The organism is Actinoplanes sp. NPDC051513, from assembly GCF_044454685.1.
Classification (GTDB): Bacteria; Actinomycetota; Actinomycetes; order Mycobacteriales; family Micromonosporaceae; genus Actinoplanes.
The window spans coordinates 56,116-98,754 of the sequence record NZ_JBITDW010000036.1 but is presented as its reverse complement, the minus strand read 5'-3'; the positions used below and the strand labels follow the sequence as shown (position 1 = coordinate 98,754).

Below are 42,639 nucleotides of genomic sequence, written 5' to 3'. Positions count from 1 at the left end.
GGCAGGCAATATTCGAGTATGTCGAAGGCTGGTACAACACCCGGCGCCGCCACTCGAGCCTCGGCTACCTCAGCCCCGCCGCTTTCGAAGCCCTCGCCCACGAACCGATATCCATCGGCCTGGCTGCCTAACTAAGATCAACACATCGACCCTGTCCGTCAAAACGGGTCAAGCCCACAGATTCATCACATGCCGCCGAGAAGCCATACCTGGCAGCACGGATAAGCACGTCCAAGATCCCGGCGAAGTGACACATGTATCGGGACTTCAACACTGACAGATGTCATGGGACTGGATAGTTTGGGTGCGCGCGGCGATTCATCAATGATGAGCTGGCGTTTGGGTGCGCGCGGCGATTCATCAATGATGAGCTGTCGTGCGGTGCGCGCGGGCGACCTATCAGTGATGAGTTGGCGTTCAGTGCGTGCGGCGACTTATCAGTGATGAGTTCGCGTTGGTGGGTGTGGCGGCTCGTCGTTGATGAGTTGCGGTTCTGTGGGTAACGGGCGGCGTCACGTGGTGGCGCGGCGGATCACCCGGGTTGCGGCCGGCCCGGCGTCGTCGGTGGGCAGGTCGAGCGCCTGGCGGGCCAGGCGGCGGCCGTACGCCGCCGCGTCTATGCGGACCGACGTCAGGGCCGGGCGCCAGCGGGCGGCCTCGGCGCTGTCGCCCCAGCCGATCACGGCCAGGTCGCCGGGGGCCTGCGCGTTCGTGTCGTGAAGGGCGGCCAGGACGGCCAGGGCCAGGCCGTCGGTCAGGGCGGCCACCGCGGTCGCCCGGCCCAGCAGGTCACGGACCGCGGACCGGGTCGCGGCCTCGCCGGCTATCGGCAACACTTGGAGAGTGGGTAGGCCGAGGGCATCGGCGGCGCGGAAGACGTAGTCGGTCATCAGGCGCATGAAACGGTCGGGGCGCGCGGGGACCGCCACGGCCAGGTTGCGGTGGCCGAGGTGGTGCAAGAACTCGATCTGCGTCAGGTAATGGGACGCCATGCCGTCCACCCAGCCACCGTCGGCGATGGCGCCCGGGCGTGCGTACAGAGCCGGCAGATCGATGACGGCGCGCGGGTTGACGGCGTCGATCTGGGCGCGGCGGGAACGGCGCGAGTAGGAGACCAGCAGCGCGTGGCCGGCGGCGGACAGCTCAGACTCCATGCCGTCGGCGAAACTTTCCAGGACCCGGTCGCGAGGCAGGCCGCCGACGTCGAGCACGACCACCCGGGACGTGCCCTCGCGCAGGGCACGGGCGATCGGGTGGGCGCGGTAGCCCAGCTCGGCCGCGGCCTGACGCACCCGCTCGCGGGTCGCCTCGGAGATCGTCTGGTCGGGGGCGTCGTTCATCACGAAACTCACCGTGGCCGGGGAGACGCCGCTCGTCCTCGCCACATCCCGCATCGTGGTTCGGCGTGCCTTCATTCTGGACATCCTCCCAGCTCAAGGTGCTAGCTTGGCAACTAATTCGGATTAGCGATGTGCGGCCTGGGAGGACCAATGAAAAGCCTGGTGATCACGGCGCCGGGTAAGACCGAGATGCTGGACGTGCCGGCGCCCGACGCGGGTGCGCGCGATCTCGTCGTACGCGTCAAGGCTTGTGGGATCTGCGGCTCGGACGTGTTCTACAAGCAGATCGGGGGCATCCCGCCGCGGCAGGGCGCGACGCCGCTGGGGCACGAGCCGGCGGGTGAGGTCGCGTCGGTGGGCGCCGAGGTGACCGGGGCGGCCGTGGGCGACCACGTGGTGATCAATCCGATGGCCGCGGCCGACGGGATCATCGGCAGTGGCGGGGCACAGGGCGGGCTTTCGGAAACTGTCGTGCTGAAGGACGCGGTGGCGGGCGTGCACTTCCGGGTGATTCCGGCCGAGGTGCCGTGGGAGGTGGCGGCGCTCAACGAGCCGATGGCGGTGGCTTTCCACGGGGTCAACCGCTCGGGTGCGGGCAAGGGCACGAAAGCGGTCGTCTTCGGCGCGGGACCGGTCGGTCTCGGCGCGGCGATCGGGCTGAAAGCGAAAGGCGCCGAGCACGTCGTGGTCGTGGACATCGTGGCGAACCGGCTCGAGAAGGCGCTGCTGGTCGGCGCCGACGCAGTGATCAACTCGGCCGAGGAGGACGTGGTGTCGCGGCTGCGGGAGCTGCACGGCTCGGAGCCGGGTTTCCAGCACGGACCGGATCGGCCGCTCACCGAGGTCGCCATCGACGCGGCCGGCGCGCCGGCGGTGATCACGACGGCGCTCGGCTCGCTGCGGCGGGGCGGCGTGTTGTCGGTGGTCGGCGTCCACAAGAAACCGGTCGAGCTCGACTTCCAGTCGATGCTGGTGAACGAGCCGGAAATCCGGCTCTCGATGGGCTACCCGACGGAAATTTTCGAGGTGACCGACTCGATCGTCGCGGACTGGCGGCTGTATCAGCACATCATCAGCGACCGCGTTCCGTTCGACGAGGCGGCGCGGGCCGTCGAGCTCGCAGGCACGCCGGGCGCCACCGACAAGGTCGTCGTCGTGTTCTGAGCGAACAAGGCCGGCGCGGGGAAAGCACCCCGTGGCGGGCTCGATCATGCTCACTTTCGCCATGGGATGATGCAGGCCGCCCGGCTGGACGAGGGGAGCGAGGGTGATGCCGTCTCTGTACGTGGCCCACGACGACAAGCTGGCCATTGTGTCCCGGCTTCCGCTCGAGGTGGTCGGCGGGCGCGGGCTTTCGTTCGGCTGGGGCAGTGTCCTCGAGGTCACTCCCGCGGACAAGCCCGGTGATTCGGGGCCGACGACCGGTGTGCTCTACAGCTTCGGCACCATTTTCGGCATCATCGGCGGAGTGCTTCTGCTGGGCGGTGTGTTCTGGGGCGGCTTCTTCGTCCTGGCCGGCATCGCTGCCGGTGGTGGGGCGGTCCTGTACGGCTTGCGCCGGCGGCCGGGCGTGATCTCGGCGCCGAGCCTCGAGAGCGATCGTGATCAGCACCATGTGCTCGTCGACGATCGGGATCGGAAAGTTTTCTCGGATGCCATCGACCTGTGTCAGCGAACGTCGGAGACGTGGCCGGCGCTCGGGGCGCTCATCGATGTGCCGATCGCGGAGAAGCAGCTCGCGCAGGCTTTGTTCGATCTGGCGGGAGCCCTCGAGCGGCGGCAGGAGCTGCGCGACCTGCACGCCGAGCTGGCCGAGCACGACGGCGCGTTCGAGCTGGCGCCGCGAATGGCGAAGGCGACCTCGGCGTTGGCCGAACTGGACGACGAGGTGACCCAGCGTCTGGCGACGTTGAACGCCGTTGCGGTGGCCGGTGAGGAGCTGATCCGCGATCAGGAGATCGATGCGCTGGCGAGGGAGGCGGACGAGACGCTCGCCCGGCTGACCTCGGCGGGGCCGGCGATCGTGGCGGATGCCGGGTCCGAGCTTGCCGAGCGCACCGAGGCGGTGTTGCGGGCCTACCGCGAGCTGACCTGACCGCGCCGAGATGAGGCGGCGCTGCGGGCTTACCGCGAGCTGACCTGACCGCGCCGAGATGAGGCGGCGCTGCGGGCCTACCGCGAGCTGTCCTGACCGCGCCTAGAACTGGCAGGCGAAATGAGCCGCACTCTCGGTGGCGCGGCGGGAGGATGGTCGGGCCACGGCACGGCGTACGACGAATCCGCTCCACCGGCGGCGCGAGCGAATCGCAACAGCTCACGGACGATGCCGGCATTTCCCATCGCCCATCCGGCCTCGGGATCGAGCATGCTGGGCGTCACGCGGTGCTCGCGATTCGACCAGCGCACCCCGTCGGCGTCGACCGTCGCCCGGGCAACGAGGTCGTCGACCAGCACGTTGGCGAAGTCGAGCGGCTGCGCCTGCTCGACGTGCCGGTCGCAGGCCAGTGCCAGAACCCCGGCCGTTCCGCAGCAGCGGCCGTTGTTGTCCCAGAAGCCGGGGCGTACGCGGCGTGGAAGACCGCAGTGGGTGACGGTATGCCAGCATCGGTCGGCGAGAGCGGTCCAGCCGGCGTCCCCGGTCAGCGCACCGAGCAGCCGGAAGGCCTGAGCGTCGCCCGCCGGGCCGTTGCACCAGCCATAGCTGTAGCGCTCGATCAGCTCGGGCCGGTGCTGCGGGTCGGAATGCGCGACGAGAAAGCCCGCTGGTCCCGCCTCGTCACGGGACACCACGTCGGCGGCGCCCGTCAGGGCCAACTCGATCAGGTCGTCGCGGCCGGCAGCGGCGCCCACGGCCGCAAGCGCATACACGATGCCCAGCGTTCCGTGCGCGATGTGATGGGAACGCGCCGGGCCGGGCCGGACTGCCCAATTGACTCCGCCGGGGGTCGCGTCCGCGGTGGCCAGGTACGGCTCGACCGCGAGGACGGCCAGCTCGAGGTCACCGGCGTGCAGCGCACCCAGCGCGATGCCGGCGTTGCCGCCGAGCAACTCGAACATCTCACCCCAGCGCCTTCCGTCGAAACGCGAACGGACGCTGCTCAGTGCCCGGTCCGCGGCCCGGGCGGCCGGCTCGTCGCCCAGCAGGCTGTGTACGGCGCGCAGGGCGACTGCCGTACCGGCCAGCCCGAAATACAGCGAACAGCTCTGCTCGTCGTCGACAGCAGCGGCCAACGCTGCCGCGCCGCGTAGGGCGGCATCGCCGTACCGGTCATCGCGAAAGTGGCACTGACCCTCCAGCAACGCGAGCACGACTCCCGCCATGCCGCTGTACAGCGAGTGGTCAGCCTCGTCGATACCCGCCCGCGGCAGGCCGGCGTCGGTGCTCCACGTTGACCTGATCATCCAGTCCAGAGCACCCGCTGCCCGAGTCTGCGCTGCTTCCGCACGTGGCACGCTCGACCGGCTTCGGCTGTCGGCTTCCATGCGTCCAGCACATCAGATCAATCGGACCCGAAGGAGGCCGCTTGCCGGGCGACTCTTCAAAGCCAGTTCGAATACACCTGTCAGACCGGGTGAAGCTCGGCGCCTTCGGCCGGATCGTAGGAGACCGTCAGAATTCGGTCGGCCTGCAGATAGATCGAGAGGTCGGCGGCGACGCGGTGCAGGCTTGCCGTCGGGGTGACCGCGATCGCCAGCGCTCCTGCGTCGACGTGCTCGCCGAGCAGAAGGGCGTCCCGGCCGAGCAGCTCAGGATGTTCGTCGACCGGTAGGGCGACGACGGTGTGCCGGGGCAAGCGGGCTCGGAGGCCGGCCGCCAGGCCGGCGGGGCTGAGGCCGAGCCGCGCAGGCTCGTCGACGCCGTAGACGACGACCAACTCGTCGCTCGTGGCCAGCTCGGCGAGGTCGGCAACCACTGCCGCGGCACCCAGCCGGGTGTCCGGCTCGTCGAGGACCGCTACGGTCGTCGCGGTGGGGCTGGGCCGCGGGCGGAACCCGACGGCGAGGCCGAGCCCGACGTTGAGCCCACGCGTCCGGACGTACAGCACCGCGGACAGCAGCACCGCGGCCAGCAGGGTCCAGGCCGCGGTGTAGGAGTGCGTCAGCCTGTACAGACCGGCGAGCAGCAACGGCGGAATCAGCGCGCCGAGGGCGCCCGCGGCGCTCGTCGCCCCCATCACCGCGCCGACGCTGTACGGCCGCGCAGCCTTGCCGATCAAGGCGAGCAGGGCGCCGCCGGCCACGCCGTCGCAGACGGCTATCCCGGTGATCGCGGCCACCGGGAGCCACCGGGGCGTGAGCACAACGACCATGCACAGGCCCGCGGCGATGCCGTAACAGATCATCAACAACCGGGCGGTCGGGCGGCGGTCGGTCTGCCATCCCCCTACCAGCCGCGCCACCGAGGCCAGGATGACCACGGACCCGGTGATCGCCAGGGCGTGGGACCATTCGAACCGCAGCGCCGTGGCCAGGTAGACGGGCAGGAACACGGCGATCGACACCATGCCGCTCAGCGCGATCACGTACAGCAGCGACACCGACGAGGTCGAGGCGAGCCGGATCAGCGCCGCGCACTCGCGCATCGGCGAACCGGCGCGATCGACCGGGGCGGGCTCGCGGATCAGCACCGCCACCAGCGCGGCGAAGGCCACCAGCAACCCGCCGAGCAGCAGCGCGGTGAGCTGCCCCTCGCGGTCGATGCCCCAGGAAACGGCGGAGAACATGGCGGCGAGCGCCGCCCCGAGGCCGAAGACCCCGAGCACCCGGCCGCGCCGGCCGTAAGGAAACATCCGCGACACCATCGCGGCGCCCACGACGAACGCCGAACTGCCCGCTCCCGCCGCCGCTCCGGCGACGACCGCCCCGGCCGGCGAGCCGGCCAGGCCGAGTCCGACCACCGATGCTCCCGTTACCAGGCTGACGGCGGGAAACATCACCCGTGCGCCATAGCGGTCGGTGAGCACACCCACCGGCAACCGCACCACCGCCGCCACCAGCACGGGCAACCCGATCAAGGCAAGGTGCCAGCCCGCGGTGACGCCGAACCGCTCGTGCAGGTGCGGACCGAGAAGTATCGAGGCCCGCAGGTTCAGCCCCAACCCGATCGTCACGAGCGCCAGCGTCATCCCCGCACGCGGAAACGGTTTTCCCAGGAAGGTCATCGCCAACACACCCGATCCGAGCAGAGCCCAACTCATCAAAACAGCTGCCCTCGCCGGATCCAAGCGCGCACCGGGAGTTGTCACGAACGGGGAGGGCGAGTTTCGTCGATCGGGAGGAGCTCGAACACCGGGTGGCGGCCCGCCTCGGCGACGAAGTCCTCGACCGGCGCATCCTTGTCCGCGTCGAAGTACGGCCGGGTGGCGGTGGCGACGGCGACGTAGCGCTTGAGCACCGGCCCGGCCTCGGCCGCCGGCAGCTCGCGGAGGGCGTAGTCATGCCGATCCCGGCGGCGGGCCAGGCTCACCCGGCCGGCGGCGCGGGCGTTGTGCACCCACGACACCGCTCCGTAGGGCGCGACCAGCCACAGTCGCTGCCCCTCCTTGACCACGGTCGCCGGGTGGGTCAGGGGCCGGCCGGTCTTGCGGCCGGTCGTGGTCAGCATGTAGGTGCTGGGCACCACGCCGGCGCGGACGAACACGCTGATGACGGCGTCGCCGATGTGGCGCCCGCGGCTGCGGCGGAACTGCCGGGGCGAGCGGCGGCGTTTCGGATCCGGCTGGTGGGGTGTCGTGTCGGTCATCGCTGCCGCCTCCATCGAGCTTGACGCCGGGGTACCGAACGCGCCTTGCCAGCGTGTGCTGCGACGCCGAATGGGTCAATGGGGCCGAGAGGGCGAACGAAACGCGAATCGCCCCGGTCATGCCTGTTGGGCACGACCGGGGCGATGTGGGCTGGATCTGGAGGGATCAGTGCGCCATGGCGCGAGGCGCGTCGGGGTCGACATCCAGCGGTCCCGTGCGGAACAGCAGCGCCGCGACGGCCGCCGCCAGCACGAAGAACCCGCACGACCACCAGAACACCGTGTGGTAGCTCGACAGCTGCGCCTGGGCCTGCAGCATCGCCGACGGGGCGTGGCTCTCCGCGTAGTTCGTCGCCGCCGAGGCGGCGAACGAGCTCAGCAGCGCGGTGCCGATCGAGCCGCCGATCTGCTGCACGGTGTTGATCATTGCCGAGGCGACGCCCGCGTCGCGGTGCTCGACGCCGCTGGTGGCGGCGTTCTGCGTGGGCGCGAAGACGAGACCCAGGCCCAGGCCGATGATCAGCAGGCCGGGCAGCACGCCCGACGCGTAGTGCGAATCCAGGTCGAGGCGGGTCATGAAAGCCATGCCGCCCGCGGCGATCAGCGCGCCGACGGGTACGAGCGGGCGCGGGCCCACGCGAGGCGTGAGGATCGAGCCGGCCAGGGTCGCCGAGGTCATGATGGCGGCCAGCATCGGCAGGAACGCGAGGCCGGTCTGGATCGGCGTGAACTTCAGGAAAATGGTCAGGTAGTACGTCAGGAACAGGAAAATGCCGAACATGCCCGCGCCGGCGATGCCGATCGAGGCGTACGAGCCGCCCCGGTTGCGGTCGAGGACGACGCGCAGCGGCAGCAGCGGGTGCGCGACCCGGGTCTCGATGACCACGAAAGCGATCAGAATGACGACGCCCGCGATCATCGGGACCAGCGCCGTGGCGGAGTGCCAGCCGTCGGTCTCCACCTTGCCGAGCCCGAAGACCAGGCCGACGAGGCCGAGGACCGCCGTGACGACGCCCGGAACGTCCAGCTTGTTGCGGCTGGTGATCGGCTCGTCCGCCAGCTTCATGAGCGCGCCGGCCACGGCGATCGCGGCGATCACCAGGTTGACGTAGAGGCACCAGCGCCATGACGCGTACTCGGTCAGCACGCCGCCCAGCAGGAGGCCGACGGCGCCACCGGCGCCGGAGATCGCGCCGAAGATGCCGAACGCCTTGCCGCGGTCGGCCGGGGCGGTGAATGTCGTGGACAGCAACGAAAGCGCGGCGGGAGCAAGCACCGCGCCGAAAGCGCCCTGGAGGCAGCGCGCGACGATCAGCATCTCGAGGCCGTTCGCGGCGCCGCCCAGCGCGGACGCGAGCGCGAAACCGATCAGGCCGATGATGAACATCCGCTTGCGGCCGAAGAAGTCGGAGAGCCGCCCGCCGAGCAGCAGGAGGCTGCCGAACGCGAGGGCGTACCCGGTGACGACCCACTGCCGCGAGGCGTCGGAGAAGCCGAGATCGGCCTGCGCGGTGGGCAGCGCGATGTTCACGATCGTGGCGTCCAGGACCACCATGAGCTGGGCCATCGCCAGAACGACCAGCGCCCACCAGCGGCCGGAGCCGCCGGTGCCGGTCGAGGCCGGGGGCGCGGCCGAGGTGGGCAGTTCGGTAGCGGTAGTCATCAAGCGCCTTTCGCGAGCAAGCGGACGGAAGAGGTCTCCGTTGGCTTCGGCGACGCGGCGGGCAAGCTGAGGGGGCGCCGGAGCGCCCCCGCCGATGCAACCAAATTCAAATTCAAATGCTCAGATCGTGGGCGTACGGGTAGAGCGGCGCGGCCGGGTCATTCGGCACGTCCTCCCGTGACGCCTCGACCGCCGCCATCGACGACGGCAGTTCGAAAGGCAGCGTCCCTGCAGCGCACTGCGCCCCGGCCGCCGCGAGCGCGATCACCGTCCGCCTCGACTGCGCCTAGACTGGCGATGGTGGAACGACCTCAACTCGGACTCGTGTTCAACGAGGTGCCCGAGCTCTACGACCGGGTCCGGCCCGGCTACCCCGGCGAGCTGTTCGCCGATCTGGCCACCATCACCGGAATCGGCGCCGGGTCGCCGGTGCTCGAGGTGGGCGCCGGCACCGGCCAGGCGACGCGCTCGCTGGCGGCGCTCGGCTGCGCGGTGACCGCGCTCGAGCCGGGCCCCGAGATGGCCGCGCTCGCCCGCCGCCACCTCGCCGCCTCTGGCGACGTCCACATCGAACAGTCGACCTTCGAGGGCTGGGACGACCACGGCGTACGGTTCGACGCCGTCGTCGCCGCCTCCTCGTGGCACTGGGTCGATCCGTCGGTCGGGTGGCGGCGCGCGCACGACCTGCTGCGCCCCGGTGGCTGGCTGGCGCTGCTCGGGCACGTGGTGGTGCGCCGGTCGGGCGAGCCCGAGATGTACGCCGAGACCGCCGACCTGCACGAAAGATTCTCTCCCGGCAACCCCGACTGGGGTCACCCGCCGTCGGAGGAACAGGCGCGCGCCATCGACCAGGTCTGGGACGGCGACGGCCTCTTCGACGCGCCGGTCGTCCGCTGGTATCCGACCGTGCAGTGGTTCAGCGGCCAGGACTTCGCCGACCATCTGCGCACGAACTCCCCGTACCGCAAACTCGACCCCGGCGTGCGTGAGCCGCTGCTCGATGCCGTCGCCGACCGCGTCCGCACCCGCATGGGGGACAGGGCCGCCCGCCGCTACCTCACTGTCCTGCGGGCAGGCCGGCGCCGGGAGAGACAGCGGCTCGCAGCGCGGCCAGGATCTCGGTGACGACCTGGGGAGGATCGCTGTCGCCGGCCGGGTCGGCCGCCGCGTGCGCCCGGCGGAGGGCGTCGACGAGACGGCCGGCCTGGGCGTGGTCGCCGAGCGTGGACTCGGCGACCGCACGGAGCATCAGGGCCCACGTGACACCCGTGTCGGCCGACGGGGACACGTCCGCCAGCCGGCGCCGTGCCTGCGCCGCACGGCCCTCCAGCAGGTCGCCCAGGGCCGCGACGAGGCGCCGCTGCATGTTGTCGGGGCGGTTCGCGAGCGCCCGCCGCACCTTGTCGACGCGGGCCAGGATCGCCGGGTCGGCGCTCGCGCCGCCGACCGTCACCCGGTGCAGCTCGCCCAATCCGGGAATCAGGGCGAGCATCGGGGCGATGACGTCGAGCATCGCGGGCGTGGCGCCCGGCCCGAGAACATGGGTCCCCAGCCACTCGTCGTCGGCCGCGGTGGCCGGGCCGATCGTGAAGTTGCCGACGGCCGCCTCCGTCCGGCCGGTGACCAGGCCGAGCGTGCGCCGCCACCGGAGAAACACGGCGACCGCGCGATGGGGCAGGTCGGCGGCGGCGTCGATGTAGGCGTCGAGGTCGGCGTCGGTGATGGTCTCATCGAGCACCCGCGGCGTCATCGGATTCGGCGTGACCCGCCGGAGCGCCTGACGCTGCTGCCCCGGCCGGACGATCCAGGCCCCGATGCGCGCGCCGTCGCTGTGCAGACCGGAGCGGTCGCGGTGCGGCAGCAGGTTGCCGATGCCCATCACGGCGCTGAGCAGCGCGACGGTCAGCACGCAGCTGCGCGCCAGATCGGGCATCTCGCCGTGCGACGCGTACCGGAACAGGGCGATGGCGAGGACGGCGTCGGTGAGCGGGCCGGCGAGGTGCAGCAGCACGAACCGCACCGGCAGCGCGGGCGCCGACGGCGAGGGCGAGACCCGGACGAACGACGCCTCGGAGAACCGGATCCGCATGCCCGCCACCGGCAACCGCAGGGCCAGCGCCGCCAGCAGGTGGCCGCACTCGTGCGCCACGATCAGCGGGAGCGCGCACCCGATCGCGGTGACGATCGGCAGCACCCAGCCCGGCGGGCCGTGGTCGATGTCGGCGAGCCCGAGCGGGATGAGCAGGCCGTAGAAGGCGATCGCTATGACCAAGGGGGCGAGTCGGCGCACCGCGCGAGCTTAGGCGTCGTGCGCGATGACGTCAGCCCCGCAGGATGCGCCGCGCCGCGGCCAGGAGATGGTCGCGGAAGTCCTCGTCGTCGAGGCCGGCCACGGCCGGGTCGGCGCCCGCCATGATCAGTCCACCGCTCAGCACCGCCATCCGCACCCGGCTGCCGGGGTCGGGCGCCGTCCCGCCGAGCAGCCGCCGGATGCGCTGCAGCGACCGCAGCGCGTGGTGCGATCGCACCAGGCGCACCACCACCGGGTCGAAACTCAGCGTCGACGACACCCGGCGGAACTCGACCACGAGGTCGACCACGCCGGCCAGCACCGCGTCGCGCCGGGCGGCGTGCCCCCGCTGCGCCTCGGCCTGCTCGGCGATCGGCTCGAGCCGATCGAGCGCGGGGTCGATGACGGCGAGCACGATTTCGTCCTTGGTCGGAAACTGGTGGTAGACGGCCGCCTTCGTGACGCCGAGCCGGTCGGCGATCATCTGCAGCGACGTGCCGCTCACCCCGTGCTGGGCGAACAGGTCGAGCGCCGCCGCGAGGAGTCGCTCGCGGGCCGTGCCGGGCCGGGTCTCGTGCATCCCGGGATGCTATCGGGTCTTGCGGGTGCCTAGCCGCTCGGCTACTTTCCATGCACCAACAGGGGTAGCCGATCGGGTAGGAGGTAATACGTGAACCATGAAGTCGATGTGCTGGCCGGCCGTCACGCGGCCGCTCGCGTGCCGACCGCCGTCGCCTGATCTCGGGGTTTGGTCTTCGGTCCGGACGTTGACCTGGAGCGCGCTCCAGGAAATAGCGTCGAGTCATGCAGACGATCGAACTGGGCCGCACCGGCCAGCAGGTCAGCCAGCTCGCGCTCGGCGCGATGCAGATGGGAAACGCCACCGACGAAGCCGACTCCGTCCGGATCCTCGACCGGTATCTCGAGGTGGGCGGGTCGTTCATCGACACCGCCGACTGCTACGAGTGGTGGGCGCGCCGCGACAGCCGCGGCGGGGAGAGCGAAGAGCTGCTCGGGCGCTGGATGCGTGACGGCAACAAGCGCGACCGGCTCTTCCTGGCCACCAAGGGCAGCGCGCTGCCCGTGTACTCGCCCGAGCTGTGGGCCACCGACGGCACGCCGGACTGGGATCTCGCGCGGCGCACCTTCGCGGGGGCCGGCGCCCGGACGCTGCGGGACGCCCTCGACGGCAGCCTGCGCCGGCTCGGCACCGACCACGTCGACCTCTACTACATCCACGTGGACGACCGGGCCACGCCGCTCGAGGAGACCCTCGAAGCGCTCGCCGGATTCGTCGAGGCGGGCAAGGTTCGCTACCTGGGCTGGTCCAACGTGCGCACGTGGCGGCTCGAGCGGATCCGCGGGCTGTGCGAGCGCAACGGGTGGCCGCTGCCGGTCGCGGTGCAGCAGCAGCACAGCTACCTGCGGCCGAAGGCCGGCCTCGACACGGCGTCCATCGTGGATGCCGAACAGCTGGACTATCTGCGCGCCAACGACGACCAGACGCTGGTGGCGTACTCGCCGATCGTCAAGGGCGTCTACGACAGCGCGCAGAAGCGGGACAGCCACTGGATGATGGCGAACTACGCCGGACTGGACGCCGACGCGCGGATCGCCGCGGTGACCGAGGTGGCCGCCGAGGCGGGCGTGACGCCGAACCAGCTGGTGCTCGCGTGGCTGATGCACCAGAGCGCGCCGCGGGTGCTGCCGCTGATCGGGCCGCGCACGCCGGAGCAGTTCGAGGATGCCCTGCCCGCTCTCGATCTGAAGCTCAGCGACGAGCAGCTCACCCGCCTCGACGAGGCCGGCGCCTGACGCTGCCGATGCGGTGCGGTCGCCGCGCTCAGAGCGGCGACCGCACCACGAACGCCGTCGGGTCGTCCTCGTCGAGGCCGACCACGCCGTCGTCGCGGACGGACAGGGCGCGGCCGGGATAATTGATCGATTCCAGAACGAAGGCGGCGCCGTCGTGGGTCGGTGTCGTGCAGAACGTGGCGTCGCGCTCGAACAATTCCGAACCGCCGCGGCGGTCCCAGCGGCCGGGTCGCTCGAGCCGCAGGATGAAGTTGCGGTGACGCAGGAAATAGCCCGGATAGTTAACCGATTCCAGCGAGACGCAGCCCTCGCGGCCGAGGCCTTTCCGGACGACGAATCGGGAATCGGCGCGTTCCAGGGCTGAGCTGCTCGCGACGATGCGATCGATGCGGCCGACGAAGTCGCGGTGCCGCAGCCGGAGGTCGGCGCGGCCGGCGACGGAGAGCCCGACGGTGGCGCCGATGTCGAGGTCGACGACCGGGGCGGGACTGACCGTGCGGCTCACCCCGGTCGGCGCGGGCCGGCGTGTGGCGGTCGACGCGGCGGCCGGTGTGGTCGGCGTGGCGGTGGAACTGCTGGCCGGGGCCGGAAGCATCGAGACCGGGGCGGACGGCTCCCACTCGAGCGGCGACGGCTCGACGATCTCCTGGGCCACCGGCGCGGGACCGTCCTGACCGGACGGATAGATCAGCGCCATGAGGCCGGCGACCCCGGCGGTGATCGCCACCGCGCAGGCCACCAGGATCCGGCGCGCCCGCGCGGCCTGGGCGGCGGCCGGCCCGGGCGGGAGGGCCCGATAGGGATAAGGCGGCCGGCCATTTCGATCAACATCGTGGGGCATGTAACATCCGCTCCTGCGGCCGGCTGCCTAAGACACTCTTAAACCCTCGAAAAGGCATTCTTGCGGCGAAGGGCGTGAATCGCAAGAGTGAGATTTAAGCCCATCTTTGGCCACCGTCGCGATCGTCTCCGCGGGAAATCGAACCTTCGGGCGGGTGCGCTCCGTATTGCCAGTCGACGCCATACGTAGCCGCACCGAGGGGGACGATCGCGTGGACGGCTCACACGACACCGACGACCCGATCACGTCGACCGGCGAGTGGCCACACATCGCCGACTACTGGCCGGACGCTCCCCATCGGATGGGACCCGAGGCCGACTACAACCCCGGTGATGAGCCGGCCCCCCAGCAGTACGTCGTGGAGCCGCCACCCGCCCGTGTGATCGGCGCGCCGCCCCCACCGGACCGCAAGGCCCTGCGGGTCCTGCTCGGCGTCCTCGCCGTCACCGTCTTCCTGGGCGGCAGCGTGGTCGTGCTCGGCCGGATGGTGTTGCGCGGCGACCGGACCTCGGTCGCGATCAGCGCCCCGCCCGCCACGCCGACGCAGGCTACGGCGCCCGCCGAGCCCAACCCGCCCGTGTCGATCGTGCCGCAGGCGCCGCCGTCGGCGAGCGCCGCGCCGCCGTCCGGGAGCGCCACGCCGAAACCCACCACCGCCCCGGCCGAGCCGCCGTTCAGCTCGGGGACGTTCGAGCTGGCCGGCGACGTCGCCGTGCTCGACGTCAGCATCGCCGCGATCGGCGGGGACCCCGTGCGGGTCAGCGTCCCGGACGGCAGCGGCATCAAGCCGAGCCTCGCCCGCGACGGCAGCACCGTGCGGCTGACGACGAAAGTGGCGAAGGGCAGCGAGGGCACCGAGCCGATCACCGTACGCCTGAACAGCAAGATCACCTGGTCGGTGAAGATGACCGGCGGCGTGGGCGACGCGGATTTCGCGCTCGCGGACGGCCTCGTGCGGCGGATCGACCTGAACGGCGGCGCGGCGACGATCGACATGGAGCTGCCGACACCCGGCGAGACACTGCCGATCCGGATGACCGGCGGCGTCAACACCTGGACGATCACCACGGCCGAGCGGGTGCCGGTGAAGGCGCTGCTGCGCGACGGCGGCGGCCTGGTGGTCCTCAACGGCGATCGGACCAGGGGGATCGACCGCAACACCCGGCTGCGCGGGGACGGCGACGACGACGTCGAGTCGGGCGGGCTCGACATCGACGCGGTCGCCGGGCTGGGCACGCTCATCGTGGCCCCAGCAGGCGGAACAGGGTGAGCCACTGCTCGGGCCAGACCTCGCCGACCGGGGTGTCGAAGCCGATCCGGGCCGCTCGCGCCACCCCGTTCGCGCGCCGGTTCCCGTAGCGCCGGGCGATGGTCGCGTGCAGCGAACCGCCGGCGCCGGAGAAACCGTCGTCGACCAGCCGCTCCCAGGCCCGCCGGTGATGCGGGCACACCAGCGCGACCGGGCGGCGTTCGAGCTGCAGGATCCCGCCGTCCACGCGCGGCACCGGGCGGAAGGCGTGGCGCGGCACCCGGCCGGCGAGCCGCCAGGAGAAATCCGGCCAGGTCAGGACGGTCAGCCTGCTCCAGCGGCCGTAGTCGCCGGTGCGCTTGCGCGCGTACTCCCACTGGGTCAGCAAGGTGGCGCGGCGCAGGGCCGGCGCCGCCAGGCACCAGCGCACGACGGCCGCCGTCAACGCGTACGGAATGTTTCCGGCCACCGCGAAAGTTTCCGCCGGCGGCCGCGCCGCCAGAAAGTCCTCGGTGCGAACCCGAAGGCGGGGATGTTTCGGCAGGTGGTCGGCCATCTCCGCGTCGATCTCGTACGCGACGACGCGCGCAGACAAGGAAAGCAGCTCCCTGGTGAGACGGCCGCGACCGGCGCCCACCTCGTACACGGGCAGGTCTTGATCGTCAACGGCGAGCGATGCCAGGCGCCGGGCCCAGGCTGGGTCGGCGAGAAAGTTCTGCCCCAGGGTGCGACGGGCGCGGGAATGCTCGCGCCTTGTTGGTGTAGCCATGGCCTTGGCGGTCCCGTCTGCCGCGGATGGCGCGGCGAACGCGGACAGGCATCATCGAGGGCCCGTCCGAATCTGAAGTGGACTCGTCCGGCCCTGGCGGGGAGAAACGGCTTACGCCAGGGCGAGGCCCCGGGCGCGCGTGCGAATCGAGTGCTGCGGTCCCCGCGAGGGCGCGAAGACCAGGTAAGTCACCGACATGCGGGCCACGGTATCCGTCGTTCTCGCCGCCGTCAGCCGAATTTTCTTGCGTAACCGGCCGGCCACTCTCCGGAATGTGGCGGATCTCGCCGGACAGTTACACGACAGGGTGCTGGTGGCGGGAGTCCTCGGTCAGCAGGCTATTGGCATGACGACAACGTTCGACCGGGAGCGCGTGCGCGGCAGCGCCGAGACGCTCAAGGAGAAGCGTCTCGAGCTCTCGGAGCTCGAGATTCCGGCGGGGCGCGGGTGGGATCCCCTGCGCGACCGGATGGCCGAGGTGCTGTCCACCCATCCCGGCGGCATCGGCGAGGTGATCACCAAACTGGACGCGTTGCAGGTCATCATGGACGAGCTGCCGCCCAGCCCGACGAAGAACAGGGTGTCCGCGTTCAACTCGCTCTACAACCGGATCACCCGCCGGGTGGACACCGCGCTCACCACCGGCGTCAACCAGCCCGAGTTCCTCGAGTTGCTCGACGTGGAGTTCGCCAAGCGCTATTTCGCGGCGCTCGACCTGTGGAACAACGACAACGAGGAGACCCCCGACGTCTGGGAGGTCCTCTTCAAGCGCGGCCACGACCTGAAGATGAGCCGCCTGACGGCCGCCATGCTGGGCGTCAACGCGCACATCAACCACGACCTTTCGCTGGCGCTCATCGGCACCTGGAACGAAACCGGCGCGCCCGCCGACGACGAGATCCACCCCGACTACCTGCTGGTCAACCAGATCTTCTACGAGGAGATCCCGCCGCTGCGGCGCGGCTTCTCCACCCGCTGGCAGATGGAGATCGACGAGTTCGTCGGCCCGCTCGACGACTGGAGCCAGCGGATGCTGGTCACGGTGACCCGCGCGCACGCCTGGGACCAGGGCCGTCGCCTGTGGGCCCTGCGCAACGACCCGGACGACTTCGAGGAGGCCCGCCGGGCGATGGACCGGGCGGCGTCGCTGGTGGCCGAGTTCGCCATTGTCGGCGACCGGCTGGTCAGCACGGCCGGCTGGGGCATCACCGGAACGTGGCACGCCCTGCGCCGCGTCTTCGGCCGGCGCAGGCGGCCTACGATCAACGCGTGATCGGCGACCGGTGGGGCGTCAGCGACCTCGAGGTCGCGCGCCCCTACCCGTGCGACAGGTTCGTGGCCTCGCCGTCGCTGCGAGCGTGGCGGGGCGTCCGCGTCGAGGCGCCGCCCCAGGCCGTCTGGCCGTGGGTGGCGCAGGTGCGGCTGGCGCCGTACTCGTACGACTGGATCGACAACCTCGGCAAGCGCTCGCCGCGGCGGCTGGCCGGCCTGCCCGAGCCGGTGGTGGGTGAGCCCTTCACGACGGCGCTCGGGGGACGGCGCGGCCGGATCGTCGCGGTCGAGCCCGGCGAGCACCTGACGGCCACCATCATGGGCGCCTTCCTGTCGTACGTGCTCGTCGCCGAGCCCGGCGGCGCGACCCGGCTGCTTCTCAAGGTCGTCATGCGGACGTCGCGCCTGCTGGCGCCCGGCCTGTCGGTCGGCGACCTCGTGATGGCGCGCCGGCAGTTGCTGAACCTCAGGCGGCTGGCGGAGAGCTCTTAGGCAACTCTTAGACAGGACTCCGCGGACTTTTACCGGCGCGACGGAAAGTGGGACGGTGACCACGACCGCGGCGCTGCCCCATCTCTCCGTGCACGTCCCGCGGGCGACGCCGCGGTGGTGGTCCGACCTGGGCGGCCTGGCGGCCGGCACCTCCCTGCTGGTGGTCACGGCCTTGTGGGTCCGCGACGGCGGGGTGCAGGGTCTTTCCAGCGAAACCCTGATGAGTACGGGACGACTGAGCGGACTCTGGGCGGCCGACCTGCTGCTGCTCCAGGTCCTGCTGATGGCCCGGATCCCGGTGGTCGAGCGGGCGTTCGGCCAGGACCGGCTGGCCCGCTGGCACCGGTGGGTGGGGTTCACCTCGTTCTGGCTGATGCTGGCCCACATCGTGCTCATCACGTTCGGCTACGGAAACTTTCTGCCGACCCTGTGGGACTTCACCGTCGACTACCCCGGCATGCTGCTCGCGATCGCGGGCACGGCGCTGATCCTGGCCGTGGTGGCGACGTCGTTGCGGGCGGCGCGGCGAAAGTTGCGCTACGAGTCGTGGCATCTGCTGCACCTGTACGCCTACCTCGGCGTGGGCCTGGCGCTGCCGCATCAGCTGTGGACCGGGTCGGATTTCCGCACCTCGCCCGCGGCCACCGCCTACTGGTGGACGCTGTACGCGGTATCGGCGGGTGCGGTGATCGCGTACCGGATAGGTCTGCCGGCCTGGCGCACCTGGCGTCACCGGCTGATGGTCTCGCATGTGGCCCCGCAGGGGCCCGGGCTCACCTCGGTCTTCCTCGAGGGGCGCCACCTCGATCGGCTGCCGGTGCGGGCCGGCCAGTTCTTCCAGTGGCGCTTCCTGGACGGGCCGGGATGGACGCGGGCGCACCCCTACTCGCTGTCGGCGATGCCGCACGGGCGCGGCCTGCGCATCACGGTGAAGGATCTGGGCGACGGCAGCAGCCGCGCCGCCGGGCTGAGGCCCGGCACCCGGGTGATCATCGAGGGGCCCTACGGCAAGCTCACCGGCGACACGTACGGCGGGGGCCCGGTGATCCTGCTCGCGTGCGGGATCGGCGTGACGCCGCTGCTGGCGTTGCTGGGGGAGCTGCCCTACCGGCCGGGCGAGGCGACGCTGGTCTACCGGGCGCGCGGCGAGGACGAGATCGCGTTCCGCGGGGAGCTCGAATGGCTCGCGCGGCATCGCGGCGTCCGGGTGGTGTACCTGCTGGGGCCGCGAGCCGCCCGGCCGTCCTGGCTCCCGGCGCGGTACGCGAACTACCCGGACGCGGAGGCGCTGCGCCTGATCGCGCCGGAGGTGGCCCGATCGCACCTCTACGTCTGCGGGCCCGACGAGTGGACGGCGGCGGCCCGGGCGGCGGCTCTCGAGGCCGGGGCGAACGCCGGGCGCGTGCACACCGAGCAGTTCTCCTGGTGAATCCGGAAGGGAAATCGATGCGACGGATAACGCTGTGGCTGTTCTCGACGGTCGCCGCGCTGGTCCTGCTGTTCAGCTATCGCACGAGCACCGCAGGACCGGCGCCCTCGACGGCGGCGGTGGCGGCCGCGCCGCAGACACAGGGCGGCGCCGGCACCGGGAAGACCTACACCGGTTCGACGGCGCAGACCCGCTGGGGTCCCGTCCAGGTCGCCATCACCGTCGACGGTGGGAAGATCACCGACGTCGCGGTGCCGGTCTACCCGGACGGCAACCGCCGCGACCAGGAGATCAACGCCGGCGCCCTGCCGACCCTGCGCCAGGAGACCCTCGACAAGCAGAGCGCCGACATCGACGCGGTCTCCGGAGCTACCGTCACCAGCGACGGCTACAAGCAGTCGCTGCAATCGGCTCTGGACGCCGCGCACCTGAACTGAGGAGACCCGTGCGCATCTTGGTGGTGGAGGACGACGTCGCGGTCCGCGACTCCCTCGCGCGTACCCTCCGCTTCGAGGGGCACCAGGTCGACACCGCCGACGACGGCGTCGCGGCGCTCGACGCCGTCCGCGCCGCCGAGCCGGACGCGATGATCCTCGACGTCATGATGCCGCGCCTCGACGGCCTGCAGACCTGCCGCCGGCTGCGCGCCGAGGGTGTCACCCTGCCCGTGCTGATGCTCACCGCCCGCGACAGCGTCGGCGACCGGGTGGCCGGCCTCGACGCCGGCGCCGACGACTACCTGGTCAAGCCGTTCGCGCTGCAGGAGCTCCTGGCCCGGCTGCGGGCGCTGCTCCGCCGCTCGGGCCTCACCACCATCCCGGCGGGCGACTGGCTGACCTTCGCCGACGTACGCCTCAACCCGACCACCCGCGAGGTGTGGCGCGGCGACCGCCCGCTGCGCCTGACCCGCACCGAGTTCGCGATTCTCGACGCGTTCCTGCGGCATCCCCGGCAGGTGCTGAGCCGGGCCGCGCTGTTCGAGCAGGTGTGGGGCTACGACTTCGGTGAGGCGTCCAACAGCATCCACGTCTACCTGGGCTATCTGCGCCGCAAGCTGGAGGCCGAGGGCGAGCCGCGGCTGCTGCACACCGTCCGCGGGGTGGGTTTCGCATTGCGTGAGGAGCCGCTGTGACCGGCGAGGCGTCGCCGCTGACCGGCCGCGGCGGGCGGGGCCGGTGGCGCGGCCGCGGGCCGCGTGGGTGGCGCCGGCGGGGCTGGTGGCGCCGCCGATCGCTGCACGCCCGGCTCTCGCTGCTGGTCGCCGGGGCGGTGGCCGTCGCGCTCGTGGCGTTCGCGGCCGTGGCCTTCGTCGCGGCCCGCGAGATCCAGCAGCACCGCATCTCCGAGCAGCTCAGCGCGGACGCGGTCGCGATCGCCCAGTCGCCCGCCCAGTGGGCGGCCGGCCGGGCGGGGCCGCCCGGCCAGGGCTTCCCCGGCCGGGACGGCCACCCCGGCCGGGACGACCACCGCCGGGAGCTCGGCCCGCGCTGGCAGATCCTCAACTCGTCGGGTCAGGTCGTCAGCGCCCCGGACAACCCCCTGCCGGTGACCGGCTCGGCCCGCCAGGTCGCGGCCGGCGGGAAGACGCGCCACGCCTCGCCGGTGCAGGAGCAGGTGACGATCGGCGACGACCGCTACCAGATGCTGACGACGCCGATCGCCGGGGGCGGCGCGGTCCAGGTCGCCGTCAACGAGGACGAATCCCGGCGGACCCTGACCGTGCTCGCCCTGCTCCTGGCCACCGGCTGCGTGATCGGCATCGCCGGCGCGGCCTTCGCCGGCCGTGCGGTGGCGAGGGCCGGGCTCGTCCCCGTGGAGCGGCTCACCGAGGCCGTGGAGGAGGTCGCCGCCACGACCGACCTGACCCGCCCGATCGACGTGACCGGCGACGACGAGATCGCCCGGCTGGGCCGCTCGGTGAACACGATGCTGTCGGCGATCGACACGTCCCGGCGCGCCCAGCGGGCCCTGGTCGAGGATGCCGGCCACGAGCTGCGGACGCCGCTGACCAGCATCCGCACCAATGTGGAGCTGCTGCTGGCCGTCGAACGGCAGCCGGACCTGGCGCACCGGCTGCCGCCGGAGGAACGGGCCAAGCTCCTCGAAGACCTCGACGCCCAGGTGCGGGAGCTGGCCACGCTGACGACCGAGCTGGTCGAGCTGGCCCGCGAGGACACGACCCGCGAGACCCCGGAACCGGTCGAGGTGGGCGACGTGGTCGCGGCGGCCATCAATCGCGTACGGATCAGAGCGCCCGGCCTCACCTTCACGACCGACCTGACTCCGGTGACGGTGAACGGCCGCCCCGGGGAGCTGGAGCGGATGGTCGTCAACGTCCTCGACAACGCGGCGAAATGGAGCCCGCCCGGCGGCGAGGTGCGCACGAGGCTGACCGGGGACGGGACGCTGACCGTCTCGGACACCGGGCCCGGCATCGCCGAAGAGGACCGGCCACACGTCTTCGACCGCTTCTACCGGGCGGCGTCGGCCCGCTCGATGCCCGGCTCGGGGCTGGGGCTGGCGATCGTCGCGCAGACCGCGGCCCAGCACGGCGGCACGGTCACCGCCGGCCCGACCACGCCGCGCGGCACCACGGTGACCATCACGCTGCCCCCGGCCGGACAGGAGCCTCAGGCGGGGCCGCCCAGCTGATCGATCGAGCGCAGCGCCTCGATGACGCTGGCGATGTGCTCGCGCATCGCGGCCTCGGCCACCTTGGCGTCGCCGTCGCGGATCGCGGTGATGATGCGCTCGTGCTGCGGCAGCGACGTCTGCGGGCGGCCGGGCAGCAGCGACAGCACGAACTGGTGGCGTACCAGCTGCCCGCGCAGCGTGCCGACGATGCGGTCGGCGGTGCGGTGCCCGGCGATCTCGCGGATCAGCGCGTGCAGGCGCTGGTTGAGATCGCTGTACCGCCGGTATTCGCCCGCCTCGACGGCGCGGCGCATCAGCAGCCCGATCTCGTCGAGCTCGGAGGCGCGCTCGGCATCGACCCGCTCGGCGGCCCGCGCCGCGATCAGGCCCTCGACCACCATGCGTACCTCGGTGATCTCGACGGCCTCGTCGAGCGACACCTTGCGCACCTGGGCGCCGCGGTTGCGGTGCACCTCGACCAGGCCCTCGGAGGCGAGGTCTTGCAGGGCGGCGCGCACGTTGAAGCGGCTCGCCCCGAACCGGCTCATCAGCTGGGCCTCGACCAGCCGCTCACCGGGCAGGAACTCGCCCGTGAGAATCGCGTCGCGCAGGGCGTCGCTCACGTGCCGCCGGTCACCGTCGCGCTCTGCCGCCATCGATATTCGTCGTCCCTGTGCTCGGCCTCCGGCGCATGCCCCCGCGCCGGTGCGCGCAAGGATACCGCCCACCTGCGACGACCCCGGCCGCAGGCGCACGGCGTGCCGTACACCGGCCACGACCAGCTCAGACGCGGGCGTCACCGCCCGGACGCCGGCCATCGGCGAGGCGGGCCCGGCTGGTGATGGGACGACTACGCCGCGGGTGCGCACTGGAGTTGGGGCTCGCCGATGACCACAGTGCCAAGGATGCCGACCACACATGCCGATCCGATCGAGGGCCGCGAGACCCCGCGGCCTCCGATCGAGCTGATGCTGCGAGATCTCCCGGCTCCGCATCGGGAGATCATCGTCGCGACGTACTTCGGTCGCCGGACGGCACGCGAGGCCGCGGACCTGCTCGGTCTCGCCCCGGGCGAGGCGAAGGCCCGCCTGTACGAGGCAATGCGCGATCTGTCCGGCATGGTCGCCTCCCGACCGGCCGGACTTCTCAAGGCATGGCTGTGATGCCCCGCTGACCGGCGGGGTAGTGCGAGATCCGCCTTGCCTCCGCACGCGCGGTCGCTTAACTTAGCCTGACCTAACTTTGTGAGCGGGGTCCCTGATGTCCTTGAGATTCAAAGCTCGCGATCGGGGAGCTCGGCAACACCGGGCGCGGGCTCGGACGCGAGATGGTGCGTGCGGTCGCCCTGGGACTCGGGGCCGCCGATCCCCGCGTACGGAAAGTGGTGGCCGACCCCGACGAGCGGCACGTGATCGCCCGGCGGATGTTCGACGGCGCCGGTTTCCGGCTGCTGGGTGTGCACGATCTCGGTCACAAGCGGGCTGCGCTGGTGTTCGACGACCTGTCCGATGAATGAGCGACAGAGCGCCACCGGATATCGTCGATCGGTGATCGGTGCCCTGCTGCCGCCCGGGGTCGCCTGGGCCGAGCGGTTCGCCGACGACGTGCCCGAGGCGCTGTTTCCTCAGGAGCAACAGGCGATAGCCCAGGCCGTCCCGAAGCGCAGGCGCGAGTTCGCCACCGGCCGCTGGTGCGCACGCCGCGCCCTGCACCGCCTCGGCCTGCCATCCGTGCCGATCCTGCCCGGGGAGCGCGGCGCCCCCGGGTGGCCGCCCGGCGTGGTCGGCTCCATCACCCACTGCCCCGGCTACCGCGGCGCGGTCGTGGCGCGCGCCGGGGCCTTCCTGACCGTCGGGGTCGACGCCGAGGTCGACGAGCCCCTCCCGGACGGCGTGCTGGAGGCCGTCTCGCTCCCGGCCGAACGCTCCCAGCTCGACCGGCCCGGCCCGCCGTCGTGGGACCGGCTCCTGTTCAGCGCCAAGGAGTCGATCTACAAGGCGTGGTTCCCGGTGGCACGCCGCTGGCTCGACTTCACCGAGGCCCAGGTGACCTTGCACGACGACGGCACGTTCACCGCCGACGTGCTCGTCGACGGCCCGCTGCGTGCCGTCGGCGGCCGCTGGCTGAGCTCCGGAGGGCTGCTGCTGACCGCGGTGGCGATCCCGGCTCCCGCATATTTCCCGCCTGCTTCTCGCCCCGCCCCGCCCCGGCGCGGAAGGCCAGCTCAGTAACCGGCCCGCCTGACCGATATGACGATCGTGCCGGAACAGCTCTTCCTGCTCGGCAACCTGGTGATCATGGTCGCCTATGCGGCGATCATGGTGGCCATCGTCGTGCCCGTGCGTCGGGCCGGGCAGCTCCGGTCGAACAAGCTCGCCGTCGCCACCGCCCTCATCTTCTTCAGCTGCGCGGTCGGGCACGGCCTGCACGCGATCGCCACCTACCGCAGCATCGTCGCCGCGGGTGCCCCGGCCCACCTGCACGGTGTGGGCTGGTCGTGGCCGTCGGCGATCTGGGATCTGATCACCGCGACGATCGGCGTCTACTACTGGACGCTGCGCCGCGGCTACGGCGTCCTGCTCGGCGGGGGCTCCATCTACGTGTCGCCGGGGGAGACGCATCGGATCGACGAGGCCGATGCCCGCGAGCGCGCGGCCCGCGACGTCGCCGAGTCGCACCGGGCGACGCTCGCGGCGGTCGCCGAGCACACCGACGCGGCGATCATCGGCGTCGACCTGCAGGGACGGATCACGGCCTGGAACGGCGGTGCCGAGGTGATGTTCGGCTGGCGGGCCCACGAGATCATCGGCGGGCCGGTCTCGATGATCGGCGACGAGTCCGGCGCCGAGCAGCAGGTGGAGATCCTGGCCCGGATCAATCAGGGGGAGCGCCATGTCGCGTACGAGGCGCGGCGCCTGCGCCGGGACGGGTCGCCCGTCGAGTTGTCGGTCAATCTGGCCGCGATCCGCGACTCGAGCGGCGCGATCCTGGGCGCCTCGGTGGTGGCGCGTGACATCGGCGCCGCCAAGGAGGCGGCCGACCGGCAGCGGGCCCTCGAGGAGCGGACCCACCAGGCGCAGCGGATGGAGAGCCTCGGCAAGCTGGCCGGCGGGATCGCGCACGACTTCAACAACATCCTCGCGATCATCGTGAACTACACCGAGTTCGCGATCGAGGCCGGCGCCGGCAACGACGATGTGCGTGCCGACCTCGCCCATGTGCGCATCGCCGCCGACCGGGCCATGAACCTCACCCGGCAGCTGCTGACATTCACGCGCGGCGACACCATCCAGCCGCAGGACGTCGACCTCAACGCCGGCATCGGCGAGGTCAGGGCGATGCTGGACCGCACGATCGGCGAGGACATCGCGCTGTTCGCGCGGCCCTGCGACCGGCCGCTGGTCGTGCACGGCGACCCGGGCCAGCTTCAGCAGGTGCTGCTCAACCTGGCGATCAACGCGCGGGACGCGATGCCCGACGGCGGCACCCTGGTGATCGAGGCGGACGAGGCCGAGCTCGACGGCGAGCAGCTCAACATGCAGCCCACGGTTCCGGCCGGACGCTACGCGAGGCTCCAGGTCAGCGACACGGGGGAGGGGATGTCGGCCGAGGTGGCGGCGCACATCTTCGAGCCGTTCTACACCACGAAACCCCGGGGCAAGGGTACGGGTCTGGGCCTGGCCACCGTGTACGGGATCGTCACCGAGGCCGGCGGCAGCATCAACGTCTTCTCCGAGCCGGGCGTCGGCACCACGTTCCGGATCTACCTGCCGCTCGCGACCACCGAGGCCGGGGCCCCGGTCCCGGTCGCGCGGGGGGCCGCGCCGCCGGGCGGGGACGGCCGGACGATCCTGGTCGTCGAGGACGAGGCGGCGCTGGCGCGGGTGGTGACCCGCATCCTGACGGGGGCGGGCTACCGCGTTCTCACCGCGGGGACCGGCGCCGAGGCGCACGCGATCTTCAACGAGAAGGGGTGCGACGCGCTGCTGACCGACGTGATCATGCCGGAGATGTCCGGGCCGCGGCTCGCCGAGCTGGTCCACGAGCGGGCGCCGGGGCTGCCGGTGCTCTACATGTCGGGCTACAGCAACGGGCTGCTCGGCACCACCCGGGTGCTCGGCGAGGAGTTCCCGCTGCTGGAGAAGCCGTTCACGGCCGACGAGCTGCTGCACCGGGTGCACGAGGCGCTGGCGGCGCCGACCTTCAGCCGCGCCCCATCTGGTCCTCGGGAGACAGGTGCTCCACGGTGATCCCGGTGTCGGTGAACGTGCGGGTCACGACGCCGGACGTATAGACCCAGAGGATCCGCAGCGGCTCGTTCCCGACATTGCGGAACAGGTGCGGGATGGGCGAGGGGATGTACGTGGTGTCGTACCGGCCGAGGCGGGTCGCCGTGCCCTCGACCAGCACCTCGGCCTCGCCGTCCAGGATCGTCACGTGCTCGTCGCAGTTGTGCGAGTGCATCGGCGCGCCGGTGCCCGGCGGATACACGCTGATGCCGCTGGTGATCTTGTTCTCGCCGGCCGCCGCCGTGGTGGTGATCAGCGGCGTCGTGACTATCGCGCCGCCACGGTCGAGCACCTTCACGTCGGAGGACTTGATGATCACGGTCATGGCTCCGAGCCTAGGGGCAGGACCGATACGCGCATTGCAGCCTTACGTTGCGCCCGCGGTCCTGTGAACCCGTACCACCGGCTGGTTACGGTCTCGTGAAACACGCATCGCGAGAGAGGCCCGTCCTCGATGAGACTTCCCGTCATCAAGCCGGACGAGATGACCGCACGGCAGCAGGAGATAGCCGCCCGGATCGCGGGCCGGCGCGGCGCCGTGCGGGGACCGTTCCAGGTCTGGCTGAACAGCCCCGAACTGTGCGAGCGGGTCGAGGCGCTCGGCGCGTTCCTGCGCTGGGAGTCCGCCCTGCCGCTGCGGCTGCGCGAGTTGTCCCTGCTCATCGCCGCCCGGCACGTCGACGCGCAGTACTCCTGGAACGCCCACGTCGGCAAATGCGTCGAGGAGGGAATTCCGCAGGCGGCCGTCGACGCGATCGCCCGCAAACAGATTCCGCAATTCGACCGGCCCGAGGACGAGGCCTTCTACCGGTTCTGCCGGGAATTGCTCGAGGATCACTTCGTGGCCGACGAGACCTTCGCGAACGCGCTGACGTTCTTCGGGCGGCAGGGATTGGTCGACACGGTCGCCTCGCTCGGCAATTTCTCGATGCTCGGGATGTGCCTGAACGCGTTCCAGGTCGACCTGCAGCCCGGCAAGGAGCCGCCCTTCCCGGACATCGAGGGCTACGCGCGCCTGAACTCCTGATTGTTGACAATCAGGTTAACGACGTAACATCCGAGCCGGGGTGACGGTCGTCACCCCGGCTCGGCAGGAGGATCCATGGACCGCATTCTCGTCATGCGCAGCTTCGTCACGGTCGCCAAGGTGGGCAGCTTCTCGGGCGCCGCCAAGCAGCTGGGCACGTCGGGCTCGCTCATCTCCCGGCACGTCGCGGACCTGGAAAAACAGCTGGGCGTACGCCTCGTGAACCGCACCGCCCGCTCGGTCAGCCTGACCGAGCCCGGCATCCGCTACAGCGAGTTCGCGAACCGCATCCTCGACGAGATCGACGACGAGGATGCCAAGATCGCCCAGCTGCACGACCGCCCCGAGGGCCCGCTGTCGATCATCTGCCCCAAATGGATCGGCAGCCTCGACCTCGGCGACGCGATCGCCGCGTTCTCGGTGGCCCATCCCAAGATCGCCGTACGGTTCGAGCTGGGCGGCATGTCCGACCGCACGTACGACTTCCTCGACTCGGGCTTCGACATCGCGTTCCACACCCGCGACCTGCGCGACTCCAGCGTCCGGCTGAAGCGGATCGCGTCGTTGCCGTTCGTGCTATGTGCTTCTCAGAGCTACCTCGAGCGCCGCGGCCTGCTCACCAACCCCAACGACCTCCCCGAGCACGACTGCCTCGTGCACTCCAACGACCCGGTCTGGCGGATCGGGCACGGCCACGAGAGCACCCTGCACAAGATCAGGAACGTGGCGTTCAGCTCGAACTCGTACATCGCGCTGCAGAAAGCCGCCGTGCACGGGCGCGGCATCGCGCTGCTGCCCAGCCGGCCCGCCTACGACGAGCTGATGAACGGCACGCTCAAGGTGCTGCTGCCCGAGCTGCCGATCCCGAGCCGGTCGCTGTACGCGATCTACGGGCCCGCGCAGCAGGCGCCGCGCAAGGTCGAGGTTTTCCTGAGCTTCCTCACCGAATGGTTCTCGGCCAACCCGATTCCCGCATTCGATCGTGCATCTTAGGTTGCGCCATCGGAACGCTTTGAGGGCCGCGAGCGCCCATAGGATCGGTAGGGCCTTTCGGCGGAAATACGAGGTGGCAGCGGAATGGGAATCCAGCGCATCGAGTCGGTGATCTACAGCGTAGATGACCTGGACACCTGCGTGCGCTTCTTCACCGACCTGGGCCTGGCCCTGATCGGGAAGGGCGAGGAGCACGCGGTCTTCGAGACGCTGGTCGGCCAGACCCTGCAGCTGCGCACGGGCGCGGCCACCGAGGGCCTGCCGCCCTCGGTCGAGACCAGCAACAACACCATCCGCGAGGTGGTGTGGGGCGCCGACACCGAGCAGGAGCTGGCCGCCTTCGTCGAGGCGCTGAGCGCCGACCGCGAGGTCACCCGGGACGCCGGCGGCGTCCACCACACCGTCGACGAGACCGGCTTCGGCGTCGGCCTCACCGTGGCCGGCACGTCGAAGCACGAGCCGGCCGCGCCGAGACGAGCGAACGTGACCGGAACCGTCAACCGGCTCAACGAAGCCCTGACCACGGTCGGCGACGTGAAGCCGCTGCGCATGTGCCACGTCGCGCTCAACATCCCGAAGGCCGGCCGCCAGGAGGCGGTCGCGTTCTACGTCGACCGGCTCGGGTTCATCCCGACCGACATCGTCAAGCCGATGGGCGTGTTCATGCGGGTGCCCGGCGACGCCGACCAGCACAACTTCCTGCTCTGCCACCGGCCCGACCGGGCGAGCGTCAACCACGTCTCGTTCGAGGTCCCCGGCTTCGACGACGTGATCGAGGGCGGCAACGCCATGATCGAGAAGGGCTGGCAGGAGGCGCGCAAGCTCGGCCGGCACACGGTCGGCTCGAACGTGTTCCGCTTCGTCCACGCGCCCTCGGGCGGCCGGGTCGAGCTGGCCGCCGACATGGACCGGGTCGACGACACGTACGGCCCGAACGTGCACGAGACGGCCCCGCCGCACCACATCTGGACCCTGCGCACGTCGCGCGACGCCTAGGAGGCAACGTGTATCCGGAGCTTGGTCTCTACATAGCCGGCGAATGGCGGCAGGGCGGCAGCGGCCTGATCGCGCCGGTGCTGAACCCCGCCACCGAGGAGGTCCTCGGCCAGGTCCCGCTCGCGACGACCGCCGACCTCGACGACGCCATCACGGCGGCCCGGGCGGGGTTCGAGGTCTGGCGGGCCATCCCGATCGCCGACCGGGTCGCGACCCTGCACCATGCCGCCGACCTGCTGACGAGCCGCGCCGACCGGGTCGGCCGCGTCATGACGCTCGAACAGGGCAAGCCGTACAAGGAGGCGCGCGGCGAGGCGCTGCGCGTCGCGAACGCGCTGCGCTGGGACGCCGACGATGCCCGCCGCGCCTACGGCCGCATCATCCCGAGCGCCGGCGACACCGTTCTCTCGGTACGCCACGAGCCGGTCGGCCCGGTCGCCGCGTTCACCCCGTGGAACTTCCCGGCCGGCTCCCCGATGCGCAAGATCGCCGCCGCGCTGTCGGCCGGTTGCTCGATCGTCATCAAGGCGTCCGAGGAGACCCCCGGCACCGCCGCCGAGCTGGTCCGCTGCTTCGCCGAGGCCGGCGTCCCGGCAGGCGTGCTCAACCTGGTCTTCGGCGAGCCCGCCGAGGTCTCGCGGCACCTGATCGCCTCGCCGGCCACCCGGCTGGTCGCGTTCACCGGCTCGATCCCGGTCGGCAAGCTCCTGGCGGCGCAGGCCGGCGCCGAGATGAAGCCCTGCCTCATGGAGCTCGGCGGCCACGCCCCGGTGATCGTCTGCGCCGACGCCGACCCGGTGGCCGCCGCCCGCAAGGCCGCGTTCGCCAAGTTCGTCAACGCCGGTCAGGTCTGCACCTCGCCCAGCCGCTTGCTGGTCCACGAGGACGTGTACGACGAGTTCGTCACCGAGTTCGTCGCCGCCGCCGACCGGGTGGTCGTGGGCGACGGCCTCGCCGACGGCGTCACCATGGGCCCCCTCGCCAACCCGCGCCGGCTCAAGGCGATGGAGGAGCTCGTCGCCGACGCGGTCGCCAAGGGCGCGACCCTGATCCGCGGCGGTGAGCGGCTCGACCGGGCCGGTTTCTTCTTCGCGCCGACCGTGCTCACCGACGTCCCGGCCGACGCGCAGGTCATGAACGACGAGCCGTTCGGCCCGATCGCCCCGATCGTCGGTTTCAGCGACCTCGACGAGGCCCTCGCGATCGCGAACTCGCTGCCCTACGGGCTCGCCGCGTACGGCTTCACCCGGTCGTCGAAGACCGCGGAGAAGCTGATCGCGGGCCTCGAGGCCGGCATCCTCTCGATCAACCACTGCGGCGGCTCGGTGCACGAGGCGCCGAGCGGCGGGGTCAAGCAGTCCGGGTACGGCAAGGAGGGCGGGCCCGAGGGCATCGAGGGCTACATGATCACCAAGCGCGTCTCGCACCTGATGGTGGACTGATGAGGTACTGCCGCATCTCCCACGACGGCCGCCCGGCCTGGGGCCTGGCCGAGGGCGACGTGATCCGCCTGCTCACCGCCTCGCCGCTGGCAGGCGGCCTGCCGGGTAAAACGGAAATACCGCTGGAGAAGGCGATATTTCTCCCGCCGATCATCCCGCCGGTCTTCTACGCCGTCGGCCTCAACTACCGCGGCCACGTCGAACACGCCAAACAGACCGGCTACCAGGCGGCCAAGCTGCCCGACCGCCCCGAGGTCGGCTACCGCGCCACCAACGCGCTGACCGGCCACGGCTCGCCGATCGTGCGGCCGGCCGGAGTCCGGGGACGTTTCGAGGCCGAGCCCGAGGTGGTCGCGGTGATCGGCCGGACGCTGCGCCGGGCGAGCAGGCAGGAAGCGCGGGAGTCGATCCTCGGCTGGACCATCGGCAACGATGTCAGCGCCCGCGAATGGCAGCACGCCGACCGCACCTTCTGGCGCAGCAAGAACGCCGACACCTTCAAGCCGATGGGCCCGTGGATCGAGACCGATGTCGATCCCCTCGCGCAGACCACCACCGTGCGCGTCGACGGCGAGGTCAGGGCGAAGTTCGCGACCGGCGCGATGATCTTCGACCCGTTCGAGTACATCGCGGAGACCACGAAGTACATCACCATGCGCCCCGGTGACGTGCTCTGGATGGGCGCCGACGCGACCGTGCAGCTGGAGCCCAGCACCGTCGTCGACATCGAGATCAGCGGGATAGGCGTGCTGTCCAACCCGGTAGAAGCAGAGGACTGACTGAGATGACCGACAGCGAGATCAGCAACAAGCCCAAGTACATCCACCACGTGAACTTCCCGACCACCGACCCCGAGCGCACCAAAGAGTGGTACACGAAGGTCTTCGGTCTGAAAGCGATCACCCCGAAGAGCAACACCAAGGTCGTGCTGATGACGCGCGGCAACTTCGACCTGCATTTCACCCCGGTCGAGGAGATGGACCGGATGGCGCCCTACCACTTCGCCATCGAGGTGGAGGACTGGGACGGCTTCCTCGCCCACCTCAAGGAGCTCGGCATCCGGCACACCCGCCCGGTCGAGCGCCCCGAGAACCAGTCGAAGTTCTGCTACATCCACGACCCCGACCACACGATGATCGAGCTCGTCTACCACGGCAAGCGCCCGAGCTAGGAGATACAGAACCATGGCGGTCGCTAATTCCGACGGCGTTTCCATCTACTACGAACGGCACGGCTCGGGCCCCGCCGTGCTGTTCGTGCACGGCTCGGGCGGGCATCACGCCGCGTGGTGGCAGCAGGTCGCGGCGCTCCGCGATCGATTCACCGTGCTCACGGTCGATCTGCGCGGCTTCGGCAAGTCCGACTCGTCGATGCCGGAGTTCGACGGGCAGGACTTCCCGGGCGACATCCTCGCGGTGCTCGACCAGGAAGACATCACCGGCGCCGTGCTGGTCGGGCAGTCGATCGGCGCCGTCGCCGCGCTGCGGGCCGGCCTGGCCCGCCCCGAGCGGGTCAGCGGCGTGGTGCTCGCCCACTCGCTCGGCGGCATCGCCGATCCCGAGCTGTCCGACCTGGTCGCCGCCGACCGCGCCGAGGCCGTGAAGCTGCCTGTGCTCGACCGCCTGCTCACCCGCGCCTTCCAGGAGAACGAGCCTGCCAAGACCTTCCTGTTCCAGCAGATGGGCACGTTCAACGTCGCCAAGATGGCCGACCTGAAGAACCTGTCCAGCGGCGGGCCGAGCATCCAGGAGGTCATCGGCTCGGGCCTGGACATCACGTTCCTGGCCGGCGAGAACGACGCGGTGCTCAGCGCCGCCACGGTTCGCCGCGCGCACGTGCTGGTCAAGGGCTCCCGGCTGGAGCTGATCCCCGGTGCGCCGCACTCGATGTACTGGGAGCGGCCGGACCTGTTCAACGCCGCCATCGTGCGGGTGCGGGAGGCAATCCGATGAAGCTCACCCTGGCCGAGGCCGAGGAGATCGCCAACGCGGTCCAGAAGGCCGCCGAGAAGATCGGAAAGGCCACCAGCGTCGCGGTCGTCGACGACGGCGGCTTCCTGCTGGTGGTCAAGCGTCCCGATGGCGCGCGCCCGCTGACCCCGAACATCGCCATCACCAAGGCCTACAGCGCCGCGGTGATGCAGCGCCCGACCAAGATGCTCAAGGCGTGGGCCGAGGGCAACCCCGGATTCTTCGCCTCGCTCTCGACCATGGGCACCCACCCGATCGTCGCCACCGAGGGCGGCGTGACGATCAAGCGGGACGGCGAGATCCTCGGGGGCCTGGGCGTCGCGGGCGGCACCGGCGACGAGGACCAGCAGATCGCCGACGAGGTCCTCGCCGCGCTCGGCTACGAGCTCGAGTTCCAGGCCTGGGGCGTGCCCGGAAAACGAGGCTAGGCGATTACCTGACCGAACAGCACGTCACGCTGGGTGAGCCGGGGCCGGACGGTCCCAAGAATGTATTCCGCGAAGTGCTCCGATGCCGCGTGGGCGTCGAATGCGGCGCGATCGGTGTACTGCTCGTACAGAATGAAAGAAGGCCCCTCGGCGGTGTGCACCACGTAGGCCAGGTTGCCGGGCTCCCTCACCGTGTGCTCACGCATCGTGAGCAGGGCCTCCTGGATGAGGCCGGCGTCCTCGTCCGTGCACCGGTAGTGGGCGATCACCGCATAGGGCACGAGATCCTCCATAGGTCGATCGTATTCGGCCCGGGAATTCCATCAGATTTCCGGGCCGTCCCGGCACGCGTGCGATGCAACCAATGCATGCCTCCGAGCCCATGGTTGTCCCCGATTAGGGTTCCTACTATTCGGCCTTGAATGCGCGAAACCGAGGAGCGGCGATGTTCGTACGAACGATGGAAACCCTGGCCGGAGGGGAGTGGACCGGAGCGGACACCTGGGTCGACGTGTTCGACCCGGTGGACGTGCGGCACCCGGTGGTCCGGGTTCCGGCGCTCACGGCCGCGCAGGTCACCGGCATCTACGACGCGGCCGAGCGCGGCTTCGCGGTCTGGCGGCGCACCCCGGCCCTGGAGCGCGCCAAGATCCTCGCGAAGGCCGCGTCGCTGCTGCGGGTGCGGGCCGCCGCGGTCGCCCTCGGCGTGACCAGCGAGAACGGCAAGACCCTCAAGGAGGCGCGCGGCGAGGTCGAGAAGGCCGCCGACTTCTTCGACTACTACTCGGGGCAGGCCCGGGAGGCGTACGGGTCGCTGGTGCACGACGTGCGCCCCGACACCCGTACGTCGTTCCACCGGGAGCCGATCGGCGTGGTCCTGGCGATCACGCCGTGGAACGACCCGCTGCTCACCCCGGCCCGCAAGCTCGCCCCGGCGCTCGCCTCGGGCAACGTCGTCGTGCTCAAGCCCGCGTCCGAGACCCCGACCAGTGGCCTCTACCTGGCCCGCGCGCTGCACGACGCGGGCCTGCCGGCCGGCGTGCTGAACGTGGTGACCGGCCGTACGCCGGAGATCTCCGACGCGTTGCTCGACGACCCGCGGATCGCGGCGGTGACCTTCACCGGCAGCAACGAGGTCGGCGAGACGCTGCGCGCCCGGATCGCCCCGCGCAACGTGCGCTTCCAGGCCGAGCTGGGCGGCAAGAACGCGTCGGTCGTGCTCGCCGGCGCCGACCTGGCCGCCGCCGCGACCGCCGTGGTGGCCGCCTCGTTCGGCCAGGCCGGCCAGCGCTGCACCGCCACCAGCCGGGTGCTGGTCGAGCAGGCCGTGCACGACGAGTTCCTCGCGGCGTTGCGCGAGAAGGTTGCCGCGCTGCGGCTCGGCCCGGGCCAGGAGGCCGAGACGGTGGTCGGCCCGCTGGTCAGCCGTGGGCATCAGGACAGCGTGCTCGGCGACATCGCCACCGCCGTCAAGCAGGGCGCCCGCGTGGAGGTGGGCGGCGACGCCCCGGCCGGCGACCTCGCGCACGGCTGCTACGTCAACCCGACGATCCTCGCGGACATCACCACCGAGATGGACATCTGGCGCCACGAGGTGTTCGGCCCGGTGATCGTCGTGCGCCCGGTGGGCGGGCTCGACGAGGCGATCGCCGCCGTCAACGACTCGAAGTACGGCCTGTCCGCGGCCGTGTTCAGCGACAGCCTCCAAGCCGCCTACCGGTTCGCCGAGGAGGTGGAATGCGGCCAGATCGCCGTCAACACCACCACCTCGGGCTGGGACGTGCACCATCCGTTCGGCGGCTTCCGCGACTCGGGGTCGGCGTTCAAGGAGCAGGGCGTCGAGGCGCTGCACTTCTACACCCGGGTCAAGACCGTCGCGATCCATTTCGGGCGGTGAGCGCTATGGCGGACGAGACCATCGGCATCGTCGGCGCCGGCATCGTGGGCCTGGCCATCGGCCGGGAGCTCATCAGACGCCGGCCGGGCGCGCGGGTCGTGGTGGTGGAGAAGGAGGACCGGGTCGCGGTACACCAGACCGGCCACAACTCGGGCGTCGTGCACGCCGGCATCTACTACAAGCCGGGCAGCCTCAAGGCGCTGCTGTGCACCCGCGGCGGCGCCATGCTCCGCGAGTACTGCGCCGAACGGCATCTTCCGTACGACGAGTGCGGCAAGCTGGTCGTGGCGGTGACGCCCGACGACGTCACCCGCCTCGACGCCCTGGCCGCCCGGGCGGGGGTCAATCTCGTGCCCGGGCTGCGCCGGGTGGGCCCCGAGGAGATCCGCGAGATCGAGCCGCACGGCGCCGGTCTCGCGGCGCTGTATTCGCCGAAGACCGCGATCACCGACTACGTGAAGATCGCCGAGTCGTTCGCCGAGGACATCGTGGCGGCCGGGGGAGAGGTGCGGTTCAACTTCCCGGTCACGGCGGTCAAGCAGGCCGCCGGTGGGCTGGCGGTGCGCTCGCCCGCCGGCGAGATCGTCGTGGACCAGCTCATCGTCTGCGCCGGCATCCAGTCAGATCTCGTCGCGGGTTTGGCGGGAGACAGTGCCGCCCCGCGGATCATCCCGTTCCGCGGGGAATACATGCGAGTAAATACTGATAAATCTGGCATAGTGCGCGGCCTTATCTACCCCGTTCCCGACCCGCGGTATCCGTTCCTCGGGGTGCATTACACGCGGCGGGTCGACGGAACGCTCGAAGTCGGGCCGAACGCGGTGCTGGCGACCGCCCGCGAGGGCTACCGGCTCAGCGACTTCTCCGTGAAGGACCTGTGGGGGATCGCGAGCTGGCCGGGCGCGTGGAAGATGGCCGGTCAGCACTGGAAGACCGGCATCAAGGAGATGTACGGGTCGGTGTCCAAACGGGCGTACATGAAGGCCGCCCGCCGCTACGTCCCGGAGATCGGCGTCCACGACGTCGTCCGCGCCGGCGCCGGCGTGCGCGCCCAGGCCCTCGACCGCGACGGCAGCCTCGTCGACGACTTCCGCATCCACCGGCTGGGCGCCGTCACCGCCGTACGCAATGCGCCCTCGCCCGCGGCCACCTCCAGCATGGCCATCGCCGAGCACGTGATGGACGTCATCGAGGGCAGGACGGCCGGCTAACCCCCACGTTTCGTGCAACAACCGCTTGCGCGCCACGGACTTAGCAACGCCCGTTCGCATCTCTAGCGTCAAAGTCCACCCCGGCACGCAGGCCGGCAGAGGAAGGAAGAGCCCATGTTCGTCGTCGACTCCCAGGTGCACATCTGGAAGGAGGAGACCCCGGACCGCCCGTGGGTCCCCGGCGCCCGCGAGCGCATCCGGCTCAACGGCCACCGGGAAGACCCGTTCAGCTACGAGGAGTGCCTCGCGCTGATGGACGAGGCCGGCGTCAACCGGGCTCTCATCCTCCCGCCGTCCTGGGAGGGCGACCGCATCGACTACGCGCTCGAGGCGTGCGAGGCGCACCCGGAGCGGTTCGGGATCATGGCGCGAATCCCGCAGAACAAGCCCGAAGAGGGCAAGGCCATGCTCCGGGACTTCGCCCAGAACCCGTACGTGAAGGGCACGCGCCTCACCTTCCACCGGCCCATCGACCGCAACTGGATGATCGACGGCACCAACGACTGGTACTGGCCGATCGCCGAGGAGCTGAGCATCCCGACGATGGTGCACGCCCCGATCTGGAAGGCCGAACTGGGCCAGATCGCGGCCCGCCACCCCGGGCTGAAGATCATCATCGATCACATGGGAATCATGGCCCGCTGCGTGGACGACGCGATCGGCTATTGGGTGCAGGAGACCGCCGACCTGCACCAGCACCCGAACATCTACGTGAAGGTCTCGGCCATCCCCGGCTACTCGACCCAGCCGTTCCCGAACCTCAACATCGAGAAGTACGTCCGCGAGATGGTCGACAAGATGGGCCCGCAGCGCTGCTTCTGGGGCACCGACATCACCCGGCTGCTCGGCCACGGCCTCAGCTACGTCGAGACCATCGAGCAGTTCACCAAGCACTTCGACTTCACGCCGGAGGAGCTCGAGTGGATCATGGGCCGGGGCATCTCGGAGTGCCTCGACTGGCCGATCACCGCGCAGGACTCGGCCAGATGACTGGCACGACCGACGGCGGCGACGCCGTCATCAGCGCCTTCATGGCGGCGGGCGCGGACTACATCTTCTCCTCGCCGGGCTCCGAGTGGGCCCCGGTGTGGGAGTCGATCGCCCGCCGCCACCGCGACGGCGTGCCCTGCCCGCACTACCTCGACCTCACCCACGAGACGGTCGCGGTCGGTATGGCCACCGGGTACGGCCTCGTGACCCGCCGCGGCCAGGGCGTGCTGCTGCACGCCGGGCCCGGCCTGCTGCAAGGGTCGGTCGCGATCCACGGCGCGTTGCTGGCCGGCGTGCCGATGGTGGTGGCCTCCTCCGAGTCGACCACCTACGGCGACGGGCCCGGCCCCGACCCGGGCGGCCAGTGGTACCGCAACCTGTCGGTGGTCGGCGGCCCGCACGTGATGGCGGCGCCGTTCACTAAGTGGAGCAGCCAGGCCGCCAGCGTGCACACGCTGCCGGCCATGGTGACCCGGGCGGCCGAGCTCGCGGCGCACGCCCCCGCCGGGCCGGTCTATCTCAACGTCCCGCTCGAGGTGCTGCTCGAGCCGTGGGAAGAGACGCCGATCCACCGGGTCGTGCCGCAGGGCACGACGGTGAGCTCGCCCGCCGAGGTCACGGCCGTCGCCGGCCTGATCAAGGCCGCGGCGAACCCGGTGATCGTCACCGAGACGACCGGCCGGGAGGAGGGCGGTCTCGATGCCCTCGTCGCGTTCGCCTCCGCCTACCGCGTTCCGGTGGTCGAGCCGAACTCGGCGGTGTGCGCGAACTTCCCCCGCGACCACGAGCTGCACGCCGGCGGCGACCTGGAGCCGTGGGTGGACACGGCCGACCTGATCATCCTGGTCGACTGCCGGGCGCCGTTCTACCCGCCGAGCCGCCGGCCCGCGCGCGCGAAGATCGTCGTGATCGACGACGTCCCGCAGCGGCCACACATCGTTTACCAGGTGCTTCGCGCCGACGCGTACCTGTCTGGGGGTGTCGCCGCGACCTTGCGTGACCTGGCCGCCCAGGCCGGCCCCGCGCCCAGCCGCACCTGGGAGAGCGCCGAGCCGGAATCCGTGCGCAAGGCCGAGGAGAAAGCGACCGGACTCGACCCGGTCACCGTCACGGCCACCCTGCGGGAGCTGATCGGCGAGGACTCGATCGTGGTGGACGAGACCATCACGCACAGCCGCGTCGTCCAGCGCCACCTGCGCCGCACCACCCCGGACAGCTACTTCTACGTCCAGGGCGGGCTCGGGCAGGGCATCGGGGTCGCGCTCGGGGTCAAGCTGGCCGCCCCCGGCAGGACCGTGGTGCTCACCATCGGCGACGGCGCGTTCCTCTACAACCCGGTCATCCCGTCGCTCGAAGCGGCCAAGGCCAACGGGCTGCCGCTGCTGATCCTGGTCTACAACAACCACGAGTACCGCTCGATGAAGATGAACCACCTGCGCTTCTACCCGCAGGGGGCGGCCGTCGAGACCGGCGAGTTCCTCGGCAACGACCTGAGCGACCAGCCCTCGCTCGCCGCCTTCGCCGAGCCCTTCGGCATGCACGGCGAGACGGTCTCGACCGGCGGCGAGCTGCGGCCGGCCCTCGAGCGGGCCCTCAAATCCGTGCGCAACGGCACCACAGCGATCGTCAACGTCCGCGTCTCGCGTTAGTCCTTGGGGAGCTGCTCCATGCCCGTCGTGATCCCGGCCGCCGAACTGGGCGAATTCGTCGACGCCCTGCTGGGCGCGAAAGTCCCGAACCCCGGCCACGCGCGGACCATCCGCGACGTGCTGCTGTGGGCCAGCCTGCGCGGCGTCGACTCGCACGGCGTCGCCCGGGTACCGCGCTACTTGGAGCTGCTCGATTCGGGCGAGGCCAACGCCACGCCCGAGATGAGCTTCGCCGGCGGCCCGTCGGGCGTGACCGTTCTGGACGCCGACCGCGCGCCCGGGCCGGTGGCGCTGACAGCGGCGGCCGACGAGGCGGTGCGCCGGGCCCGCGCGGTCGGCATCGGCGCGGTCGGCGTGCGCCGCACGGTCCACACCGGCGCGGTCGGCTACTACACGTCCCGGATCGCTTCGCAGGGGCTGGTCGGGATCGCCTTCGTCGCCGGCATGCCGAACATGAGCTACCCAGGAGTCACCGGCGCAGCGGTCGCGACCAGCCCGCTGTCGATCGCCGTCCCCACGGCCGGGTCCAACCCCGTGCTGCTGGACATGGCGACCGCGAGCATCGCGCTGGGCAAGATCGCCCAGTACCGCAACGCCGGCCGGACGCTGCCCGAGGGCGTGGCGGCGACCGCGGACGGCACGCCGACCACCGACCCGGCGCTGGCCAAGATGCCGCTGCCGCTGGGCGGGGCCAAGGGCGCCGGCATGTCGCTGGTCTTCGAGCTGATCACCAGCGTGCTCGTCGGCGCGCCGATCGTGTCGTCGTTCCACTCGGACGACCCGCAGGGGCGGGTGCATCGGCAGAACGCGCTGATCCTCGCCCTGGACCCGGCGGCGTTCGGCGACCCGGCCGCGTTCACCGAGCACGTGTCGCAGACGCTCACGGCGCTGCAAGGACTGCCGGCCACGGGGGAGATCCGCTATCCGGGGCAGAACAGCGCCGCGATCGCCGGGAGGCGGGCCGCCGAGGGCATCCCGGTCGGGCCCAAGGTCTGGGGCGAGCTCGAGGTGGCGGCCGGGAAGCTCGGCGTCACGCCGCCCACACCGGCCTGACCCACGGCTTGTCGCGCGCCATCGTCTGAATCGGGTGATGCGCCCCGGGAGTCATCCCGCACGGGTGAGGCGCGCGAACACGCGGCCTCCGAATACTCAGACCATGACCGCAGCAGGTTCGTCCGAGCCGGGCATCCAGGCCGGCCCGACCAGCGAGTTCACCCTCTTCTTCCACGTCCGTCCGGGACACGGGCCGGCGCTGCGCGAGGCGCTGCGCGCGCTGCAGGAGTCGCCCGGCTACCGGCCCGGCGACTACGAGCTGCCGATCGCGGTCATCCATGAGGCGCGGTTCGTGCCGTTCGATGACGACACCCGGCTGCTATTCGCGACCAGCTTCGACGGGCCGTGGGACTCGTACATGGACGACTTCGCCTCGAAGCCGCTCAAGTTGTTCGACGCGATCTTCCGGCACGTCGAGGGGTATGAAGGCCTGCCCGACCTGGAGTCGGTCAAGAAGTTCGTGCTCAGCGCCCAGGTGAGCGCCGGCGGCTACGCCCGCAACTACGGCGGCACGGTCAAGCAGATCCGCAAGGCCGAGCGGGTCAACCGGGCGTTCCAGCAGGTGCTCGACGATCCGGCCGCGGCCGAGCTGCTCGAGGCGCCCGCGCTGGCGCCGCTGCTCGCCGAGGCCGCCGACTGAGATGTCCGATCACATCTCGGGACCGCGGGCTCTGGCCGAGCCCATCGCCGACATCACCGACGTGTACGCGTTCCCGAGTCCCGAAACCCCGGGGCACCTGGTCCTCGTGCTCAACACCCTGCCGTTCGCCCCGCCCGACGCCCGGCACAGCGACGGCCTGATCTACCGGTTCCGGCTCCGCCCGCTGACGCCGGAGTCCGTGCTGTCCGGCTCGGGCGACCGGGAACACGTCATCGACTGCGTGTTCGACGACCGGGGCGTCCCCGCCGTCACGGGCGAAGGCGACGGCGTACGCGTCTTCGCAGGCCCCCGCTGGGACCCGTTCTTCCTCGACGCCCCCGCGGCCCTCAAGACGGTCGCGAGCGGGCAGCTGGCGTTCACCGACCCCGCGTCGATCTACCTCGACGGCAAGAACGTGCTGAGCATCGTCGCCGAGGTGGACTGCGCGCGGGTGTTCGGCGGCCACGGCCTGTTCGGGGTCGTCGCCGAGACCCTGACCCGCGGCCGGCTCAACGTCCGGATCGAGCGCACCGGCCGGCCCGAGGTCAAGAACCTGCTGCTCGGACCGAAGCAGTTCGACCCGGTGAACCGCGACCTCGAGATCCGCGACCTCTACAACATGGAGGACGCCTACCACCTCGGCGACGGCTACCTCGGGGCCTACCGGGCGCGGCTCAACGCCAACCTCGCCTTCTGGGACCGCCTGGACGGCAAGGTCGACTGGCCCGTGGACGGCGCCGGGGACCACCCGCTGACCCGCCTCGTCCTCGCCGACCGGCTCGTGGTCGACACGCGCCGGCCGTACCGGGAAAGCGGGTCGTTCCTGGAGATCGAGCGGGCCGCGCTGGCCGGCGAGGAGCACCGCACCTGCGGCGGGCGGGCGCTCAACGACGACGCGATGGACACCCTGTTCACGTTCCTCGTCAACGCCGGACACGGCCCGGTGATCCGCGACGGCGTCGACCGGTGCACCCGGCCGGCCTCGCGAGTGTTCCCGTACCTCGCGGACCCGAATCCCGAGCCTCCGCAGCCGCCCGCACACCTCTAGGGACGACATGACCCTCGACCTCGACGACATCCAGGCCGGCGCCCTGCACGAGCGGCCCTCGCCGTACGTCGGCACGTACGTGTTGCTGCACGTCAGTGACCGGCAGGACGGCCGCGACCTCCTGCGGCGGCTGATCCCGCTGCTCTCGCCCGCCCGTGCGGTCGTCGGCCGCACGCCCCCGGCCTGGCTGACCGTGGCCCTGACCTACCACGGACTGAGGGCGCTCGGCGTGCCGGAGGAGTCGCTGGAGAGCTTCGCCCCCGAGTTCCGGCAGGGCATGGCCGCCCGCGCCGAGCAGCTCGGCGATGTCGGCGAGAGCGGCCCCGAACACTGGGAGGCGCCGCTGGGCAGCCCGGACGTCCACATCGCGCTCGCCACCCTCGCGCCCGACCGGGACGCCCTCGACGATGCGGTGGCGCGGGCGCGCGCGGCTCAGGAGGAGTTCCCCGGCGTCGAGGTGATCTGGCGGCAGGACTGCTATCAGCTGCCGACCGGCCGCACGTCGTTCGGCTTCAAGGACGGGATCGGCCAGCCGTCGGTCGAGGGCCTCGCCGAGCGGCCGGGCGAGTCGCCGATCAAGGCCGGCGAGTTCGTCCTCGGCTACCCGGACGAGACCGGGAGCACGGCGCCGATGCCGGTTCCCGACGTGCTCGGCCGCAACGGCACCTACGTGGTCTTCCGCAAGCTGCACACCCGGGTCGCGGCCTACCGGCGCTACCTGCGCGAGCGTGCCGCCGACCGCCGGGAGGAGGAGCTGCTCGGCGCGAAGATGGTCGGCCGCTGGCAGAGCGGGGCGCCGCTCGCGCTCACGCCCGACAAGGACGATCCCGAGCTCGGCGCCGATCCCCGGCGCAACAACGATTTCGCGTACGGCGATGACGTGCGTGGCCTCAAATGCCCGGCCGGCGCGCACGCCCGGCGGGCGAACCCCCGCGACGCCCTGGACCACGAGGGGGCCGTCGACGTGCGGTTGCACCGCATGATCCGCCGCGGCACCAGCTACGGCCCGATGCTGCCGGACGGCGTGCTCGAGGACGACGGCGCCGACCGGGGCATCATCTTCGTCTTCGCGGGCGCCCACCCCCGCCGGCAGTTCGAGTTCGTGAAGACCCAGTGGATCAACGACGGGATCTTCATCGGGGCGCCGCAGGAGAGCGACCCGCTCGTCGGTCCGCACGACGGCGCCGGGATCTTCACCATCCCGCGCCGGCCGATCCGCCGCCGGCTGCGCGACCTGCCGCCGTTCGTGGTGACCCGCGGCGGCGAGTACTGCTTCGCGCCGAGCCTCAGCGGTTTGCGCTGGCTGGCCGGCCTCACGACGTGACCGGGAGACCTGATGACCGAACGCTGGAAGCCCCTCGACTTCGGACCGCCCGCTCCCGACGACGCCGACCCCGGTCAGTCGGTGCTGCTCGAGTACGCCGCCGGCGGCGCCGTCGCCGTCATCACCCTGAACCGTCCGCCGGCCG

General features: G+C 71.2%; 46 protein-coding genes (1 of these 46 only partly in view). 33 read left to right on the top strand and 13 right to left on the bottom strand.

Going from position 1 to position 42,639, the window contains the following annotated elements:
* Positions 1-131 (top strand): IS3 family transposase (locus ACIA5D_RS48530; protein WP_396037518.1); only part of this gene is annotated, 131 nt, incomplete at its 5' end.
* Between the two features lie 381 nt (positions 132-512).
* Here the strand turns inward: ACIA5D_RS48530 and ACIA5D_RS48525 are convergent.
* Positions 513-1,415: a LacI family DNA-binding transcriptional regulator gene (locus tag ACIA5D_RS48525; protein ID WP_396037514.1), complete on the bottom strand. Its 903-nt coding sequence runs from the start codon at positions 1,413-1,415 to the stop codon at positions 513-515.
* 75 nt (positions 1,416-1,490) lie between these two features.
* Here ACIA5D_RS48525 and ACIA5D_RS48520 point away from each other — a divergent pair, with 75 nt between their 5' ends.
* Positions 1,491-2,504, top strand: a complete 1,014-nt coding sequence (locus ACIA5D_RS48520) for a zinc-binding dehydrogenase (RefSeq protein ID WP_396037513.1) — start codon at positions 1,491-1,493, stop codon at positions 2,502-2,504.
* A gap of 106 nt (positions 2,505-2,610) precedes the next feature.
* Positions 2,611-3,435 carry a hypothetical protein gene (locus ACIA5D_RS48515; protein WP_396037512.1) on the top strand — a complete coding sequence of 275 codons (825 nt, stop codon included), beginning with the start codon at positions 2,611-2,613 and terminating at the stop codon, positions 3,433-3,435.
* Positions 3,436-3,512: 77 nt separating this feature from the next.
* Here the strand turns inward: ACIA5D_RS48515 and ACIA5D_RS48510 are convergent, their stop codons facing one another.
* The 5 genes from ACIA5D_RS48510 to ACIA5D_RS48490 form a co-directional block, all read right to left on the bottom strand.
* The gene (locus tag ACIA5D_RS48510; RefSeq protein WP_396037511.1) at positions 3,513-4,742 is read right to left on the bottom strand and encodes a lanthionine synthetase LanC family protein; all 1,230 of its coding nucleotides are present in this window, start codon (positions 4,740-4,742) and stop codon (positions 3,513-3,515) included.
* Positions 4,743-4,903: 161 nt separating this feature from the next.
* The gene (locus ACIA5D_RS48505; RefSeq protein WP_396037510.1) at positions 4,904-6,451 is read right to left on the bottom strand and encodes a nitrate/nitrite transporter; all 1,548 of its coding nucleotides are present in this window, start codon (positions 6,449-6,451) and stop codon (positions 4,904-4,906) included.
* A 131-nt stretch (positions 6,452-6,582) separates the two neighbouring features.
* A complete protein-coding gene (locus tag ACIA5D_RS48500; RefSeq protein WP_396037509.1) occupies positions 6,583-7,083 on the bottom strand; it encodes a nitroreductase family deazaflavin-dependent oxidoreductase in 501 nt (166 codons plus the stop codon).
* 166 nt (positions 7,084-7,249) lie between these two features.
* On the bottom strand, positions 7,250-8,746 hold the full coding sequence (locus ACIA5D_RS48495) for a DHA2 family efflux MFS transporter permease subunit (protein WP_396037508.1): 1,497 nt from the start codon (positions 8,744-8,746) through the stop codon (positions 7,250-7,252).
* A gap of 112 nt (positions 8,747-8,858) precedes the next feature.
* Positions 8,859-9,014, bottom strand: a complete 156-nt coding sequence (locus ACIA5D_RS48490; RefSeq protein WP_396037507.1) for a hypothetical protein — start codon at positions 9,012-9,014, stop codon at positions 8,859-8,861.
* 32 nt (positions 9,015-9,046) lie between these two features.
* Here ACIA5D_RS48490 and ACIA5D_RS48485 point away from each other — a divergent pair, with 32 nt between their 5' ends.
* Positions 9,047-9,871 (top strand): class I SAM-dependent methyltransferase, encoded by an 825-nt coding sequence (locus tag ACIA5D_RS48485; protein WP_396037506.1) that lies wholly within the window; start codon positions 9,047-9,049, stop codon positions 9,869-9,871.
* Here the strand turns inward: ACIA5D_RS48485 and ACIA5D_RS48480 are convergent.
* Both ACIA5D_RS48480 and ACIA5D_RS48475 read right to left on the bottom strand, forming a co-directional pair.
* Positions 9,804-11,036: a hypothetical protein gene (locus ACIA5D_RS48480; RefSeq protein ID WP_396037505.1), complete on the bottom strand. Its 1,233-nt coding sequence runs from the start codon at positions 11,034-11,036 to the stop codon at positions 9,804-9,806. The two genes, ACIA5D_RS48485 and ACIA5D_RS48480, sit on opposite strands and share 68 nt — an antisense overlap.
* A 31-nt stretch (positions 11,037-11,067) precedes the next feature.
* Entirely contained in the window at positions 11,068-11,616 is a 549-nt protein-coding gene (locus ACIA5D_RS48475; protein ID WP_396037504.1) for a TetR/AcrR family transcriptional regulator, read from the bottom strand.
* A gap of 224 nt (positions 11,617-11,840) precedes the next feature.
* Between ACIA5D_RS48475 and ACIA5D_RS48470 the strand changes: the two genes are divergently transcribed.
* Positions 11,841-12,851, top strand: a complete 1,011-nt coding sequence (locus ACIA5D_RS48470; protein ID WP_396037503.1) for an aldo/keto reductase — start codon at positions 11,841-11,843, stop codon at positions 12,849-12,851.
* A gap of 28 nt (positions 12,852-12,879) precedes the next feature.
* On the opposite strand, the gene ACIA5D_RS48465 is transcribed toward ACIA5D_RS48470, so the two are convergent.
* Positions 12,880-13,692, bottom strand: coding sequence for an AbfB domain-containing protein (locus ACIA5D_RS48465; protein WP_396037502.1), 813 nt, complete (start codon positions 13,690-13,692; stop codon positions 12,880-12,882).
* A gap of 211 nt (positions 13,693-13,903) precedes the next feature.
* Here ACIA5D_RS48465 and ACIA5D_RS48460 point away from each other — a divergent pair, with 211 nt between their 5' ends.
* On the top strand, positions 13,904-14,962 hold the full coding sequence (locus tag ACIA5D_RS48460) for a hypothetical protein (protein ID WP_396037501.1): 1,059 nt from the start codon (positions 13,904-13,906) through the stop codon (positions 14,960-14,962).
* On the opposite strand, the gene erm is transcribed toward ACIA5D_RS48460, so the two are convergent.
* Complete coding sequence (gene erm / locus ACIA5D_RS48455) at positions 14,931-15,710, bottom strand: 23S ribosomal RNA methyltransferase Erm (RefSeq protein ID WP_396037500.1); 780 nt, start codon at positions 15,708-15,710, stop codon at positions 14,931-14,933. The genes ACIA5D_RS48460 and erm overlap by 32 nt on opposite strands.
* A 346-nt stretch (positions 15,711-16,056) precedes the next feature.
* Here erm and ACIA5D_RS48450 point away from each other — a divergent pair, with 346 nt between their 5' ends.
* The 6 genes from ACIA5D_RS48450 to ACIA5D_RS48425 are packed head-to-tail and all read left to right on the top strand — an operon-like array spanning position 16,057 to position 21,555.
* The gene (locus ACIA5D_RS48450; RefSeq protein ID WP_396037499.1) at positions 16,057-16,983 is read left to right on the top strand and encodes a DUF5995 family protein; all 927 of its coding nucleotides are present in this window, start codon (positions 16,057-16,059) and stop codon (positions 16,981-16,983) included.
* On the top strand, positions 16,980-17,474 hold the full coding sequence (locus ACIA5D_RS48445; RefSeq protein ID WP_396037498.1) for a polyketide cyclase: 495 nt from the start codon (positions 16,980-16,982) through the stop codon (positions 17,472-17,474). Before ACIA5D_RS48450 ends, ACIA5D_RS48445 begins: the two co-directional genes overlap by 4 nt.
* 55 nt (positions 17,475-17,529) lie before the next feature.
* On the top strand, positions 17,530-18,903 hold the full coding sequence (locus tag ACIA5D_RS48440) for a ferric reductase-like transmembrane domain-containing protein (RefSeq protein WP_396037497.1): 1,374 nt from the start codon (positions 17,530-17,532) through the stop codon (positions 18,901-18,903).
* 17 nt (positions 18,904-18,920) lie between these two features.
* The gene (locus ACIA5D_RS48435) at positions 18,921-19,340 is read left to right on the top strand and encodes an FMN-binding protein (RefSeq protein WP_396037496.1); all 420 of its coding nucleotides are present in this window, start codon (positions 18,921-18,923) and stop codon (positions 19,338-19,340) included.
* Positions 19,341-19,348: 8 nt separating this feature from the next.
* A complete protein-coding gene (locus ACIA5D_RS48430) occupies positions 19,349-20,035 on the top strand; it encodes a response regulator transcription factor (RefSeq protein ID WP_396037495.1) in 687 nt (228 codons plus the stop codon).
* The gene (locus ACIA5D_RS48425; RefSeq protein WP_396037493.1) at positions 20,032-21,555 is read left to right on the top strand and encodes an ATP-binding protein; all 1,524 of its coding nucleotides are present in this window, start codon (positions 20,032-20,034) and stop codon (positions 21,553-21,555) included. The genes ACIA5D_RS48430 and ACIA5D_RS48425 overlap by 4 nt, the downstream gene beginning before the upstream one ends.
* Here ACIA5D_RS48425 and ACIA5D_RS48420 read toward each other — a convergent pair.
* The gene (locus ACIA5D_RS48420) at positions 21,534-22,193 is read right to left on the bottom strand and encodes a GntR family transcriptional regulator (protein WP_396037492.1); all 660 of its coding nucleotides are present in this window, start codon (positions 22,191-22,193) and stop codon (positions 21,534-21,536) included. The genes ACIA5D_RS48425 and ACIA5D_RS48420 overlap by 22 nt on opposite strands.
* Before the next feature lie 249 nt (positions 22,194-22,442).
* On the opposite strand from ACIA5D_RS48420, the gene ACIA5D_RS48415 reads away from it, so the two are divergent.
* The 4 genes from ACIA5D_RS48415 to ACIA5D_RS48400 all read left to right on the top strand — a co-directional run bounded on the left by ACIA5D_RS48415 (position 22,443) and on the right by ACIA5D_RS48400 (position 25,787).
* Positions 22,443-22,700 (top strand): sigma factor-like helix-turn-helix DNA-binding protein, encoded by a 258-nt coding sequence (locus ACIA5D_RS48415; RefSeq protein ID WP_396037491.1) that lies wholly within the window; start codon positions 22,443-22,445, stop codon positions 22,698-22,700.
* A gap of 122 nt (positions 22,701-22,822) precedes the next feature.
* Positions 22,823-23,053, top strand: a complete 231-nt coding sequence (locus tag ACIA5D_RS48410; protein WP_396037517.1) for a GNAT family N-acetyltransferase — start codon at positions 22,823-22,825, stop codon at positions 23,051-23,053.
* 31 nt (positions 23,054-23,084) lie between these two features.
* Positions 23,085-23,768: a 4'-phosphopantetheinyl transferase gene (locus ACIA5D_RS48405; RefSeq protein ID WP_396037490.1), complete on the top strand. Its 684-nt coding sequence runs from the start codon at positions 23,085-23,087 to the stop codon at positions 23,766-23,768.
* 18 nt (positions 23,769-23,786) lie between these two features.
* On the top strand, positions 23,787-25,787 hold the full coding sequence (locus ACIA5D_RS48400) for an ATP-binding protein (protein ID WP_396037489.1): 2,001 nt from the start codon (positions 23,787-23,789) through the stop codon (positions 25,785-25,787).
* Here ACIA5D_RS48400 and ACIA5D_RS48395 read toward each other — a convergent pair.
* Positions 25,741-26,151 carry a cupin domain-containing protein gene (locus ACIA5D_RS48395; protein ID WP_396037488.1) on the bottom strand — a complete coding sequence of 137 codons (411 nt, stop codon included), beginning with the start codon at positions 26,149-26,151 and terminating at the stop codon, positions 25,741-25,743. The genes ACIA5D_RS48400 and ACIA5D_RS48395 overlap by 47 nt on opposite strands.
* A gap of 129 nt (positions 26,152-26,280) precedes the next feature.
* Between ACIA5D_RS48395 and ACIA5D_RS48390 the strand changes: the two genes are divergently transcribed.
* From ACIA5D_RS48390 to ACIA5D_RS48355, 8 genes are all read left to right on the top strand, one after another.
* Positions 26,281-26,853: a carboxymuconolactone decarboxylase family protein gene (locus tag ACIA5D_RS48390; protein ID WP_396037487.1), complete on the top strand. Its 573-nt coding sequence runs from the start codon at positions 26,281-26,283 to the stop codon at positions 26,851-26,853.
* A gap of 75 nt (positions 26,854-26,928) precedes the next feature.
* Entirely contained in the window at positions 26,929-27,846 is a 918-nt protein-coding gene (locus ACIA5D_RS48385; RefSeq protein ID WP_396037486.1) for a LysR family transcriptional regulator, read from the top strand.
* Positions 27,847-27,930: 84 nt separating this feature from the next.
* A complete protein-coding gene (locus ACIA5D_RS48380) occupies positions 27,931-28,842 on the top strand; it encodes a VOC family protein (protein ID WP_396037484.1) in 912 nt (303 codons plus the stop codon).
* A gap of 8 nt (positions 28,843-28,850) precedes the next feature.
* Positions 28,851-30,284, top strand: a complete 1,434-nt coding sequence (locus ACIA5D_RS48375) for an NAD-dependent succinate-semialdehyde dehydrogenase (RefSeq protein ID WP_396037483.1) — start codon at positions 28,851-28,853, stop codon at positions 30,282-30,284.
* The gene (locus ACIA5D_RS48370; protein WP_396037482.1) at positions 30,284-31,063 is read left to right on the top strand and encodes a fumarylacetoacetate hydrolase family protein; all 780 of its coding nucleotides are present in this window, start codon (positions 30,284-30,286) and stop codon (positions 31,061-31,063) included. The genes ACIA5D_RS48375 and ACIA5D_RS48370 overlap by 1 nt, the downstream gene beginning before the upstream one ends.
* A 5-nt stretch (positions 31,064-31,068) precedes the next feature.
* Complete coding sequence (locus ACIA5D_RS48365; protein ID WP_396037481.1) at positions 31,069-31,455, top strand: VOC family protein; 387 nt, start codon at positions 31,069-31,071, stop codon at positions 31,453-31,455.
* A gap of 13 nt (positions 31,456-31,468) precedes the next feature.
* A complete protein-coding gene (locus ACIA5D_RS48360; RefSeq protein ID WP_396037480.1) occupies positions 31,469-32,236 on the top strand; it encodes an alpha/beta fold hydrolase in 768 nt (255 codons plus the stop codon).
* On the top strand, positions 32,233-32,682 hold the full coding sequence (locus ACIA5D_RS48355) for a heme-binding protein (RefSeq protein WP_396037479.1): 450 nt from the start codon (positions 32,233-32,235) through the stop codon (positions 32,680-32,682). The genes ACIA5D_RS48360 and ACIA5D_RS48355 overlap by 4 nt, the downstream gene beginning before the upstream one ends.
* Here ACIA5D_RS48355 and ACIA5D_RS48350 read toward each other — a convergent pair.
* Positions 32,679-32,975: a putative quinol monooxygenase gene (locus ACIA5D_RS48350; protein ID WP_396037478.1), complete on the bottom strand. Its 297-nt coding sequence runs from the start codon at positions 32,973-32,975 to the stop codon at positions 32,679-32,681. The two genes, ACIA5D_RS48355 and ACIA5D_RS48350, sit on opposite strands and share 4 nt — an antisense overlap.
* Positions 32,976-33,127: 152 nt before the next feature.
* On the opposite strand from ACIA5D_RS48350, the gene ACIA5D_RS48345 reads away from it, so the two are divergent.
* The 9 genes from ACIA5D_RS48345 to ACIA5D_RS48305 all read left to right on the top strand — a co-directional run.
* Positions 33,128-34,579, top strand: a complete 1,452-nt coding sequence (locus ACIA5D_RS48345; protein ID WP_396037477.1) for an aldehyde dehydrogenase family protein — start codon at positions 33,128-33,130, stop codon at positions 34,577-34,579.
* A gap of 5 nt (positions 34,580-34,584) precedes the next feature.
* On the top strand, positions 34,585-35,790 hold the full coding sequence (lhgO, locus tag ACIA5D_RS48340; protein ID WP_396037476.1) for an L-2-hydroxyglutarate oxidase: 1,206 nt from the start codon (positions 34,585-34,587) through the stop codon (positions 35,788-35,790).
* 114 nt (positions 35,791-35,904) lie between these two features.
* The gene (locus ACIA5D_RS48335; RefSeq protein ID WP_396037475.1) at positions 35,905-36,780 is read left to right on the top strand and encodes an amidohydrolase family protein; all 876 of its coding nucleotides are present in this window, start codon (positions 35,905-35,907) and stop codon (positions 36,778-36,780) included.
* The gene (locus ACIA5D_RS48330) at positions 36,777-38,429 is read left to right on the top strand and encodes a thiamine pyrophosphate-dependent enzyme (RefSeq protein WP_396037474.1); all 1,653 of its coding nucleotides are present in this window, start codon (positions 36,777-36,779) and stop codon (positions 38,427-38,429) included. Before ACIA5D_RS48335 ends, ACIA5D_RS48330 begins: the two co-directional genes overlap by 4 nt.
* 18 nt (positions 38,430-38,447) lie before the next feature.
* A complete protein-coding gene (locus ACIA5D_RS48325; protein ID WP_396037473.1) occupies positions 38,448-39,482 on the top strand; it encodes an Ldh family oxidoreductase in 1,035 nt (344 codons plus the stop codon).
* 103 nt (positions 39,483-39,585) lie between these two features.
* Positions 39,586-40,122 carry a hypothetical protein gene (locus ACIA5D_RS48320; protein WP_396037472.1) on the top strand — a complete coding sequence of 179 codons (537 nt, stop codon included), beginning with the start codon at positions 39,586-39,588 and terminating at the stop codon, positions 40,120-40,122.
* A 1-nt stretch (position 40,123) separates the two neighbouring features.
* Positions 40,124-41,170, top strand: a complete 1,047-nt coding sequence (locus ACIA5D_RS48315; RefSeq protein ID WP_396037471.1) for a DUF4331 family protein — start codon at positions 40,124-40,126, stop codon at positions 41,168-41,170.
* Between the two features lie 7 nt (positions 41,171-41,177).
* A complete protein-coding gene (locus ACIA5D_RS48310) occupies positions 41,178-42,494 on the top strand; it encodes a Dyp-type peroxidase (RefSeq protein ID WP_396037470.1) in 1,317 nt (438 codons plus the stop codon).
* Positions 42,495-42,506: 12 nt separating this feature from the next.
* On the top strand, positions 42,507-42,639 hold the 5' end (the start) of the coding sequence (locus ACIA5D_RS48305; RefSeq protein ID WP_396037469.1) for an enoyl-CoA hydratase/isomerase family protein. Its footprint extends 716 nt past the window's final position; 133 of the gene's 849 nt are visible here — the first part of the coding sequence; its start codon is at positions 42,507-42,509; the stop codon falls past the right edge of the window.

Bases quoted from the DNA above. Each gene is read 5' to 3' on its own strand.
- ACIA5D_RS48365 (WP_396037481.1), top strand. From the start codon at position 31,069: ATGACCGACAGCGAGATCAGCAACAAGCCCAAGTACATCCACCACGTG.
- ACIA5D_RS48520 (WP_396037513.1), top strand. From the start codon at position 1,491: ATGAAAAGCCTGGTGATCACGGCGCCGGGTAAGACCGAGATGCTGGAC.
- ACIA5D_RS48335 (WP_396037475.1), top strand. From the start codon at position 35,905: ATGTTCGTCGTCGACTCCCAGGTGCACATCTGGAAGGAGGAGACCCCG.
- ACIA5D_RS48385 (WP_396037486.1), top strand. From the start codon at position 26,929: ATGGACCGCATTCTCGTCATGCGCAGCTTCGTCACGGTCGCCAAGGTG.
- ACIA5D_RS48330 (WP_396037474.1), top strand. From the start codon at position 36,777: ATGACTGGCACGACCGACGGCGGCGACGCCGTCATCAGCGCCTTCATG.
- ACIA5D_RS48390 (WP_396037487.1), top strand. From the start codon at position 26,281: ATGAGACTTCCCGTCATCAAGCCGGACGAGATGACCGCACGGCAGCAG.
- ACIA5D_RS48380 (WP_396037484.1), top strand. From the start codon at position 27,931: ATGGGAATCCAGCGCATCGAGTCGGTGATCTACAGCGTAGATGACCTG.
- ACIA5D_RS48495 (WP_396037508.1), bottom strand. From the start codon at position 8,746: ATGACTACCGCTACCGAACTGCCCACCTCGGCCGCGCCCCCGGCCTCG.
- ACIA5D_RS48515 (WP_396037512.1), top strand. From the start codon at position 2,611: ATGCCGTCTCTGTACGTGGCCCACGACGACAAGCTGGCCATTGTGTCC.
- ACIA5D_RS48310 (WP_396037470.1), top strand. From the start codon at position 41,178: ATGACCCTCGACCTCGACGACATCCAGGCCGGCGCCCTGCACGAGCGG.
- lhgO (WP_396037476.1), top strand. From the start codon at position 34,585: ATGGCGGACGAGACCATCGGCATCGTCGGCGCCGGCATCGTGGGCCTG.
- ACIA5D_RS48320 (WP_396037472.1), top strand. From the start codon at position 39,586: ATGACCGCAGCAGGTTCGTCCGAGCCGGGCATCCAGGCCGGCCCGACC.
- ACIA5D_RS48350 (WP_396037478.1), bottom strand. From the start codon at position 32,975: ATGGAGGATCTCGTGCCCTATGCGGTGATCGCCCACTACCGGTGCACG.
- ACIA5D_RS48400 (WP_396037489.1), top strand. From the start codon at position 23,787: ATGACGATCGTGCCGGAACAGCTCTTCCTGCTCGGCAACCTGGTGATC.
- ACIA5D_RS48475 (WP_396037504.1), bottom strand. From the start codon at position 11,616: ATGCACGAGACCCGGCCCGGCACGGCCCGCGAGCGACTCCTCGCGGCG.
- ACIA5D_RS48325 (WP_396037473.1), top strand. From the start codon at position 38,448: ATGCCCGTCGTGATCCCGGCCGCCGAACTGGGCGAATTCGTCGACGCC.
- ACIA5D_RS48420 (WP_396037492.1), bottom strand. From the start codon at position 22,193: ATGGCGGCAGAGCGCGACGGTGACCGGCGGCACGTGAGCGACGCCCTG.
- ACIA5D_RS48500 (WP_396037509.1), bottom strand. From the start codon at position 7,083: ATGACCGACACGACACCCCACCAGCCGGATCCGAAACGCCGCCGCTCG.
- ACIA5D_RS48465 (WP_396037502.1), bottom strand. From the start codon at position 13,692: ATGCCCCACGATGTTGATCGAAATGGCCGGCCGCCTTATCCCTATCGG.
- ACIA5D_RS48435 (WP_396037496.1), top strand. From the start codon at position 18,921: ATGCGACGGATAACGCTGTGGCTGTTCTCGACGGTCGCCGCGCTGGTC.
- ACIA5D_RS48470 (WP_396037503.1), top strand. From the start codon at position 11,841: ATGCAGACGATCGAACTGGGCCGCACCGGCCAGCAGGTCAGCCAGCTC.
- ACIA5D_RS48415 (WP_396037491.1), top strand. From the start codon at position 22,443: ATGCCGACCACACATGCCGATCCGATCGAGGGCCGCGAGACCCCGCGG.
- ACIA5D_RS48370 (WP_396037482.1), top strand. From the start codon at position 30,284: ATGAGGTACTGCCGCATCTCCCACGACGGCCGCCCGGCCTGGGGCCTG.
- ACIA5D_RS48355 (WP_396037479.1), top strand. From the start codon at position 32,233: ATGAAGCTCACCCTGGCCGAGGCCGAGGAGATCGCCAACGCGGTCCAG.
- ACIA5D_RS48345 (WP_396037477.1), top strand. From the start codon at position 33,128: ATGTTCGTACGAACGATGGAAACCCTGGCCGGAGGGGAGTGGACCGGA.
- ACIA5D_RS48525 (WP_396037514.1), bottom strand. From the start codon at position 1,415: ATGAAGGCACGCCGAACCACGATGCGGGATGTGGCGAGGACGAGCGGC.
- ACIA5D_RS48450 (WP_396037499.1), top strand. From the start codon at position 16,057: ATGACGACAACGTTCGACCGGGAGCGCGTGCGCGGCAGCGCCGAGACG.
- ACIA5D_RS48315 (WP_396037471.1), top strand. From the start codon at position 40,124: ATGTCCGATCACATCTCGGGACCGCGGGCTCTGGCCGAGCCCATCGCC.
- ACIA5D_RS48510 (WP_396037511.1), bottom strand. From the start codon at position 4,742: ATGATCAGGTCAACGTGGAGCACCGACGCCGGCCTGCCGCGGGCGGGT.
- ACIA5D_RS48395 (WP_396037488.1), bottom strand. From the start codon at position 26,151: ATGACCGTGATCATCAAGTCCTCCGACGTGAAGGTGCTCGACCGTGGC.
- ACIA5D_RS48360 (WP_396037480.1), top strand. From the start codon at position 31,469: ATGGCGGTCGCTAATTCCGACGGCGTTTCCATCTACTACGAACGGCAC.
- erm (WP_396037500.1), bottom strand. From the start codon at position 15,710: ATGGCTACACCAACAAGGCGCGAGCATTCCCGCGCCCGTCGCACCCTG.